Origin of the sequence: Paraburkholderia haematera (assembly GCF_905220975.1) — a bacterium.
GTDB classification, from domain to species: Bacteria; Pseudomonadota; Gammaproteobacteria; order Burkholderiales; family Burkholderiaceae; genus Paraburkholderia; species Paraburkholderia haematera.
Genome location: NZ_CAJNBK010000007.1, coordinates 1 through 57,671 on the forward strand (window position 1 = coordinate 1; position 57,671 = coordinate 57,671).

A 57,671-nucleotide genomic window follows, 5' to 3' on the forward strand; every position below is an offset into this window, starting at 1 on the left:
GATACGCGTCAAATTCGTCGATATCTTCTCTCATCGCGATCATCCAAAGTCTGTATTATTCAATACTACCAGGTATCGCTTTGATGTGAATATTTTATTGACACAGTAAGATTAGCACGCTGTCGAGAAATACGGCAAGTTCAATGACCGGCATGAGCTCGACGAGCAGCGCTTCAGCTTCGTCCAGCCGGCCCTGTTCATAACGCAATTGGGCAATCATCGGGGCGCACATCGCTGCCGCTATCGAATGCGGGCCCGAATGCTGCACGGCAAGCTCCATGGCTTCGTTGAAACGGCGCTCGGCGAGCGGGAAGTGGAGTTGTTGCATTTCCACATGGCCGAGCAGGCAAAGCCGATAGACCGTGGAGAATATGCTGCGCTGGTCTTCCTCGATCGAGTCGGGAATCCACGGCGTGGCGTGAAGGGCTTCAAGATTGCCCGCTTTCCAGTGAGCGAAGCGGGCCACGTTCGAGACCGCGTTGGTGGTCCAGGAATCGCGCGACGGTCGGCCCAGATATTCTTGCGCGAGCGTGAGCGCTCTTTGCGGGTCATCCTGTAAGGCTGCGAGCGCCGAACGAATGGCGATGCACTCCCAACGGACGTGCTCCGCGTCGATACCCTTGCCGGCGGCATCGCGTTCGATCGAATCCAGCATCGTGACCGCGTCGCCGAAGCGCAGGGCGAGTACCGTGCCCCAGGCGATGGCAAGTGTGACGGTGGTCTGTGCCCGCATCAGGTCGGCCGGGAATTGGCGCTGCCAGCCGACCAGCGTGAGCAGATCGCCTCCCTTCAGAAGGGACATGGCGCAGTGTTCCATGAGGCGAATGGCGTCGCCGGTCGAGCCGGCTGCAATGGCATGTCTGACGGCGTCAGTCCACTGGCGCTCTGCGGCATACCATTGCCACGCGCTGCGATGCAGTTCAGCGATCTCCTCAGGGTGCCGGGCCGCCAGCCGGCGCTTGAGGTACTCGGCCATGAGCGGGTGATAGCGGAACCAATGTCCTTCCAGGTCCAGCGGCTCCAGCAGCAACTGGCGCGCGACAATCGCGTCCAGCATGGTCTGGCTCTGCTTGAGACCGGTGAGCGCCTCACACAGCGGTGCGCTCAGACGATCGAGTATCGCCGTACGCAGCATGAATCCCAGCATCCCGGCCGGTAAAGAGTGAAGGATGTCTTCGAGGTAGTCTGCGAGCGGCCTTGACGCGCCGGTCGGCGCGCTTGTCTTCCAGCCTCGGGGGCGGTCGTCCCGGGCCAGCACCGACGCGGAAATGCGCAGCGCGGCCGCCCAGCCTTCGGTGGACGCGAACAGCGACTTCATGTCCGTGGCGTGGAGCTTGCCGGGGCATTCGCGCTCGACGAAACGGCGCGTCTCGTCGAAGTTGAATCTCAGCGTGGACGCGTCGATTTCCAGGAGCTCGTTTCGGGCTCGCAGTTTGGCCGTAGGAAGAGGGGGATCCGTTCGGGTGCACAGCACCACGTGGACTTGCGAGGGCACATTGGCGATGAAGTGCGACATCGCTTCGTGAATCGGTGCCTCGCTGATCAAGTGGTAGTCGTCGATGAAAAGGTAGACCTCGTCGTCGACGTCGACCAGCTCGTTAATCAGCGTCGAGGCGAGTGAATTCGCCGGCACAAACGACGCTTCGGCGGTCAAGCCGATCACTGAGGCACCAACGTCGCCACAGGCTTGCCGCAATGCCTGCGCGAGATGATTGAAGTATCGCGCGGGTTCGTCATCGTCGGCGTCGAGCGCTAGCCAGGCGACCCGCGCACTGCTCGTGCCAAGCACGTTTAGCCAGGTGAGCGCGAGCGAGGTCTTGCCAAATCCAGCGGGAGCCTTGATCACCGTCAGGCGCTTCATTGCTGTCTGCGCGGCAAGCGAGGCGAGGCGCGGCCGATCGATCAAGCCGGCGGGCAGGCGTGGCGGGAACACCTTCGTTGCGAGGAACAGAGGTGGCCTGTTCGGGGGCGGCGCTGTTGTCGCGTTCGTTGCGTTTGTTGCTTTCGTCGCTTTCGTCGCTTCTGTCACGTGCATCAGTTGCTCCAGGCGTACGGGTTGACCCTGGCTGCCATCCCCCGTCCATGCGATCGTGCTCCCCTTTAACGGGGATTCTGCGCGGTGCTGCGCTCAGACACTATGGATTCCAGCGAGGAGGCACGCAGTTCCACAGATGGATAACGGTGCGGCACGCCGGCCGGTCCGGAATCGCCCTTAGGCGGGCGCCCTGAACCGGTGTCTCGCTCGGGAAATGATACGCCCAACCACCTTGAGGGGAGGCATGTGTGCCGCGGCGAATCATATTGCGGCGCACAAACTTCGCCCCGGCGGCGCGCGTCCTGCACGGACAAAAACGAAACCTCGTGCGGCCGGTTCACATGGACAGCGTCACGCAGTCCTTATCGAAATGGAGTAGGCAATGAAAGTACTGGTTCCTGTCAAACGCGTCGTCGACGCGAATGTGAGAGTCCGCGTGAAGGCCGACGGCAGCGCCGTCGACATCGCGAATGTGAAGCTGTCGATGAACCCCTTCGACGAAATCAGCGTGGAAGAGGCCGTGCGTTTGAAGGAGGCCGGCGCGGCGTCGGAAGTGGTCGTCGTGTCCTGCGGCGTGCAGGCCTGCCAGGAAACGCTGCGCACGGCGCCTTCGGGTTAGCTGGCACGGCCATATTTCCGTTGCCAAGCCGCGACATTTGCGGCAGAATCCCGGATCGCTGTATTTTTCGTTGTATCCGCTGGATCGAATTGCGTGGGCGCCTTATTTCAAAAGGCTTCGCTGGGTGTTTTCGAACTCCACGGTTCGAACTCCACGGCACCACCCGTTTCAGGTTCGGTTAAGCGTTGCAGCGCAGTTGCAGTATAAGGAGTGGTAGTTCAGTCGGTTAGAATACCGGCCTGTCACGCCGGGGGTCGCGGGTTCGAGTCCCGTCCACTCCGCCAGTATCCACGAAAGGCGAACTCCGGTTCGCCTTTTTTATTGCCCGCTGTTGTAAGATCGGGCGTTCTGTTTTTGGCACCCCTCACGCATGCTCGATTTTTTCCGTAATCACAAACGCCTGATGATGTTCATGCTCATCCTCGTCATTGTGCCGGGGTTGGGTTTTGTGGGCATTCAAGGCTTCCGCGGCTTCTTTGACGAAAGTGCAAACGTCGCCAGCGTCAACGGTCACAAGATCACGCGCGCGGAGTATGACGACGCGATGCGTCAGCAGCTCGACCGCGCCCGTCAGATGCTCGGCGCGCAGTTCGACATGAAGTCGTTCGATACGCCCGGGCGCCGTCGCGAAATGCTCGACGGCCTGATCGAGCAGCGTGTGCTGGCCGACGAAACACAGCGCCTGCATCTGACCGCATCGGACGACGCCGTGCGCCGCGTGCTGCTGAACGATCCGGTGATCTCGTCGCTGAAGAATCCTGACGGTTCGATCGACGTCGACCGTTACAAGCAGTTGCTCGCCATGCAGGGCATGACGCCGGATCAGTACGACGAACGGGTGCGCTACGGCCTCGCCACGCAGCAGTTGCCTGGCGGCATTCAAGGCAGCGCCTTCACGTCGAAGACCCTCGCGCAGCACCTGACCGAGCTCGCCGAACAGCAGCGCGAAGTGCAGGGTATCGCCTTCCATCCGCGTGACTACGCCGCGAAGACGCAGCCCACGGACGCGCAACTGCAGGCGTACTACGACGCGCATCGCAACGACTTCGCCACGCCCGCCACGGCAACGATCCAGTATCTGGTGTTGTCGCCGGCAACGCTGTCTGCCGCCGTGCAGCCGAGCGACGCCGACCTGAAAAAGTACTACGACGACAACATCGCGCATTACCGCACGGACGCTCAGGTGCGCGCGAGCCACATCCTGATCGCCGCACCGAAAGATGCGAGCGCGGCTGACAAGGCCAAGGCGAAGCAGAAGGCCGAAGAGTTGCTCGCACAGATCAAGGCGCATCCGGACCAGTTCGCGCAGATCGCGCAGCAGAACTCGCAGGATCCGGGTTCGGCGTCGAAGGGCGGCGATCTGGGTTACTTCGGCCGCGGCATGATCGCCGGCGGCCAGTCGTTCGACGACGCCGTGTTCGGCCTCAAGAAAGACGAAGTCAGCGGCATCGTGCAGACCGACTTCGGTTATCACATCGTCAAGGTCACGGACGTGAAGCCGGCAGTCACAAAGCCGTTCGACGAAGTGAAAGATCAGATCGCAAAGGACCTGAAGACACAGCTGGCGGGCAAGGCATTCAGCGACGACTCGGAAGGCTTTACGTCGATCGTCTACGAGAAGGCGAAGAGCCTGCAGCCTGCCGCAGACAAGTACAAGCTGCAAATGCAAACGGCCACGGTGACGCCGCAGCCGGATCCGAAGCTGCCGCCTGACAGCCCGCTGAACAATGCGAAGTTTCTGGCCGCTGTCTTCGCGAACGACGCAGTCACCGCGCGTAACAACACGCAGGCGACCGACGTCGGTGGCAATACGCTGATCGCAGCGCGCGTGACCGATTACAAGGCCGCAGCCGTGCCGGCGCTCGACGCCGTCAAGGACGCAGTACGTCAGAAAATGATCGCGGTTCAGTCGAACGAGGCCGCTCACAAGGATGGCATTGCGAAGCTGGCTGAGTTCGACAAGTCGAAGGCCACGACCGGCTTTTCGTCGCCGCTGAAGGTTTCGCGCAACGACGCACAAGGCGTGCCGCCGGCTGCATTGAGCGCAATCTACAAGGCGGACGCGCAAAAGTTACCTGCCTACGTGGGTGTTGACCTCGGTGACAACGGCTATGCGATCTATCGCGTGAACGCGGTTGTCGCGGGCGCCCCGATCGATCCGCAGCGTTTGGCCGCCGCGCAGCAGCAGATTGCGCAAGTCGACGCTCAGTCCGAAACTGAGGCGTACGTCGAGGCACTGCGGGCCCGTTCAAAGGTGAAGTTCTATGGCGCGCTCGACAGCAGCAATGCCCAGGCGAGTGGCGAATAAGTCGCAGCTGCACCCCCTGCGCGCAAGCACGTAAAGCGCGCAGGCGCAAAAAAGCCCCGCAATTGCGGGGCTTTTTTATGCGCCGCGTGCAAGCTCGTCAAACGGTTTGCTTGAGAACACGCGGCTTGTCATGCCGTCAGCGGCCTAGAGGCAAGCGCTGATCGCACTGGTGGCTTCGCTGCCCGCGGCGCCATGGGCGCGGAACCCGACCCACGAACCCGGGCCCTTGTAGGAGGGCCGCACCACGGCCGCTGCGCCGTCAGGTGGCTGCTGACCCGGCACATAGACATCCATGGCCTGATCGTTAGCCATGATGTCTTGCGACACGACTTGCTGTTGCGAGCCATTAGCCCACTTTTGCGCGATGCACGCAGCGACGGCCTTCGGCGGCTGCTGGCTTTGGCCAACAGATTGGACCCCGGCAGGCGGTTGAGCGGCGCATGCAGAAAGTGCCACGGTCAAAGCGATTAACGGTAAATATTTCACGTTATCTCCTCAAAAGTCGCTCAGAATCGAGCTGGGTTACGCGGGATTACGAAAGTGTCCGATTGACTTTGCCGATCCGCGTTCCCCAATTACCGGAAACAAGTTGTTAGCGAGCTTTTCAGTGCGGCGAACTTGTGCGAAGGAGTGGCTTGACAGCCGGCCACACATTGTTGAGTAGCACTGGCTGTGCCTGCTGCGTCGGATGGATCTGATCCGCCTGAAACATGTCCGGTTTGTCGGCGATGCCGGCCAGCAGGAAGGGCACCAGCGGCACGCGCAATTGCTTCGAGAGTTCACCGTACAGGCCGTGGAACTTTTGCGTGTAGTCGGGGCCGTAATTGGGTGGCACATACATGCCAACCAGCACGACTTTCGCGTGGCCTTGTTGAGCCTGCTCGATGATCGTACGCAGGTTGTCTTCGGTGGTTGCGAGCGGCACGCCGCGCAATGCATCGTTGGCGCCGAGCTCGACGATCACGATACTCGGCTTGAGCCGCTGGAGGAGCGCCGGCAAGCGAGCCCGGCCACCGCTCGTGGTGTCGCCGCTGATGCTCGCGTTGGCGACGCTATAATCGATTCGCTCATCGGTGAGGCGCTGGCGCATCAAGGCTACCCAGCCGGTGTCGCGAGGCAAGCCGTATTCGGCGGAGATGCTGTCGCCGAGCACGACGATCACCGGCCTCGTCTGGTCCGGCGCGTTGGCCGCGCGGGCTGGGACGGGCAGCGAAAACAGGGTTGCGGCCAGCACGGCCGAACCGAATGCCGTAGTCAGCGTCAGCGCGCGAGGCGCTATGGCGCGCACTTTCAACCTACGCTTCACCATGCTAAACAAAACTGATCCAGTCATTGAAGTGCGGGGTTTGTGCAAGAAGGTTAAGGATGCAACGGGCGAACTGACGATTCTTGAAGACATCGATCTTGCTATCGATGCCGGCAGCAGTGTGGCGATCGTCGGTGCATCCGGGTCGGGCAAGTCTACGCTGCTCGGCTTGCTTGCAGGATTGGACAGCGCGAGTTCGGGCTCGGTTCGGCTGCTCGGCCGCGAACTCACGGAACTGAATGAGGACGAACGCGCCGCGTTGCGCAGCGGTTCAGTCGGTTTCGTGTTCCAGTCATTTCAACTGATGCCGCATCTGACGGCGCTCGAAAACGTCACCTTGCCGCTCGAACTGCAAGGCGGCATCGGCACGCGCGAGGCCGCGGCGCGCGCGCGCGGATTGCTGGAGCAGGTGGGACTCGCGAAGCGTACCGGGCACTATCCGAAGCTGCTGTCGGGCGGGGAGCAGCAGCGGGTTGCGCTTGCGCGTGCGTTTGTTACGCATCCGGCGATCCTGTTTGCCGACGAGCCGACCGGCAGTCTCGATGCAGCCACCGGTCACGCGGTCATCGACTTGATGTTCGAGATGAACCGCGCGAACGGCGCCACGTTGATACTCGTCACGCACGACGTCGAACTGGCGCGTCGTTGCGATACGACGGTGACGATCGAAGCCGGACGTCTGGCCTGATCCAGGTCGAAAGAAATCGATAACCACCGCCACCAATGAAAAGCGGGCCTTGCGGCCCGCGTTTCATTTCGGCTGTTCCAACGCTTCATTGCCTCATCGTTTCAGGGCAGCGCGCGCTCGCGCGATCAGCGCCGACGTCGACGAGTCATGCTTCTTTTCGTCGACGCTTGCTGACGTCAGATCCGCCTCGACCACCTTGCCGAGGATCTTGCCCAGCTCGACGCCCCATTGATCGAACGGATTGATGTCCCATACCGATGCCTGCACCAGCACCTTATGCTCGTACAGCGCGATCAAGGCGCCAAGCGAACGCGCGGTGAGCGCATCGACCAGCAGCGTCGAAGTCGGACGGTTGCCCGGAAACACCAGATGCGGCGCCAGTTCCGGCTTGTCCGCACCGGCAACCTTCTTCGCTTCTTCGAGCGTGCGGCCCAGCATCAGCGCTTCGCTTTGCGCGAAGCAGTTCGCCAGCAGTTTCGGATGATGACTGACGAGCGGATGCTCCGGCGTCAGCACGGCGATGAAGTCGATCGGCACGATGGTCGGACCCTGGTGCAGCATCTGGAAGAATGCATGCTGACCATTCGTGCCCGGTTCGCCCCAGGTCACGGCGGCGGTCGGATAGTCGACCATCGCGCCATCCAGACGCGCCGATTTGCCGTTGCTCTCCATCTCGAGTTGTTGCAGGTAGGACGGCAGGAAATGCAGCGCTTCCGAATACGGCGCGACCAGATAGCTTTGCGAGCCGAAGAAGTTGCGATACCAGATGCCGATCATGCCGAGCAGCACCGGCAGATTCTTCTCGAGCGGTGCGTCGCGGAAATGCTGGTCCATCTCGTTGGCGCCGGCCAGCAGTTCGCCGAACTGCTCAGGGCCGATCGCGATCATGATCGACAGACCCACCGCCGACCACAGCGAATAACGGCCGCCGACCCAGTCCCACATCTCGAACACGTTCTCTTTCGCGATGCCGAACTTGACCACCTCGGCCGGGTTCGCCGACACGCCGACGAAGTGTTTCGCCAGTGCGCTTTCCGGGCAGCCTTTCTCGATGAACCAGTCGCGCAGCGAACGCGCGTTGGTCATTGTTTCGAGCGTGGTGAAAGTCTTGGAGACGATGATCGCGAGTGTCTCTTCGGGATCGATCATCTGCATCACGTTGTACAGATCCGCGCCGTCCACATTCGACACGAAGTGCGTGGTGATCTCCGGCGTAGCCAGATGATGCAGGGCGTGCACGACCATCTTCGGCCCGAGATCCGAGCCGCCGATGCCGATGTTCACGACATAGCGGATCCGCTTGCCCGTATAGCCGGTCCACTCGCCGCTGCGGACCTTGTCGGCGAACGCGGCCATCTTCGCGCGCTCGGCCAGGATCTGCGCATGGAACGGTGCTTTCGGATCGGTGGCGCGCAGGGCCGTGTGCAAGGCGGCGCGGCCTTCGGTCGGGTTGACGACTTCGCCCGCGAACATCGCGTCGCGGCGTTTCTCGAGCCCGGCTTCGCGCGCGAGTTGCACCAGCAGTTTCAGGGTTTCGTCGGTGATGCGGTTCTTCGAGAAATCGGCCGCGAGACCGCCGCCCGCGAACGCAAAGCGCTCAGCACGGGTAGGGGCGGGATCGTTCTCGGGGGCGAACCAGTCGCGCATGTGCGCATCGCGAATCTTCTCGCAATGCGTTTGCAGCGAGGACCAGGAGGGGAGCGAGTTCTGCGTCATAGCGTCCGTCTAACGAAGGGGCACGAAGAATGGCACGCGCGTGAAGCGCTGCCGAGGATGAAGCAACGATGCTGTTAGAGCGATGCCGCGCGGCCGGGTTCGCGATGGGTTGCCGTGAAGCTTCGCGAGCCTGCCTTGCGATCAAACCGGCTTGCTGAAGTTCGCTGCAACCCGGGACGACCTGACGCGCGGCGCGGTCAATCAGTATAACGGCGTTGCGTGACAGGTAACAGGTGACAGGTGACAGCGGGGTGACAGCGGTTTGGGCGTCCCAGGCACACGGTGGGATGGGTGGGTTCATTGAGCCACAGCCGGATAGAACATGCGGTTTAGCAAGGTCCGCACCATCGGGGCGAGTTCGCCCGCCGTCAACCCTGCCGGGCCGTGGCCCTGGGCGCTCAGCGTGTCGGCGGCGAGGCCGTGCAGGTAGACGCCTGCCAGCGCGGCTTCGTAGCGCGGCAGATGCTGGGCAAGAAACGCGCCGATGATGCCGCCGAGCACGTCGCCCGTGCCGCCCGTCGCGAGTGCGGCATTGCCGGTCGGATTGATCGCGACGCGGCCGTCCGGCGCGGCGATCACCGTGCCGGTGCCTTTCAGCACGACCACGGCGGCAAAGCGCGCAGCCAGCGCGCGCGCTGCGGCGAGGCGGTCGCGTTGCACCCCAGGCGCGTCGGTGCCGAGCAGGCGGGCGGCTTCAAGCGGGTGCGGCGTTAGCACGCACGGGTCGCCTTGCACGCCGCGCGCGGTGACCTCGGCCGCGAGCGACGGGTCTGTCGACATCAGATTGAGCGCGTCGGCGTCGAACAGTTTGGGCACGTCGAGCCGCAGTACGTCGTGCATGGCACGCGTGGCGCCATCGCGCAGACCCATGCCGCAGCCGATGGCGAGCGCGTCCATCTTGTCCAGCGGCAGATCGTCGATGGCATGCAGCATCAGTTCGGGGTGCGGCGGATCGTAGGGCGGGGCGCCGTCGCCGAGGAAGGCGACGTGCACTTTACCCGCCCCGGTGTAGAGCGCCGCGCGCGCGGCGAGGATCGGCGCGCCGCACATGCCCGTGTCGCCGCCGACCACGGCGAGGCTGCCGAATGTGCCCTTGTTGGTGGCGAAGTCGCGCGGCGGCAGGAAGCCGGCGAACAGCTCGGGCGCGCTGAGTTGCACGGCCGTGCGGGTGGTGCTGTCGATGCCGATCGGCGCCACGATCACCGTGCCGGCGAGATCGCGACCCTGTCCGGTGAAGAGACCCGGTTTCGCGCCGATGAAAGTGATCGTGTGGGTGGCGTGGACCGCGAGGCCATCGCGCTGATTTTCGCTTCCGCCCAGGACCCGGTTCCGTTCCCGTTCTTCGCCGACTACCGTGCCGGTGTCGCCGTCGAGACCACTGGGCGTGTCGAGCGCCAGAACGCCGCCTCTTGCGGGCCTGGCTTTCGTGCGTTGCGAGAGTTGCCGGGCGATGATGGCAAAACTGCCTTCCAGCGGGCGGGTCAGGCCGATGCCGAACATGCCGTCCACCAACCATGTGTAGCTTTCCAGCGAGTCCGGCGCTGCCGTGGTGATGGCCACGCCCGCCGCGCGGGCTGTGTCGAGCGCCCAGCGGGCGTCGTCCGGTTTGACTTCAAGCGGCATGCACAACGTTACGGCAATGCCTGCCTGGTGCAGCTCCGCGGCCATGATCAATGCGTCGCCGCCATTGTTGCCGGGGCCTGCTGCGACCCATACCTTGTGCTTCGATTTTTCGGTCGATGTGTCGCGGGTGATCAGTTCCTGCAGATAGCTCGCGGCGGCCTTGCCTGCGCGGGACATCAGCGCGTGCTGAGGCAGGGTCGCCGCGGCCTGGGTTTCAAGGATCCGAAGGTCGGTTAGCGTGAGCAGCGGCAACGCCCGGTTGCGGGGGCTGATTAACGTCGGGAGCGTGGATTCGGGCACGGTCATGGCGAGGCTTGGCGTTCACCTTTTGCGAGGTGAGAAAGCTTTGGGAGCCACTATGGTAGTGCCGATAGGCTTCGGGCGCGCGTCGTGCCGGCCCGAGTCTGCTTTGTTTTTGCTGATTTGGTTTGATTGAGCAAGATCGGCGTGGCCCGGCGCGAAGCGGCACCTGCTTATTCCGCTTGCGTCTCGTGCGGCCCGCACCGGAGCGGGCCCGCCATTTACTGGAACCGGTCCGCGCGCAGCGCGGCCAGGGTGTCCGCGGGGACGTCGGGGGTCTTGCCCGAAATCAGGTCGGCGACCAGTTTGCCCGCACCGCATGCCAGACCCCATCCGGCAGGGCCGTGGCCGGCGTTGACGAACAGACGCGGATGAAGCGCGTTGCCGATCACGGGCATTCCGTCCGGCGACAGCAGCTTGACCCCTTCCCATGGCAATGCCGCGGAGATCCGGGCAGCGCCCGGAATCCAGTCGTGAGTTGCTTGACCCAGCAGCGCCAGCGCTTCCTTCGTCAACACCTCGCCGAGCGGTTTGTCGATCTGGCCCGCGCTCTGCAAGACCGCACCGCCCGCAACCCGCAGCCGATGATTCATGCGGCTGACCGTGATGCGCTTGACCGCATCCACAATCGCGACATGCGGTGCGCATTCCTCATGCGCGATCGGCGCTACCAGGTTATGCAGGCGCAACGGGTGCAGCGGCAGCCGCAACCCCAGGCGTTCGAGCAGCGGCAGGCTCCCGTAACCCGCGGCGACGACAATCGCGTCGGCGTTGATCACGTCGACTTCGCGTGAGCGCGATGCCGTGCCCGGCCGTGGCGCCAGCTCCACCGCGGCGCGCTCGCCTTCGAGGCGGATCGCCGAGACTTCGCTGCCCAGCATGAATTGCACGCCGCCCTCCGTATCGAGGGTCTGCTTGACCAGTTTGGCGAAAAGCGGGCAATTGGCCGTGCGCTCATGGTCGAACAGCACGCCGCCGGCGAATTCCGGCTCGGTCCGCACGGAATGCTCGTGCGCGGCGCATTCGGCCGGCGTCAACACGTGGTGCGGTACTTCATAGTGCCGCAGCAGATCGAGCGCGGTCTGTGTCTGCTGCCATTCCTGCTCGGAGCGCACCAGATAGAGCAGGCCGCTTGCCTGTTCGAATTCCAGTCCGAAACGCGCTTCGATATCGGCCATCGCCTCGCGCGATGCTTCGATCAGCGGACGCAGCCGCGCGTATTGGCGGCTGAATGCCTCAGGCTCCTGCAAAGCGGCCAGTTGCTTGACGAACTGGCGTGCCGCCCCGTTAAAGCCGGTCTTGCTGATCACGCCGTTTTTGGCGCCCTGACGGCTCGCCATGAAAGTCGGCCCGAACCAGACGTCGAGGGGCGTCGGCAGCACGGTGCCGCCGTGCCCATAAGTCGCGCCTTGCGCGACCGTTGCGTGGCGCTCGACGACGCATACCCGGTGGCCGGCCGCGCGCAGTTGATAAGCGGTGGCGACGCCCACAATCCCGCCGCCAATGACGATGACATCCATGATCTGATTCGATTTGCCGGCGGGACGCCAAAACGCCGCGTTCCCGTTAAGCGTGGCATGCGGCGCGTTGCCTGGGCATTGCTCAGGCCGCTCGCGCCGATCTGGTGAAAGGCCGAATGATAGCAGCCAAACGGACGGCTCCGCCACGCGAGCGCGACGCCGAAGCGCCGCAACGGCGCGCCCGAGCCACCATGCAGGCCTCGCCAAAACCCTGGTGCAAGGCCCGTTGGAAGCCCGTTCCCGAGGTATAATCCCGGACTTCCTTTCCGCCTCACGTCGCCTTTACGCGCGACTCATCGGCATCATTGAGCGACGCAACGTCAACCCATGGCCCACTTCTCGTGTTTCCCCGGTGCTTCGGCCCTCTCCGATTTCCGTCAAACCCGCCTGCTTGAAACGCTTACGCGCATCGACGCCAATATCACCGGCGTGCGCGGGCAATATCTGCATTTCGTCAACGCGCAGACCCCGCTGTCAGCGGAAGACAACGCGAAGATCGAAGCGCTGATGCACTACGGTGATCCGCTCGAAGAAACCAAAGAGCGCGGCACGGCCGAAACGTTCCTCGTGGTGCCGCGCTTCGGCACGGTGTCGCCGTGGGCCAGCAAGGCAACCGATATTGCTCACCTGTGCGGTTTGACACAGGTGCGCCGCATCGAGCGCGGTGTCGAATACACGGTCACGCTGAAAAGCGGCCTGCTGGGCGGCAAGAAGGCACTCTCGGACGAAGCCCGCGCGGCCGTCGCCGCAGCGCTGCACGACCGCATGACCGAGAGCGTGTCGCCCTCGCGTGACCACGCCATGCATCTGTTCGACGAACTGCCGGCCAAGCCGCTGCAAACCGTCGACGTGTTGAGCCATGGCCGCGGCGCGCTGGAAGCGGCGAACACGGAGCTGGGCCTCGCGCTCGCCGACGACGAAATCGACTACCTCGTCGACGCCTTCACAAAGCTCGGCCGCAACCCGACCGACGTCGAACTGATGATGTTCGCGCAGGCCAACAGCGAACATTGCCGTCACAAGATCTTCAACGCGGACTGGACAATCGACGGCGAAAAGCAGGACATCTCGCTGTTCAACATGATCCGCAATACGGAGAAGCTGAATCCGCAGGGCACGATCGTCGCGTATTCGGACAACTCGGCGATCATGGCCGGTGGCGTGGCTGAGCGCTGGTTCCCGCGCACGCCGGCTGAGCTTGGCGCGAACGAATTGCCCGAGCACTATCGCCGCAATGTCGAACTGACGCACACCTTGATGAAGGTGGAAACGCACAACCACCCAACGGCGATCTCGCCGTTCCCGGGCGCCTCGACGGGCGCGGGCGGCGAAATCCGCGACGAAGGCGCGACCGGCCGCGGCGCGCGCCCGAAGGCGGGTCTGGCGGGTTTCACGGTATCGAATCTGGAATTGCCGGATGGCGTCGAAGCCTGGGAAAACGCGCGCGACGCCGCGCAGCCTCTGGCGCACCGCAACCCGGACGACAAGTACGAAGCGTACGGCCGCCCCGACCGCATCGCGTCGCCGCTGCAAATCATGATTGACGGCCCGCTCGGCGGCGCCGCGTTCAACAACGAATTCGGCCGTCCGAATCTGGGCGGCTATTTCCGCGCGTACGAGCAGAACGTCGCGGGTCTGGTGCGCGGCTATCACAAGCCGATCATGATCGCCGGCGGCATCGGCAATATCTCCGATCAGCACACGCACAAGCATGATCTGCCGGAAGGCTCGTTGCTGATCCAGATCGGTGGCCCGGGTATGCGCATCGGCATGGGCGGCGGCGCCGCCAGCTCGATGGCGACCGGTACCAACACCGCCGAACTCGACTTCGACTCGGTTCAGCGCGGCAATCCGGAAATCGAGCGCCGTGCGCAGGAAGTGATCAACGCGTGCTGGCAACTCGGCGAAAAGAACCCGATTCTGAGCATTCACGACGTGGGCGCGGGCGGTCTGTCGAACGCGTTCCCAGAAGTGGTGGACGGCGCGAGCAAGGGCGCGATTTTCAATCTGCGCAATATCCAGCTGGAAGAGAGCGGTTTGTCGCCGCGCGAAATCTGGTCGAACGAAGCGCAGGAGCGTTACGTGCTGGCGATTGCGCCGGCCGATCTGCCGGCCTTCGAAGCCATGTGCGAGCGCGAGCGTTGCCCGTTCGCGGTGGTCGGCACGGCCACGGTCGAGCGTCAGCTGAAGGTGATCGATTCCGAATCGAACAATGACGCCGCGCATGAGCCGGTCGACATGCCGATGGAAGTGCTGCTCGGCAAGGCGCCGCGCATGCATCGCGACGTCAGGCGCGTCGAAGCGAAACTCGAACCGGTGGATGTCACCGGCATCGCGTTGTCGGAAGTCGCGGTCAGCGTGCTGCGTCACCCTACCGTTGCCAGCAAGTCGTTCCTGATCACGATCGGCGACCGCTCGGTCGGCGGCACGACCGCGCGCGACCAGATGGTCGGCCCGTGGCAAGTGCCGGTGGCCGACGTCGCCATCACGACAATGGATTACGCGGGCTTCCGCGGCGAGGCAATGACCATGGCCGAGCGTACGCCGCTCGCCGTGATCGACGCGCCGGCGTCGGGCCGTATGGCGGTCGGCGAGGCCATCACCAACATCGCAGCGGCGCCGATCGCGTCGCTCGATAAGCTCAAGCTGTCGGCAAACTGGATGGCCGCATGCGGTGCGGCAGGCGAAGACGCCGCGCTGTACGACACGGTCAAGGCCATCGGTATGGAGTTGTGCCCGGCGCTTGGCATCAGCATTCCGGTCGGCAAGGATTCGCTGTCCATGCGCACCAAGTGGGAAGACCGTGGCGTGGCGAAGGAAGTGGTCGCACCGGTCTCGCTGATCATCTCGGCATTCGCGCCGGTTGAAGACGTGCGCCGGCACCTCACGCCGCAACTGCGCCGCGCCAGCGGAACGGGTGGCGAGGGCGATTCCGTGCTGATCGCGATCGACCTTGGCCGCGCCAAGCATCGTCTGGGCGGCAGTATTCTCGCGCAAGTCACGCAGCAGGTCGGCGATACAGTGCCGGACGTCGACGATCCGGAAGATCTGAAGCGTTTCTTCAACGCGATCCAGTCGCTCAATAGCGACGGCAAGCTGCTCGCGTACCACGACCGCTCGGACGGCGGCCTGTGGGCGACGGTGTGCGAAATGGCGTTTGCGGGTCACGTTGGCGTGTCGCTGAATGTCGACATGCTGGTGCTCGATCCGAACCATGAATCCGATTTCGGCGACGCGAAAGACTGGGCGAAGCAAACCAGCGGCCGCCGTGAAGACCGTACGATCCGCGCGCTCTTCAACGAAGAACTGGGTGCGGTGATCCAGGTGCGTGCCACGGACCGCGACGCGGTGCTGGGCGCGTTGCGCGAACACGGCCTGTCGGCCTGCTCGCATGTGATCGGCAAAACCAACGAGCGCGACACGATCGAAATCTACCGCGACGCGAAGAAGATTTACGAGGCACCGCGTACCGAATTGCATCGCGCGTGGAGCGAAGTGAGCTGGCGTATTTCGCGTCTGCGCGACAACCCGGCTTGTGCCGATGCCGAATACGAGGCGCTCTCCGACGCCGCCGATCCGGGCATCTCGCCGATCCTCACGTTCGACCCTTCTGAAGACGTCGCCGCGCCATATGTTGGCAAGGCCGCCCGTCCGCGTGTCGCGATTCTGCGTGAACAGGGCGTGAACTCGCACCTCGAAACGGCCTATGCATTCGACCGCGCCGGTTTCGACGCGCACGACGTGCACATGAGCGACCTGCTGGCCGGCCGCGCCGACCTGGCGGATTTCGCCGGTGCGGTGGCGTGCGGCGGCTTCTCATACGGCGATACGCTGGGCGCCGGTGAAGGCTGGGCGAAGGCGATCCGCTTCAACGCGCAACTGGCCGATATGTTCGCCGCGTTCTTCGGCCGCGAAGATACGTTTGCGTTGGGCATCTGCAATGGCTGCCAGATGATGAGCAGCCTCGCGTCGATGATCCCGGGCGCTGAAGCCTGGCCGAAGTTCACGCGCAACAAATCGGAGAAATTCGAAGCGCGCTTTTCGCTGGTTGAAGTGCAGGCTTCGCCGTCAATGTTCTTTGCCGGCATGGAAGGCTCGCGCATTCCTGTGGCGATCGCGCACGGCGAGGGCTACGCGGACTTCTCGCAGCAAGGCGATGCGTCGAAGGTGGCCGTGGCGATGCGGTATGTCGATCACCGTGGTCAGGCAACGGAGCAGTATCCGTTCAACCCGAACGGTTCGCCGAGCGGCATCACGTCGGTGACGACGCCCGATGGCCGCTTCACCGTGCTGATGCCGCACACCGAGCGCGTGCATCGCGCGGTGCAGATGAGCTGGCATCCGGAAGGATGGGGCGAGGGCAGTACGGACGCGAGCCCCTGGCTGCGGGTGTTCCAGAACGCACGCCGCTGGCTGGGTTGATGGTGTAAGGCAAGCCGCCGCGCTATCCTTGCGCGGCGGCTTGCCGGCGCCACGGCCGCAATGTCTCGTGCGGCCGTGTACGCCGGCAATACAGGCGAGCATGCACCGGCGTGCCTCGCACAGGTAGTTAGACAGAGGGCATCCCGATCCGTATCCGTTCGGGTACGAAAAAGCGCGCGATTCCTCGCTTTAAGGCCCCCCGTATCCTCTCGGGTACGAAATAGGGCTGACGGACCTTCAAATTGCTGTTTGGTACCCGCTCGGGTACGAAGTCGAACCTCTAGCTTTGTCCCGTGGCATAATGTTCCCGAGCGGGTACGAACGGGCAGGAGGGGGAATGCAGCGATCAGATGTTCTCGTCAGTAACATGACGGCGTTGGGCGATCTCGTGCGGGCATCAAGGCTCGCACAAGGGCTGACGCGCGACGACGTGGCCATCGCCACTGGACTGTCCCCCAAGTTCATCACGCATATCGAAGCGGGTAAGCCGACCGCCCAGATCGGCAAGGTGCTCCACCTCCTCGCTGAATTGGGCATCACGCTCTGCGCGCAGGTTTCGGTCGACATTCCCCCGGCCTTAACCACCAAAGTGCTCCATCGCCGACGGGCCGCTCATGGCAGCTAGAACGCTCGCCGCCTACGCGAATGGCCGGCGCGTTGGCGTCGTGAGTGATGAAAGCGGCATCTGGTCATTTACCTACGATAAAGACTGGTTGGGCCGCGAAGACGCATTCGCGCTTTCACCCGCTTTCCCTCTGCATGCCGGGCCTTTCGTCGACGGGTCGAGCCAGCGGCCGGTGCAATGGTTCTTCGATAATCTTTTGCCTGAAGAGGAAATGCGCACGGCACTCGCTCGTGAAGCCAAAGTCAATGCAAGCGATGCGTGGGGTCTGCTTGCGTACTATGGCCGCGAGTCGGCTGGAGCCTTGACGCTCCTCGCCGAGGGTGAGGATGAGGCGTCCGGCGGTCTGCAATCTTTGTCGTACGCGGACCTGGAGGCTCGCATTCAGGCCATGCCACAGCGCGCGCTCACCGCCACTGCGCCCAAACGCATGTCCGCGGCGGGTGCCCAACAAAAGCTGTTGCTGACCTTGCGAGGCGAGGCGCCGAATTATGAGCTCTTCGAGCCCGTGGGTAATGAGCCGTCGATGCATCTGCTCAAGCCTGACATGCGAAGCACAGGCTATCCCCATTCAGCGATAAACGAATTTTTCTGCATGCAGCTGGCGCGAGCGATGGGCCTGCGCGTGCCACCTACGCATTTCATGCGAGTGCCCTCGGCCTGCTATGTCATTGACCGCTTCGACCGCGATATGGAAGCTGAGCCCGTTCGGCGTCTGCATACGGTCGACGCGATGCAACTGCTGAACTACGACCGTCACTTCAAATATCAGAATGCGACGGCGGAGGTACTCAGGGATGCTATCGAAAAAACGGGCACGCGGGCAATGGCACGTCTCGATGTGTTCCGATGGGCGGTCTTCAACGTGCTCATCGGCAACGCGGACTCCCACCTGAAAAACCTCTCTTTCTTCGTCAGTTCTCGAGGCTACATGCTGGCGCCGTTTTACGATCTGGTCAGCACAGTCGTCTACCATACGCCGACCTACCAGCCGCTTCAGCAGGACCGTTGGCCGCATTGCGATCTGACAATGCCTGTTGGAGAGGCAACCCAGTTCGCGGATATTTCCAGAAAGAACATGCTGGCATTCGGCGAGGCGCTTCGCCTCTCGCCGAAAGGGTTGGAAAAGTTGCTGGATGAGATGCTGGCCGTTCTGGATGCCAAGGTGGCGGACACCCGGCGCGCCGTCGACGAGATCGCGCAGCCGAATGCCGGCGAAGTCAGACTGCTCGACTCGATCGTCGCGATGCCGCTCGCGGAGATGAGCAGGGCGCTGCGCTCGTGATACTGGCGCCATGGCGGGGGCGGCCAAACTCACATGACCACATGATCACATAAGAAAAGGCCCTGTTCAGTCATTGACTGAACAGGGCCTTGAGCAGATTCGAAGACCGCTGACCGGGACGCGAAGCGGGCGCTCGATCCTCGGCGGCAGCAGGCCAAAAACGCTTACTGGATCTTCGCGTTCTTACGCAGACCTTCTTCGAATGCCTGCAGCTTTTCCTGCTGGATCTGCTGCACGATCTGCGGACGCACTTGCTCGAGCGGCGGCGGTGTGATGTTGCGCACATCGTCGACACGGATGATGTGCCAGCCGAATTGCGTATGCACCGGCGTGTCGGTCATCTGGCCTTTTTGCAGATGCGTGGCCGCGTCCGCGAATTCCGGCACGTAGGCCTTCGGGTCCGACCAGTCCAGGTCGCCGCCGTTCTTGCCCGATCCCGGGTCCTTCGAGTATTGCTTGGCGAGGTCTTCAAAGCTTGCGCCGGCCTTGATCTTGGCGATCAGATCCTTCGCTTGCTGTTCGTTGTCCACCAGGATGTGGTGCAGGTGATATTCCTTGCCGCCCGCATCTTTGATCAGCGCGTTGTAGCGCGCGGTGACTTCGGCGTCGGTCGGCGCGTTGTTTTTCACGAAGTCTTCGATCAGCGCGCGCAGCACGACGGTTTGCTGTGCAACGGCGATTTGCGCCTTGACGTCCGGACGATTCGGCAGGCCGCGGCGCAGCGCTTCCTGCATCAGGATTTCGCGGTTCACCAGCTCTTCGCGCACGGCCATTTGCAGTTGCGGCGTGTTTTGCTGGCCTTGATGAACCAGTTGATCGATCAGCGCGTCGGCGCGTGCTTTCGGAATCGGCGTACCGTTCACGACAGCGATGTTCTGTGCAAATGCAGGTGCGGCCGCAAAGGCAGCCAGCAATACCCAAAGGTGGGTTTTCTTCAAGGTCATCAGAAATTTTCCTAGCGGGGCAACAAAGCGAATTCTTCGGGCGTATACGCCGTGATTGCAAGGGCGTGAATGCCGCGCTGCATGGCATCGGCCAGCGCATCATACACCATGCGATGCCGCGCCACGCGGGCTTTCCCGGCGAATGCGGCCGCCACAATCGTGACAGAGAAATGACCGCCGGCGGAGGCGCCGGCATGGCCTGCATGCTGCGCGCTGTCATCCGTGATCCGGATCGAGGCGACCGGCGCGAGCGCGGCGCTCAGACGCGCCTCGATCAAGGCGGCGCGCTCGGCGGTGGTAGCGTGCATGAACACTTCGCTCGTCATGTCATTCTTCCTTCATGTACTTCGACAGCCACAAACTCTGTCCGACGATGAACACCACAAGGCACCCAGTCGCGCCGAACAGCTTGAAATTGACCCACTGGTCGGTCGTGTAGTGATACGCGACGAACAGGTTGACCAGTCCCAGCAGCACGAAGAAAATCGCCCAGACGATATTCAGCTTGCCCCAGATCACGTGCGGCAGCGTGATCTGCTTGCCCATCATCGCTTCGATCAGGTTCTTGTTGAAGGCCACTTGCGAGACGATCAGCGCGACCGAAAACGCCCAGTACAGCACGGTCGGCTTCCATTTGATAAAGGTGTCGTTGTGCAGGACGAGCGTCGCGCCGCCGAACACGGTGACAACGCCGAGGCTCACCCACAGCATCGGATCGACCTTGCGGTGGCGGAATGCCACCCACGCGATCTGCACCAGCGTGGCTACGATCGCCACTGCCGTCGCCGTGAAAATGCCCCACAACTTGAAGGCGACGAAAAACAGGATGATCGGGAACAGATCGAACAGGAATTTCATTATCTGGTCGGGAATTCGGAGAGTGGGTCAGGGAAACAGGGACACGGCGCCGGGCGCCCGGTGGCAGGGATGCTGCAGTAACCCGCCGCGGCTGCCGGGAGCGGCGCGGCGCGCCGTTCGTAGCATGATTGCCGCGCCGGGGTGACCGCCGCATTGACCGGTTCGCAAGCCGGATGAAGCGTGTCGCGGCCGGCGGGCGCCTGAAGACAGATGCCTGCCGGCAACGCGTCGAACTCCGCGCTGCGTTACTTGGGCTCGAATTGTAACGCAGCCGAATTGATGCAGTAACGCAGACCGGTCGGCACCGGTCCGTCTTCGAACACGTGGCCAAGATGTGCGCCGCAGTTCTTGCACTGCACCTCGATGCGCAGCATGCCGTGCGTGCGGTCGGTTTTCTCGGCGATCACCTCGCCGTTGATCGGCTTGAAGTAGCTCGGCCAGCCGCAACCGGCATCGAACTTGGTGTCCGATTCGAACAGCGGCGTGCCGCAGCAGACGCAGTCATAGACGCCGCGGTCCCAGTGATCGTGGTAGCGGCCGGTGAAGGGGCGCTCGGTGGCCGCGTGGCGGGTGACCTGATATTCGATCTCGGAGAGCTGTTTGCGCCACTCGGCGTCGTCTTTCTGCACGGCGGGGGCGCCGGTGTTGGAGTCGTCGGGTTTGTTCATGGTCGGGGTTCCTGTCTCGGGGTTATTGTGTGGGGCTCGTCACTTCAAATCACGTGACGTCACATCAGGAAGAGCAACTCACTTCCAGCGAGCTGGCCCAATCCGGCGGCAGCCCCGCATACGCGTCGTTTTCCGGCTGCTCGTCGAACGGACGGCGCAGCACGGCGGCCAGGCGTTCCACTTCGGAGAAATCCTTCTCTTTCGCGCGGCGGATCGCCGTTTCCGCCAGATGATTGCGAAGTACGAATTTGGGGTTCACCTGGTTCATTGCAATGGCGCGCGCGGCGTCGTCGCGCGATTCTTCGGACAGGCGCACGCGATAGTCGTTCACCCACGTATCGAAGGCGGCGCGGTCGAGGAACAGGTCGCGCACCGGCGCATCGCCGCTCGCATCGTGTTTGGAAATGCGCGCCAGATTGCGGAACGTCAGCGTGAAATCCGCACGGTTGGCATGCATCACTTCGAACAGACGGTTGACTAGTGTGTCATCGCCTTCGCGCCCGGTTTCGAGGCCGAGCTTCGCGCGCATGCGCTTTTCCAACGCCGGCGCGAAACGCTCCTTGAAACCGCCGAGCACGCGCTGCGCGTCTTCGATCGCCTTATCGCCGCGCACGCTTTCCTCATGCTGTTCGCCCAGCAGCGGCAGCAGGCCTTGCGCCAGGCAAAAGAGATTCCAGTACGCGATCTGCGGCTGCATCTTGTACGCGTAACGGCCTTGCGAGTCCGAGTGATTGCAGATGTAGCCGGCGTCGAAGCCGTCCATGAAACCGAACGGGCCGTAGTCGATCGTGAGGCCGAGGATCGACATGTTGTCGGTATTCATCACGCCGTGGCAGAAGCCGACGGCCTGCCATTCGACCATGAGATCGGCCGTCGACATCACCGCTTCATTCAGCAGCGCGAGATAGGGATCGTCGGCTTCGCGGCAATGCGGATAGAAGCGTTCGATCACGTGATCGGCGAGCGCGCGCAGCGCATCGACGCGATCGTTCGAATAGAAATGCTCGAAGTGCCCGAAGCGCACGAAACTCGGCGCCACGCGCGTGACAACCGCAGCGGTTTCGACTTCCTCGCGGCGCACCGGCTGGTCGGAGCCGATCACGCAGAGTGCCCGCGTGGTCGGAATGCCGAGGTGATGCATCGCTTCCGAACACAGATATTCGCGGATCGACGAACGCAGCACCGCGCGGCCGTCGCCCATGCGCGAATAGGGCGTGCGGCCCGCGCCTTTCAACTGCAACTCGAAGCGTTGGCCGTTATGTTCGACTTCGCCGAGACCGAGCGCGCGGCCGTCGCCGAGCTGGCCGGCCCACACGCCGAACTGATGCCCTGAATATACCGACGCATACGGCAGCACGTCGGCGTGCCATTCACGCGTGGCGTTGCCGGAGAACAGTTCGGCGAAGCCTGGATCATTCTGGAGCCCGGGCTCTAAACCGAGCAGCGCGGCGGTTTCTTCGGAGAACCCGACCACGTACGGCGCACTCAACGGCGCCGCGGGCAGGCGCGTCAGAAACGTGCTGCCAAGGCGCGCAAATGCGCTTTCGGGCGAGGTGGTAAGTGCGTCGGAAAGAGCCGACAAAGGCCCGGATAACCCTGCAATGCTTGGGGAAAACGACATATTGAGCGCCTCTGGATTAACCGATATTGTAAGTCCGCGCCCGCGGAACTGCTGGCTGGCCGTCAGCCCGGCGCCACCTGCGTGCCGGGCGTCTCCTGCCGAAGCGCGCCTGCGCCGTTCCAGTGCACGCCGCGAGAAACCCACCGGCGCATGTCGCGCGACTCGAACGGAGCGCGCCGAGCGGTCCCGAATTGCAACCCCAATGAAGCAAACAAGGCGAGGAGACCTCTCTTTATGACGACGCCGCTGCTAGGCCAGATGATGGACGTGCCGCTCACCGTGTCCTCGTTGCTCGCGCATGCCGCGCGGCATTTCGGCGACACCGAGATCGTGTCGCGACGCATCGAAGGCGACGTGCATCGCTACACCTACCGCGACTGCGAAAAGCGCGCGAAGCAGTTGGCGCAGGCGCTGATCGCGCTCGGCGTCGAACCGGGCGAGCGGGTGGCCACGCTGGCCTGGAACGGCTACCGGCATCTGGAAGCGTATTACGGCACGGTGGGCTTCGGCGCCGTGTGCCACACCATCAATCCGCGCCTCTTTCCCGACCAGATCGCCTACATCGTCAATCACGCCGACGACGCCTACGTGCTGTTCGACACCACGTTCGCGCCGCTCGTCGATGTGCTTGCGCCACAGTGCCCCAAAGTCCGCGGCTGGGTCGCACTGGCCGACGAAGCCCATCTGCCGGCAATGCAAACGCCGGTGCAGAGCTACGAAACATTGGTCGACGCGCAGGATGGCCATTACGAATGGCCGGCCATCGACGAGCGTCAGGCGTCGTACCTCTGCTATACGTCGGGCACCACCGGCAACCCGAAAGGTGCACTGTATTCGCACCGCTCCACCGTGCTGCACGCGTTCGGCGCGTCACTGCCCGATGCGATGAGCCTGTCCGCGCGCGACTCCGTGCTGCCGGTCGTGCCGATGTTCCATGTGAACGCCTGGGGCATTCCGCATGCCGCGCCGCTGACCGGCGCGAAGCTGGTCTTTCCCGGCAAGGATCTCGACGGCAAATCGCTCTATGAATTGATGGAAAGCGAGCGCGTCACGTATTCGGCGGGTGTGCCGACCGTGTGGCTCGGCTTGCTCAACTATCTGCGCGAGGCCAAGGTGCGCTTTTCTTCGCTTAATCGCACGGTGATCGGTGGCTCGGCCTGTCCGCCGGCCATGCTGCGAGCCTTCGAGGACGAGTACGGCGTGCAGGTGATCCATGCATGGGGCATGACGGAAATGTCGCCGCTCGGTACCTTGTCGAAACTGACGTGGGAGCAGAGTCAGCGTCCGCTGGCAGAGCAGCGCAAATTGCTCGAAAAGCAGGGCCATGTGCTGTACGGCGTCGATATGAAAATCGTCGGCGAAGACGGACGCGATCTGCCTTGGGACGGCGTGGCGTTCGGCGATCTGCACGTGCGCGGCCCCTGGGTGATCGACCGCTATTTCCGCAAGGACGATTCGCCGCTGGTGGACGGCTGGTTCCCGACCGGCGACGTCGCCACCATCGACCGCGATAGCTTCCTGCATATCACGGATCGCTCGAAAGACGTGATCAAGTCGGGTGGCGAGTGGATCAGTTCGATCGACATCGAGAACGTTGCGATTGCGCATCCGGCGGTGGCCGAGGCGGCGTGCATCGCCTGCGCGCATCCGAAATGGACCGAGCGGCCGCTGCTGGTGGTCGTCAAGCGGGCGGGTTTCGACGTGACGCGCGAAGAACTGCTCGCGTTTTACGACGGCAAGGTCGCCAAATGGTGGATTCCCGACGACGTCGTCTTCGTCGACGAACTCCCGCACACGGCCACCGGCAAGTTGCAAAAACTCAAGCTGCGCGACATTTTCCGCGACCACGTCCTGCCGTCCGCGCTCGAAGACGAGAAGGATTGCCCCCTTACGCCGCTTGCCAGGGGAAACCCCGCCCAACGATAAATTGAACGAGCGTGCTTTTTTGTGTATTCTGCCTGCTGACCCCGGGAAATCGGCGCTAAAGTCGGACAATGAACCGACTCGATCAACCGGACGGGCGGCGCGTCATGCGCCGCCTCATCGCACGGAGGCAGGCAGATGGCAGTGGACTACACAACTCATGACGGCGTGGCCGTCATCACGCTGAACAATCCCCCGGTAAACGGTCTCGGCCTCTCGACTCGAGCCGGTATCGTTGAAGGAATCGAGCGCGCGCAGAACGATCCGGCTATCAAGGCGATCGTGCTGACAGGCGCCGGCAAAGCCTTCTCGGGCGGCGCCGATATCACCGAATTCAACACGCCGAAGGCAACCCAGGAGCCGACGCTCGCCACGGTCATCAAGGCCGTCGAGGGCAGCGCCAAGCCGGTTATCGCCGCGATTCATAGCGTTGCCATGGGCGGCGGTCTCGAACTGGCGCTCGGCGCGCATTACCGCATCGCCGCACCCGGCGCGCAGATCGCGCTGCCGGAAGTGAAGCTCGGCATCCTGCCGGGGGCAGGCGGCACCCAGCGTCTGCCGCGTGCAATCGGCCTTGAAGCCGCGCTCAACATGATTGTTTCCGGTGCGCCGGTGATGTCGGAGAAGCTGGCCGATTCGGGCCTGTTCGACGAAGTCGTGGAAGGCGATCTCGCCGAAGCGGCGCTCACGTTCGCCCGCAAGGTCGGCGCCAAAACCGACCCGCATCCGAAGGTGCGCGACCGCAAGATCGAGCATCCGAATGCCGCCGGTTTCATCCAGTTCGCACGCAATAGCGTCGCGGCTGTCGCTAAAAACTTCCCGGCGCCGCTGAAGTGCATCGACGCGGTGGAAGCGGGCGTACAGAACGGTTTCGACAAGGGCCTCGCGTTCGAACGCGAATGCTTCATCGCGCTCGTGCAGACGCCGGAAAGCCATGCGTTGCGTCATGCGTTCTTCGGTGAACGCGCCGCGAGCAAGATTCCTGACGTGCCTTCCGATACGCCGGTGCGCGACATCAAGCAGGTGGCCGTGATCGGTGCCGGCACGATGGGCGGCGGCATCGCGATGAACTTCATCAACGCGGGCATTCCGGTCACGCTGTTGGAAACGAAGCAGGAAGCGCTCGATCGCGGTGTCGCCACGATCCGCAAGAACTACGAAGCGACCGTCAAGAAAGGCAAGCTCAAGCCTGAAGCGCTGGAACAGCGCATGGCTTTGATCACGCCGACGCTCTCCTACGATGACCTGAAAAACGCCGACATGATCGTCGAAGCCGTGTTCGAAGAACTCGGCGTCAAGGAGCAGGTGTTCAAGCGCCTCGACGAAGTGGCGAAGCCGGGCGCGATCCTGGCCTCGAACACGTCGACGCTGGATGTGGACAAGATCGCTGCTTTCACTAAGCGTCCGCAAGACGTGGTCGGCATGCACTTCTTCAGCCCGGCCAACGTGATGAAGCTGCTCGAAGTGGTGCGCGGCAAGGACACGGCGAAAGACGTGCTCGCCACCGTCATGAAGCTCGCGAAGAAGATCAAAAAGACCGCCGTGGTCTCGGGCGTGTGCGACGGCTTCATCGGCAACCGGATGATCGAGCAGTACATCCGCCAGGCGCTGTTCATGCTCGAAGAAGGCGCATTGCCCGCTCAAGTGGACAAGGCCATCGAGAAGTTCGGTTTCGCGATGGGCCCGTTCCGCATGAGCGATCTGGCCGGTAACGACATCGGCTGGGCGATCCGCAAGCGCCGCTATCAGGAACAACCTGACATGCACTACTCGAAGATCGCCGACCGTCTGTGCGAGACGGGGCGCTTTGGCCAGAAGACCGGTGGCGGCTGGTACGACTACAAGGCGGGCGACCGCACCGCGTATCCGTCGAACGTGGTCGACGAGATGATTGCGGCGTTCTCGAAGGAAACCAACGCCGAGCGCCGCAAGATCAGCGACGAGGAAATCGTCGAGCGCCTCGTGTTCGCGCTCGTCAACGAAGGCGCGAAGATTCTCGAGGAAGGCATTGCGTCGAAGGCGTCGGACATCGACATGGTCTATCTGACCGGCTACGGCTTCCCGCTCTATCGCGGCGGTCCGATGCTGTACGCGGATACGGTCGGCCTTTACAACGTTGAGCGCGCGATTCGCCGCTATGCGTCGCGGCCGAATGGCGACGCGTGGCAATTGGCACCGAGCATCGCGGAGCTTGCGGCGAAGGGCCGTGGGTTCAACGGTTGAATCGCCGCTGCCTGGGTGAAATAAGCGAAATGAATGAAGTGGGGCGCTTGAGCGATTCGCCGGCGTGCCCACCATCAACATCTGGATTGACCAGCCAACTGGCTTGGGACCCGAGTAAGCGCTAATGCGCCAACTCGGGTCGACCGCTTTGCATAGGACCCGAGTAAGCGCTAAAGCGCCAACTCGGGTCGACCGCTTTGCATAGGACCCGAGTAAGCGCTAAAGCGCCAACTCGGGTCGACATAGGAGACTTGCATGACTGACGCCGTAATCGTATCGACCGCCCGTACGGCCCTCGCCAAATCATGGCGCGGCGGTTTCAACATGACGCACGGCGCCACGCTCGGCGGCCATGCGACGCAGGCCGCTGTCGAGCGCGCGAAGCTGGACCCGGCGCGCATTGAAGATGTGATCATGGGCTGCGCGAATCCGGAAGGCGCGACGGGCGCCAACATCGCGCGGCAGATCGCACTGCGCGCGGGTTTGCCGGTCAGCGTGCCGGGCATGACGGTGAACCGTTTCTGCTCGTCGGGTTTGCAAACGATCGCACTGGCCGCGCAACGCGTGATCGCCGGTGAGGGCGATGTGTTTGTCGCGGGTGGCGTGGAATCGATCTCGTGTGTGCAGAACGAGATGAACCGCCACATGGTGGCCGAAGGCTGGCTCAGCAAGAACAAGCCGGAAATCTACTGGTCGATGCTGCAGACCGCCGAGAACGTCGCGAAGCGCTATTCGATCTCGAAGGAACGTCAGGACGAATACGGCGTGCGCTCGCAACAACGTGCCGCGGCCGCGCTCGAAGCCGGCAAGTTCAAGGACGAGATCGTGCCGCTGACGGTGCTGGCCGGCGTCGCCGACAAAGCGACCGGCCGTCTCTTCACGAAAGAAGTGACTGTCAGCGCCGACGAAGGCATTCGTGCCGATACGACGCTCGAAGGCGTGTCGAAGATCCGTACAGCGATGCCGGGCGGCGTGATCACCGCGGGCAACGCGAGCCAGTTCTCGGACGGCGCGTCGGCTTGCGTCGTGATGAACGCGAAAGTCGCGGAGCGCGAAGGTCTGCAACCGCTGGGCATTTTCCGCGGCTTTGCGGTGGCCGGTTGCGAGCCGGATGAAATGGGCATCGGCCCGGTCTTCGCTGTGCCGAAGCTGCTCAAGCAGGCAGGCCTGAAGGTCGAGGATATCGACCTGTGGGAGCTGAACGAAGCGTTCGCGGTGCAGGTGCTGTATTGCGCCGACAAGCTCGGCATTCCGCACGACCGCCTGAACGTGAACGGCGGCGCGATCGCGGTGGGTCATCCGTATGGCGTGTCGGGCGCGCGTTTGACCGGTCATGCGCTGATCGAAGGCAAGCGGCGCGGTGCGAAGCTGGTTGTCGTGACGATGTGTATCGGCGGCGGCCAGGGCGCGGCGGGTCTGTTCGAAGTAGTGTGATCAGGCGCGGGCGCTGGCCTGATTAAAAGCGGGTGTCGTGTGGTTCGGTGCGATGAGACGTGCAGGCATTGAATCCATGGCACCCGTTTTTTGTTCGCGTGGGTCGGGCTGGCCCGGGTGGCCGGCATGAATCACCGGCATCTGCCGGCTGCACGGACCCGCCGCATCAGGGCGAAGCCATGCCGAGCGCCGGCAGGCTTAGCGTACCTTGATTGACGAAGCGTGTCGTGCCTGTCAGGCCGCCGGCGAGCTTGCCGCGCAGGATGTACGGAATCTGTCCCGACTGCACGGCGCCCGCTTGCACGGCGCCCGCTTGCACGGCGCCCGCTTGCACGGCGCCAGCAAACGCGAATGCCTGGCGAACCGCGGCGAAGGCGGGCACCGTCAGCGGGACATTGACGACTGTCTCGCCAAAACGCGGCACGGTGCCGCTCTGATCGCTGACACCGCTGGCGAACGGTTTGCCGTTCAGTTCGAGATCGAGCGACACGCCGTCGAAGTTGACCGCTGATTCATTGGGATTCTGTACGCGCAGTTTGACGTTGAAGCGCATCTCCAGGCCCTGGCCGTCGACCGGCTCGATGCCGGCCACGTTGACGCGCAAAGGGTCGCCGCCGAACAGTCCGGCGCAGCCGTTGAGCGTTAGCGTGACGACCGCGAGGATTGCGGCTAAACGGGCAGGACGGCGGGACAGCAACGCGCGAAGGAAGGACATGACCGGCACCTCGAAGGAAGCGGCTTGGGTCATGCATTGTAGCGGGCCGTTCCGCGCCGGTAGGGACGTTTTAAGTGGCGCGCCGCATCCGCGTCTTGACGAGGCCGGTCAGGCTACGCACGGCCTGGCTGACGAAACCGTGCCGCTCGTTTTCGACCCGGCTTGGCTGGACAGCGAACACGGCGGATTGCGCATGCGCTGCGCTGATCGATACAACGCCGCGCTGTGGCATGACATAGCAATCGCCTTCGGGCAGCGTGACTGACGTGACCGGGACGCTGTCGCCGAGCCACGCCAGAGAATGATCGCGGAAGTCGAGTTGGAGATTGCCTTCCACAGCCACGATCGAAGTTCGTGCGCGCAGATCGTGCACGGCCATCTGGCCGGCCGCAACGCGCGAGGTAGCGGTGTCGCGAGGCAAACCGGCGCGAGGTTGAGTGATGGGCATGACCGATTCCTTTAAACCGTTTCCATGCTGCACAGCTTATTGAGTTCGTCCACATGAAAACAGGCGCAGCCATGGGCAATGTGAACCGGTACAACATGGCGTTTGCGCATGCTGTATCGGTTGGAATCGAGCCGATGTGTATCTGTCGCCACGCACGAACTATCCGCACCATCGGATCATGAACGCTTCGATCCTTATGCCAGATGAACCGCTTGTGGACCGCGCGGAAGTGCCGCCGGTGGACGGGACCCCGGTCAGCCTGTCGGCGCAAGCGCCGGCCGTGGACCTGCGCGCGGACCGTCTATCGCCGGATGGCCATCCCTCTGACGGTCGCCCAACGGACGGCCGCCCCCTTTACCGCCAACTAGCCGAGCAATACCGTCGTGCAATCGATAACGGCGTGCTGCGCCCCGGCGATCGCATGCCGTCGATGCGCGCGTTCATGCAGCGGCACGGCGTAAGCCTCGCGACGGCTACCGAGAGTTATCGCACCCTGGAGCGCGATGCGCTGATCGACGCCCGGCCGCGCGCGGGTTACTTCGTGCGCGCCCGCCAGACGGCTACGTTGCCGGCCGCAACCGAACCCGACCTCGCGGCCGCGCCCGGTGCCGCGCAGTTCGTTGGCATCCATTCCGCGATTTCGGCAATCGTGTCGAAATTTCAGCGCTATCCCGACGCGCTGAATCTCGGCGGCGCGACCGCGTCGCCCGATCTTTACCCCACTGACGCTTTGCAGAAAGCCGCGCTGCGCGCGTTGCGCCGACGGCCGACCTTGCTGACCGCGGCCGGACCCGATCAGGGCGATCCTGAACTGCGCGCGATCATTGCGCGCCGCGCGCTCGACGTCGGCATCCAGATCGGTGCGGACGACGTGATCATGACCCACGGCGGCATCGAGGCCGTGAACCTGGCCTTGCGCGCCGTCACGCAGCCGGGCGACACGGTCGCGGTGGAATCGCCGTGCTTCTTCGGCTTGCTGCAGGCGCTCGAAAGCCTCGGCCTGCGGGCGCTCGAAATCCCGGCCAGTCCGACCACCGGCCTCGCCATCGAAGCGCTGGCATTCGCGCTGCAAACGCATCCCGACATCAAGGCCGTGGTGGTGGTGCCGAATCTGCAGAACCCGCTCGGCAGTGTCATGCCGGACGCACACAAGGCGCGGCTTGTCGAACTGTGCGCGCGAGCCGGCATTCCGTTGATCGAAGACGATCCCTACCGCGAACTCGCCGACACCGCTCAGCCGCCCAGATCGCTGAAGGCCTGGGACGCAGACGGCACGGTGATCCATTGCACGTCGTTCAACAAGACGCTCGCACCCGGCATGCGGGTCGGCTGGATCAACGGCGGGCGGTGGCATCCGCGTATCGGCATGCTGAAGTTCGCACAGTCGCGCCATAACGAGCAGTTGTCGCAAGTCGTGCTCGCCGAATTTCTGGAAACGAATGCGTATGAACGGCATCTGCGGCGTTTGCGCGACCGTCTGCGGATTCAGCGCGAACGAATGGCTGCGGCAATTGCCGCATCCTTTCCCGACGGGACGCGTTTCACGCCACCGGGCGGCGGCATGTTCTTCTGGATCGAGCTGCCGCGCGACGTGTCGTCGTCTCGTTTTTTCGATGCAGCTCTGGATGAAGGCATCCGCGTGATGCCGGGAACGGTGTTCTCGAACGCTGGGCGCTTCGATCACTTTATTCGCCTGAGTTGTCCGAGCACGGATCTCGATCAGGCCGATGAGGCGGTGCGCAGGTTAGGGCGCCTCGCGGCACGGATGGTGGCGCATGCGTGAACGCCATAGCGGTTATCATTTCCCGTTGCGTGCGTGCGCCGTTGAGCGTACCAACGAATCGAACCGAACAAGGTGATCCCGTGATCCGTCATATTGTGATGTGGAAGCTCAAAGAACACGCAGAAGGTGCCTCGTGTGCTGAAAACGCCCTGAAACTGAAGGAAAAGCTCGAAGGCTGCCGCGACATCGTTCCCGGCATGCTCAAGTTCGAAGTCGGCATCGCGGCATCGGGCCTCGAATCGACCTGCCACGTCGTGCTGGTGTCGGACTTCGCCGACAAGACCGCTCTCGACGCCTACCAGGTCCATCCGGCGCACACGGCGCTGAAGGGCTTCGTCGGCGCGGTGCGCGAATCGCGTGAATGTGTCGACTACGAAATCTGAAATCAGCCATGACCGATTCCCCCTCATCCAGATCATCTAAAACGGGCGGCGCTTCATTGCCCGAAAGTCCCTTCGTCGACCGGCTCGGCGTGCAACTCGTGTCGGTTGGCGACGGCGTCAGCGAAATCGTGCTGCCGCTGCAGCCCGATCACATGAACACGTGGGATGTCGCGCATGGCGGCGTAACCATGACGCTCGCCGACGTCGCGCTCGCGATGGCCGCGCGCAGCCTCGCCGGCGACGGCGTCGGCGTGGTCACCGTCGAGATGAAGGTCAACTTCATGCAGCCCGGCCGCGGCGAATTGCGCGCCACCGGCCGCGTGCTGCACCGTTCGACCACCATGGCCTATTGCGAAGGCGAGATCCGCGATAGCGAAGGGCACTTCGTCGCCAAGGCGCTCGGCACCTTCAAATACATGCGGCGCCTCGCCGTGGGCCGCGACGTGACGCGACAGCGTCTGCGCAGCGATCCTTCGGCAAAACCCGGTCCAAGCGACAGCTAATCGCAAGATGGCCAGCGCGCGTGCTGAGCGCCGCGCGTGCCGGATCTCGTTGTTGCAGACAGCGTTACCGTTCATTCGAATTATTCGCCGATTACATCGGTAACCCATGGAGACGATCGTCATGCCCCAGATCAACCGTCAACTCGTGCTGGCTTCGCGTCCGCAAGGCGCTGTTACGCCGGACAACTTCAAGCTCGTCGAAACGCCGCTTGCACCGCTTGCCGATGGCGAATTCCGCGTGCGCAATCACTTTCTGTCGCTCGATCCGTACATGCGCGGCCGCATGAACGACAGCAAGTCGTATGCAGCGCCGCAGCCGCTGAATGAAGTGATGATCGGCGGCACGGTGGGCGAAGTGGTGGAGTCGAAGAATCCGAAATTCGCGGTGGGCGACAAGGTCGTCGCGATGTTCGGCTGGCAGGAGTACGGCGTCTCGAACGGTGCGGGCGTGCAGAAAGTCGACGATACGCACGTGCCGCTGTCAGCCTGGCTTGGGCCGGTCGGCATGCCCGGCGTGACGGCTTGGTACGGCCTGAACCGGATCATCGCGCCGAAAGCGGGCGAGACGGTGGTGGTCAGCGCGGCGAGTGGAGCCGTGGGCGGTGTGGTCGGGCAACTGGCGAAGCTGGCCGGCGCGCGTGCGGTCGGCATTGCGGGCGGCGCGGAAAAGTGCCGCTACGTGGTCGAAACGCTCGGCTTCGATGCTTGCGTCGACTACAAGGCCGGCAATCTGTATCAGGCGCTCAAAGCTGTCACGCCGGACGGTGTCGACGGCTACTTTGAGAATGTCGGCGGCGAAGTGCTTGACGTGACGCTCGCGCGCATGAACGCGTTCGGCCGCATCGCGTTGTGCGGATTTATCGCGGGCTACGATGGCCAGCCGCTGCCGCTCAAGCAGCCGTCGCTGATGCTCACGCAGCGGCTGCTGGTGCAAGGCTTTATCGTCAGCGAACACATGGACGTGTGGCCGGAAGCGCTCAAACAACTCGGCACGCTGGTCGCGCAGAAGAAGCTGCAGTATCGCGAGACCATCGCAGAAGGGCTCGATGCCGCGCCCGAGGCGTTTATGGGTCTCCTGAAGGGCAAGAACTTCGGCAAGCAGCTCGTCAAGCTGATCTGAGCGCGGCGGCTGTCGAACGGGCCCGCTTGACCCGTGCCGACGGCCGCCTGCCGATAGATCCGAGTGGATAGACCTGAGCCGATAAAACCAGGCCGGCAAACCCAGGAGAGAAACGATGTTTGAATTTGCAGGCAAGGTGGCGGTGATCACCGGGGCGGCGAGCGGTTTCGGCCGGGCGTTCGCGGAGAAGGGCGCGTCGCTGGGCATGAAGCTTGTGCTTGCCGACGTGAATCCTGAGGCGCTTTCTCAAGCCGTCGACGCATTGCGCGCCGGCGGCGCCGAGGCAATCGGCGTGCCGACGGACGTGTCCGATGCCGCGCAGGTCGAAGCGCTTGCGCAAGCGGCGCTCGACGCCTTCGGCAAAGTGCATCTCCTGTTCAACAACGCGGGCGTGGGCTCGGGCGGCTTCCTCTGGGAGAGCTCGGCGAACGACTGGGCGTGGGTGTTCAACGTCAACGTGATGGGCGTCGCGCACGGCGTGCGCGCCTTCACGCCAATCATGCTGCGGCAGAACGAACCCGCGCACATCGTCAACACGGCGTCGGTGGCGGGCTTGCTGTCGCCGCCCGCGATGGGCATCTACAACGCCTCGAAGCACGCCGTCGTGTCGCTCACGGAGACGCTCTATCACGACCTGCAACTCGCGCAGGCGGCGGGGGGCGGCGAGGTCGGCTGTTCGCTGTTGTGCCCGGCCTTCGTGCCGACCGGCATCGCCGACGCCGAACGCGCGCGGCCCGCGGAGCTGCGCAACGATAGCGGACCGACCCGCTCGCAGATCGCCGCCGGCAAGCAACTGCAACGCGCGGTGCAATCGGGCAAGCTGACGGCGGCCGACGTCGCCGATATCACATTCGAAGCGATCGCCGCGCGGCGGTTTTACATCATCACGCATCCGGGCATCATGGCGACGGTGAAGCTGCGCCACGAGGATATCGAGCATTTGCGCAATCCGACCGATCCGATGTCGCTGAAGCCCGAAGTGAAGAACGCGAGCTAGGGGCGCCCGGTATCCATCTTTTGACCGATTTTTGACCGATTTTTGACCTACTGACCTTCGGCGCCCACTCGCCATCCAAAGCCCAATGCCGTTGAATCCGAAGATCGAGCAGATACTCGACATGATCGCGCGCGCGAAGCGCCCGCAACTTCATGAGTTGACCCCGCAGCAGGCGCGCGCGTCCTACGAAAAAAGCGCGCCGATTCTGGAGATCGCGAGCGCGCAAATGTTCGCGGTCGAGGACCTGCATGTGCCGATGCGCGACGGCGCGACGATTCGCGCGCGTCTTTATCAGCCTGTCGAGCCGAGTTGGGCCGAGCCTGCGCCGGTGCTGGTGTACTACCACGGCGGCGGTTTCACGGTCGGCAGTGTCGATACGCACGATGCGTTGTGCCGGATGTTCGCGCGCGACGGCCAGTGCACGGTGTTGTCGGTCGATTACCGGCTCGCGCCTGAGCACCCATTCCCCACCGCCGTTGAAGACGCGTTCGATGCGTTGACCTGGCTGCACGCGCACGCCGCTGAATACGGCGTCGATCCCGAGCGGCTGGCCGTCGGCGGCGATAGCGCGGGCGGTACGCTGGCAACGGTGTGCGCGGTTCAGGCACGCGAGGCGGGCATCAAACTCGTGCTGCAATTGTTGATCTATCCGGGTGCCACGGCCTATCAGCAAACCGACTCGCACTCGCGCCTTGCCGACGGCTTCCTGCTGTCCGGCGACACGATCCAATGGTTCTTCGAGCAGTACGTGCGCGATAAGCGCGACCGCGACGACTGGCGTTTCGCGCCGCTCGACGGTACGCGTGGCGCGCCCAATTTCAGCGGACTCGCGCCGGCCTGGATCGCGACCGCCGAATACGATCCCTTAAGCGACGAGGGCGATGCGTATGCGGAAAAACTGCGTGCAGCGGGCAATCAGGTCACCCTGAATCGCTACGCAGGCATGATTCACGAGTTCTTCAAGATGGGTGGCTTCGTGCCCGACGTGGCGAAGGCACATGCGGATGCCGCCGCGGCATTGCGGGCGGCTTTCGGCGTCGACTAATCGCCGCTGTCCGCAGCGCGTCAGGCAATCTCGCGCTCAATGTTGAATGCAAAGCTTCGCTCGAAGTCGCCGGGCCGCACGATCCGGTGCGAGCCGTTATCGTCGCTGCGCTCGGCGGCCGCCACGCTGATGACCTCGCCATGCGCGATCACGCGCACCGCGGTCGTGCCGCGCGTGCCGTACTCCGGCGTTTCAATAAATGCCGCCGATAACGCCCGCTCACGTTCGAGTGGAATGCCGGTGGACGGCAATTCATCGTCGCGCGCGAGGCGCGGATCGCGCATCAGATCGATCAGGCGTTCGAGCGGCGGCATTGCGTCGCGCGCGAGCAGGGCGGCCAGTTCCGTGCGCTTCTTAAGCAGCTTCGGCCAGGCGGTATCGAGTACCGCGTTCGAGATTCCGTGCGTGCCGGGTTCAAGCAGCGTGGGCGCGACGTTCGACCGGTTGCAGTACCAGCCGAGTTCGCGGCGCGTCCAGTCACCGACGAGCAGATTGAAGCCGTTGTAGATGTCGCCGGTTCGCGCGACGTGTTGCAGATAGTCGAGCGGCGTTTCGTGCCGGTCGTGGTCCGGGCCGCTTGCGGCGCCACTGAGCCAGTCGCTGACAAGCGTGCCGCGGGTCGGCGCATCGGCGCGCATTTCATGCGGCGCACGATAATTGGTCAGCGCGGCGAAGCGGCCGTCGCGCGACATGCCGAGCCACGTGCCGCCGCCCAGCAGATCGCGGCCGGCCAGCACGGTCGGCGCGTCATGCCACCAACTGATCGGCTCGGCGGTGCGGCGGAAAAATTCGTCGCGATTCGCGGCGAGCGTGAAGAGCGGTCCGTCGACCGCATCGGGTCGCCAGTCAAAGACGATCAGGCACATCGGGTACGGTCTCCCCGTAGAGCGATAGAGGAACAGATGCCGGAAAAAAAGCGGCGCTTGATCGCGCCGCTCGGCTTCGGGCGCTTAAACCTCAGTCGGCAACCCATACGGCAACGCCAGGAACGTCAGCGCCGGACCGTCGGCCGCGCCCAGATGGACGGTGCCGCCTTCGAGCGCCGCCAGCTTGATCTCGACCAGCACATCGACGCCACCCGCCGGCGCCGACGCCGCATTCACCACCATGCCGCACGGCTGGCCCGGATCGTCCGAGTGGAACAGTTCCGCACCGGCCTTGACCGTTTCCAGTTCGTCCGCCACGTTCGCAAGCGAGGTGCGCCGTTTGATCGTGCCGCGATACTGGCTGCGCGCCACCACTTCCTGGCCCGGATAGCAGCCCTTGCGGAAATTGACTGCGCCGAGCACGTCGAAATTGACCATTTGCGGCACGAATTGCTCGACTACCGGTTGCGTGATGCGCGGTTCGCCCGCACGAATGTCGAGCCAGTCCCATACCGCCGGCGACACGCGCTTGAGCTTCTCGTCGAGCAAGGGCAGGCGCGCTTCGATCGCGGCCTTCGGGCCGATCCACAGATAGCGCAGCCGCTCGAGCGCGTCCGGAACACGAATCAGCGAACCCGCCGTGCCGTCCACCTGCACATGCACGCCATCGGGCAGCGCATCGAACACACCGGAAAGCGCCTTGCGCACGTCGCCCGCGAGGCCCACCACCGCCAGTTCGCCACTCGCATCCACGAGCTTGGCCTTGGCGCGCAGGACGAACATGGACAGCCGCTTCTGCACGGCGGCCTGCAGGTCTTTCGACACCAGCAGGCGGATCGTCTCGCCCGTGCGCCACGTCAGCATCGACGCCAGCAACCGGCCCTTGGCCGAGCAGTAGCCCGCGAGGCGCGCATTGGCGGCGTCGAGATGCTGCGTGTCGTTGGTCAACTGGCCGTGCAGGAAGCTCGCCGCGTCGTCGCCGGTCGCGTCGATCACGCCGAACTGCGTGAGCGGCATGTAGGCGCCGTGCCGGATCACGGCGTCGAATTCGTCAGCGGCAGGACGCGGCAGCGTAGGAAGTCCGACGGGCGCGGAGGCCTGCGCTGTGGCAGGGGCGCCGACGGGTGCGATTGCGGGAGTCACTGAAGGCGTGCCTGAAGCGGTAGCGAGCGGTGTGTTCATGGATTCCGAGAACAGTCAATTCTGACTTTAGCTAAGGCAAACAAGTATTATATGAGGTCCAACCCAGCCACGTTTTACATGTCCCTTCTGAAGAAATGTTTCGTCGCCGGCTCAATCGTCGTTGTGCTGGCCGCAGCCGCCATCGCAGGCGGATACCATTGGGCCACCAGCCCACTCGATTTGACCCCCGCGCAACTCGATGTCACCGTCAAACCGCACAGCAGCCTGCGCAGTGTCACGCAGCAGCTCAATCGCGGTGGCGTGCCGGTCGAGCCTGAACTGTTCGTTATCATGGCGCGGCTGCTCGGGCTGCAAAGCGATCTGAAATCCGGCAACTACGAGTTCAAGACGGGCATCACGCCGTACGAGGTGCTGCAGAAAATCGCGCGTGGCGACGTCAACGAATACGTGGCGACCATCATCGAAGGGTGGACCTTCAAGCGTATGCGTGCCGAGCTGGACGCCAATCCGGCGCTCAAGCACGACACGGTCACCATGAGCGACACCGATCTGATGAACGCGATCGGCGCGCCGGAAGCGTCGATCGGCAACGGTGAGGGCCTGTTTTTCCCGGACACCTATCTGTTCGACAAGAACACCAGCGATCTGGACGTCTACCGCCGCGCGTACCGGCTGATGCGCGTGCGCCTCGACGAAGCATGGACCGCCCGAGCGCCGAACCTGCCGTACAAGACCCCGTACGACGCGCTCACGATGGCGTCGATCATCGAGAAGGAAACCGGCAAGCCATCCGACCGGCCGATGGTGGCGGCCGTGTTCGCGAACCGTCTGCGTGTCGGCATGCCGCTGCAAACCGACCCGACCGTGATCTACGGCATGGGCGACAGTTACACCGGCCACATCAGGAAGAAAGACCTGCAGACCGACACTCCCTACAATACCTACACCCGGATGGGCCTTCCGCCAACCCCCATCTCACTGCCCGGAGTCGCATCGCTGCAGGCGGCGATGAACCCGGCGCAATCCACCGCGCTTTACTTCGTATCGCGCGGCGACGGCAGCAGTATCTTTTCTGACACCCTCGGCGATCACAACAAGGCCGTGGACAAATACATTCGAGGGCAATGATGGCGAGGGGCAAATTCATCACGTTTGAAGGCATCGACGGTGCCGGCAAGACCACCCATCTGGGCTGGTTTCGCGAACGCCTCGAAGAGAAAGTCGCGAGCACCGGCCGCTCGGTCGTGATGACGCGTGAGCCGGGCGGCACGCCGCTTGGCGAACAGATTCGCGAGATCGTGCTGCATCAGAAAATGGACCTCGAAACCGAGGCGTTGCTGATGTTCGCGCTACGCCGCCAGCATCTGGCCGAAGTGATCGAGCCGGCGCTGGCGCGCGGCGACTGGGTGCTGTCCGACCGTTTCACCGACGCGACCTTCGCGTATCAGGGCGGCGGCCGCGGTCTGCCGCGCGACAAGCTGGAAACGCTCGAACGATGGGTGCAGGGCGGTTTTCAGCCGGACCTGACCGTGCTGTTCGACCTGGCCCCGGAAATCGCCAACGAACGGCGCAGCGCCGCGCGCAATCCGGATCGGTTCGAAAGCGAGTCGGAGGCATTTTTCAACCGCACCCGTGCCGAATATCTGCGCCGCGCGGAAGAAGCGCCGTACCGGTTCGCTATCATTGACTCTTCGCAGAGCATTGCACGTATTCAGAAGCAACTTGAAGAATTGATTGCAGTTCTTTGATTTCAAAGCAATATAATCCTGAATTATAACAGCGACGAAGTTCGCTTGATGCCTCATCAAATATCGTCAACTGATTGATTTAAAAGAGAAACGATGATTTATCCGTGGCAAGCCGATGACTGGAATCGCCTGCAGCAGTTGCGTGGGCACTGGCCGCACGCCTTGCTGCTCCATGGCCAGGCGGGGATCGGCAAGCTGCGCTTCGCGCAGCACCTGGCGCAAGGGCTTCTGTGCGAGGCCCAGCAGGCCAACGGCGAGCCTTGCGGCACGTGCGTGGCGTGCAACTGGTTCACGCAGGGCAATCACCCGGACTATCGGATCGTCGTGCCTGAAGCGCTGGCCGCCGAAGCCGGTCTCGGTAACGCCGCAGAGGAAAAAGCCGAGAAGGCCGACGGCGACGAAGGCAAGAAAACGCGCGCGCCCAGCAAGGAAATCAAGATTGAGCAGATTCGTGGCTTGCTCGATTTCGTCGGCGTCGGTTCGCACCGTGGCGGTGCGCGCGTGGTCGTCCTGTATCCCGCCGAGGGGCTGAACATTGCCGCGGCCAACGCGCTCCTGAAAACGCTCGAAGAGCCGCCCGCGGGCGTGGTGTTTTTGATGGTGTCGGCGCGCGTCGATCGCCTGCTGCCCACCATTATCAGCCGTTGCCGCCAGTGGCCGATGACGGTCCCCGCGCCAGATGTGGCGACGAAGTGGCTCGCCGCGCAAGGCGTCGCTGAAGCGCCAGCGCTGCTCGCCGAAGCCGGCGGTGCGCCGCTCACGGCCCTCGCACTGGCGAGCGACGAGAACCGCACGCTGCGTGACTGGACTCTCAAGCAACTGGCCGCCGGCGCCGACTGCGACGCTTTTGCCTGCGGCGAGGCATTGCAGAAGCTGCCGGTGCCGCTCGTGCTCGGCTGGCTGCAGCGCTGGATGTACGATTTGCTGGCGCAGCGCGCAGCCGGCACGCCACGCTATTTTCCGCAGGCATCGGCGGCATTGACGCGCTGTGCAGCGCAAGCCGACGCCAGCGCGTTCGCACGCTTCATGCGCACCGTGACGCGCCAGCGCGCCGTAGAGAACCATCCGCTGAACGCGCGGTTGGTGTTCGAAGAACTGTTTATCGGCTACCGCGAGCTGTTCGCGTAAGTCTGTTGCTGCCGGACGGTCTGCCCGAGGCAGGTGCGCGTTACCGTGCCGCGCCCACCCGTGTGTCCGTCCGCCGATTCGTCCTCCATTTCACGTTCAAATCGCCATGAGCCTTTCTTACCGCGATGCCACGCTCGACGATCTGCCCGCGATCGTCGCCATTTACAACTCGACCGTGCCGTCGCGGCAAGTCACCGCCGATCTCGAGCCAGTGAGCGTCGAAAGCCGTCTGGCGTGGTTTCACGCGCACGGCCCGCACAAGCGCCCGCTGTGGGTGGTGGAAGATCCGCAGCAGTCCGGGCGGGTGATTGCGTGGTTGAGCTTCTCTGATTTCTACGGCCGTCCGGCCTATTTGCGCACTGCCGAAGTCAGCATCTATCTGGACGAAAGCGCGCGCGGCAAGGGGCTCGGCAAGCGACTGCTTGCAGCCTCGCTCGCGACGGCGCCGGCGCTCGGCATCGACACGGTGCTGGGATTTATCTTTGGCCACAATGACGCGAGCCTGCGCCTGTTCCGGGGGTTCGGTTTCGACACGTGGGGGTCGCTCCCGCGCGTCGCGGTACTGGATGGCGTGGAGCGCGATCTGGTGATTCTCGGCAAGCGGCTCGACGTGGCTTCCGCTTGATTGACGGGCTGAGTACGGCCAGATTCTCACCAAGCTATTTATCAGCAGGACATCATCATGTTTGTCGATTCGCACTGCCATATCAACTTCGAGGGACTCGCCGACCGCCTGCCACAGGTGCTCGAAAACATGCGCAGCCATTCGGTCACGCATGCGCTGTGCGTATCGGTCGACCTGGAGACGCTGCCCTCTGTACTGGAGATCGCCAGCCGGCACGAGAACGTGTTCGCGTCGGTCGGGGTGCATCCGGATCATGAGGATATGCGCGAGCCGAGTCTCGCCGAACTCGTCGAGCTGGCCGGGCATCCGAAGGTGGTCGCGATCGGCGAGACAGGCCTCGACTACTACCGCCTTGAAGGCCGCACGATCGCGGATATGGAATGGCAGCGCGAGCGCTTCCGCACCCATATCCGCGCCGCGCACGCCACCATGAAACCACTGATCATTCACACGCGTTCGTCGGCGGAAGACACGCTGCGCATTATGGCCGAGGAGCGCGCGAGCGAGCCGGGCGGCGTGATGCATTGCTTTACCGAACCGTGGGCGGTGGCCGAGCAGGCGCTGGCGCAGAACTTTTACATTTCGTTGTCAGGCATCGTCACGTTCAAGAGCGCGACCGACGTGCAGGATGTCGCGCGCCGCGTGCCGCTCGAGCGTTTGCTGATCGAAACGGACTCGCCGTACCTTGCGCCCGTGCCATATCGCGGCAAGCCTAATGAACCTGCGTACGTAAGTTATGTCGGACGCTTCATCGCGCAACAGCGCGACATGCCGGATACGGCGCTGGCCGCCGCGACGACACAAAACTTCTTCCGGCTTTTCAAGATTCCCGCGCCCGCTGGCGCGTGATTGATAAAGTTGATAAATATCAAAAGGATAGGAACGTCTCCTAAAGTAAAACATGAAAAAATATTCGGCTTTGACCGCAGCGTTTCAAGAAGCTTCCGTGGTGCAGACTGCTCTCGGTTCGGTACGCCGCAGCGCGTCGCACCTCGCGTTGGCCGCTACGCTCGCCTGCGCCGCGCTGACCTCGCTGGTCGCTTCGCCGGTTCAGGCTGCGCCGATCGACTCGCTCATCAAATCGGTTAAATTCGACGACGTCGACGGTGTCAACAAGCTGCTCGCCAAGGGCATGGACCCGAACAGCGTCGACAATCAGGGCTTCCCGCTGCTGGTGATTGCCGCGCGCGAAAAGTCGGACAAGGTGGGCGCCGCGCTGCTCGCCAATCCGAAGACCGACATCGAGATCCAGGACAAGGCCGGCGAGAACGCAATGATGATGGCTGCGTTGAACGGCGACCTCGATTTCGTGAAGCAGCTGATCGCGAAGGACGCCGAAGTCAACAAGAAGGGCTGGGCGCCGCTGCACTACGCCGCCGCGAACGGCCATGACGACATCGTCAAAGTCCTGCTCGACCATTCGGCCTACGTCGACGCGGGCTCGCCGAACGGCACCACGCCGCTGATGATGGCCGCGCGCGGCGGTCATGTGTCGACGGTGAAGCTTCTGCTCGACAATGGCGCAGACCTCACGGTGAAGAACCAGATCGGCCTGACCGCCCTCGATTTCGCGAAGACCTACAAGGAGCCGGACGTAGTCGAAGGACTCACCGCGCGCCTGCAGCAGATGCAACAGAAGTGAACTGCACGGAAAACCGGTGCGCCGGAGTACTGGCGCTCCGGGCCACGCAAATTTGCCTGAAGATAGCGGCCATTGGCATGCCTGCCGCTTTGCAAAACAGTGCAGAATGACGGCTTGGCGCACGACGAGGCGCGCCGGTTCGATGCGGCGCAAGACCGCCTGATAAACGACCCTGGAAAGGAACACCATGCTGCGGGCTTTGATTTTCGCCAGCGCGCTTGCCGTACCGCTATCGGCAGCCGCGTTTACGGGGGGCGACCTCAACAAGCTGTGCACGAAGACCGATGTGGCATCGCGTAGTGCGTGCGCCGCGTATATCGAAGGCGCCGCCGACGGCATCTTCAACACGATCGACGCGATCGGCGGCACCACGGGGCCGCGCGTCGGCCAGTACTACTGCCTGCCGGCAGACGCGCGCTCGGCGCAACTCACCGACGCAGTACGCAAGTACATCGCCGAGAATCCGATCGTCGCGGGCTATAACGCCAGCACGGCGATCTCGCTGGGGCTCGGCAAGGCATTTCCTTGCAAGAGCGGCAACTGATCGCGTAGTTGAATTGAATGTGTTGTGAATCGCGGCTGACGTCTGCGCCGCGAGCCTGTTTTTATTCCGGCTCACGGTCGGCCGTCCGCACCTCGAAGCTGTCGGCACGCATGCCTTTCTCCAGTCCGAACGGACGAACGCCTAAGATGTCTACAGGGGTGCCGCGCCGGAATCACGCGATGTGTTCCACCGCACATCGGCCGCGCCGCGCGAACCAGGGAGGACAACTCACATGGGCCGACTGATCGTCGTGTCGAATCGCGTTGCAACGCCAACGGAAACCAAAGGATCGGCGGGCGGCCTCGCGGTCGGCGTGTTCGGCGCGCTGAAGGATGCGGGGGGCGTGTGGTTCGGCTGGAGCGGCGACGTGGTGAGCGAGACCGTCGCCAACGCCGGTCCGACGCTGGAGCAGGACGGCGCAGTGACCTTCGCGACCGTTGGCCTCACGCGCAAGGATTACGACCAGTACTACCGCGGCTTTTCGAACGCGACGCTGTGGCCGGTGTTCCACTACCGCAACGACCTCGCGCGTTACGAGCGCGACGAGTACGCGGGCTACCGGCGCGTCAATGCATGGCTCGCGCATAAGCTGATCAAGCTGCTCGAACCCGACGACGTGATCTGGATCCACGACTACCACCTGATCCCGTTCGCCGAGGCGCTGCGTTCCGAGGGCGTCACCAACCGCATCGGTTTTTTCCTGCATATTCCGTTTCCCGCGCCGCAGATTCTGCTCAACATTCCACCGCACGAAGAGCTGGTGAAGTCGCTGTCGTGCTACGACCTGCTGGGCTTCCAGACCGCCACCGACGAACTCGCTTTCCACGACTACGTGACGCGCCACGCACGCGGCACCGTGAGCGAGGGCAATCAGGTCGAAGCCTTCGGCCGCAAGCTGCGTACGGGCGTCTATCGTATCGGCGTATTCCCCGACGAAATCGCGGAACAGGCCAAGCGCTACGAAAGCCGCCAGCACGTGCTCGATCTGAAGCAAAGTCTGGAGGGCCGCAAGCTGATCATGAGCGTCGACCGGCTCGACTATTCGAAGGGGCTCGTCGAACGGTTTCGCGCCTTCGAGCAGTTGCTGGAACGCTCGCCCGAATGGCGCGGCAACGTCACGCTGGTGCAGATCGCGCCGCCGACCCGCTCGGACGTCGCCACCTATCAGAAGATCCGCCAGGATCTCGAATACGAAGCGGGACGCATCAACGGCCGTTATTCGAGCCTCGATTACACGCCGATCCGCTATCTGAATCAGCAATACGACCGCTGGAAGCTGATGTCGCTGTTTCGCGAATCACAGATCGGCTTTGTCACGCCGTTGCATGACGGTATGAACCTGGTCGCGAAGGAGTATGTCGCCGCGCAAAATCCCGACGACCCAGGCGTGCTAGTGTTGTCGATTTTCGCCGGTGCGGCGGCGGAGTTGACCGGCGCGCTGCTGGTCAATCCACACGATGCGATTGGCATGTGCGAAGCCTTGCAACGCGCGCTGCAAATGCCGCTCGACGCGCGCCAGCGGCGTCACGAGATCAATATGGCGGCGCTGCGCAAGAACGATCTTGGCGTGTGGCGCGATACCTTTCTCAACGATTTGCGCAATGTGCCCGTGCAGAAGCCGGGCAAGGGTGGCGGGCATAAGTAATGATGTGTTTGGATGAAGGTGTTTTACTACCAGGAAGCGCCCGGAAGCGCGCGCTGAGTCGAAAGGTGGCCGCATGCTGAGGACTTTGGCCATCGCCGGGTATCGGTCGCTACGCGAGTTGATCGTCCCGCTCGGGCATTTGAATGTCGTCACGGGCGCGAATGGCAGCGGGAAATCGAGCGTCTATCGCTCGCTGCGTCTGCTGGCTGAAACCGCGCGCGGCGGCGTGATTACGTCGCTCGCGCGTGAGGGCGGTTTGCAATCCACGTTGTGGGCCGGACCCGAACGTTTCTCGCGCGCGGTGCTGGCCGGCGAGATGCCCGTTGAGGGCACGCGCCGCAAAGAACCGGTGAGCCTGCGGCTTGGATTTTCCGGCGATCAATTCGGTTATGCGATTGATCTCGGGTTGCCGCCGCTCGATCGGGCCACCCGGTTTCCCCTCGATCCCACGATCAAACGCGAGTGCATCTGGAGCGGCCCGGTGCTGCGTCCGTCGGCCTTGCTGGTCGACCGGCACGGCGCCGCGCTGCGCACGCGTGACGAACAGGGTGATTGGCAAACCATCCCGCAACCCGTCGCCAGTTTCGACAGCATGATGACGGAGTTCTCCGACCCGCGGACCGCTCCCGAGATGATCACAGTGCGTGAGCAGATTCGCTCGTGGCGCTTTTACGACCACTTCCGCACGGATGCCGAAGCGCCCGCGCGTCAGTCGCAGATCGGCACGCACACGCCGGTGCTCTCGAACGACGGCGCCGATCTTGCCGCGGCCTTGCAAACCATCCGCGAAATTGGCGATCCGGTTGCGCTTGACGCCGCCATCGACGACGCCTTTCCCGGCTCGCGCCTCGATATCGCCACGCAGGACGGCCGTTTCGACGTGTCGATGCAGCAACACGGCTTGCTGCGGCCGTTGAAGGGCGCGGAACTGTCGGACGGTACCTTGCGCTACCTGTTGCTGGTGGCTGCACTGCTGACGCCGCGTCCGCCCGCGCTGCTCGTGCTGAACGAACCCGAGACGAGCTTGCATCCCGATTTGCTGCCGGCTCTGGCGCGCCTGATCGCGCGGGCTTCAGCGCATTCCCAGGTGCTGGTGGTGTCGCACGCGGCGCGGCTGATCGCGGCGCTCGAGCGGGAGGACGGCAGCCAGTCGATCGTGCTCGAGAAGCACTTCGGCGCGACGCGCATCGCCGACGCGGACGATCGCGACCTGCCGGGCTGGAAATGGCCGGCGCGATAACAGCCGCGATAACAGCCGTGACAACAGCTGCGATAACGGCGGTGAGGCGGATAATGGACGTGCCACTGTATGTAAGCTGGATGTAACAGCACGCAGGAATTGCAAGGCCAAGGGCATTTTGTTGCGCCCTGATGAATAATGCTTTGATGTGGATGGTGCAGGCGGACGCCCGGCGTTTGCCGCTTTGATGGAGAAGGACCGGCGCTACCATTCCCAGCGCCGCTGACGTGCACCGCCATTGGCGCAAGCCGTCAGTTCACGGAGACAAAAAATGAAGATTGCGCAGATCGCCCCCTTGACCGAATCCGTGCCGCCGAAGCTATACGGCGGCACGGAGCGCGTCGTGTCCTATATCACCGAGGCGCTCGTCGACCTCGGCCATGACGTGACGCTGTTCGCGAGCGGCGATTCCGTCACGAGCGCCAAGCTCGAAGCGGTCTGGCCAAGCGCACTGCGTCTGGACCCGGGGATCCGCGATCGCATCGCACCCCATATGCTGTTGATGGAACTGGTGCGCCGCCAGGCCGAAAACTTCGACGTGCTGCATTTTCACCTCGACTACTACTCGTTTTCGGTCTTCAAGCGTCAGGAGACACCCTTCGTCACCACGATGCACGGCCGCCTCGATTTGCCCGAGCAGCAACCGGTATTCGACACCTTCAATACCGCGCCGGTGATCTCGATTTCGAATTCGCAGCGCCATCCGTTGCCGCAGGCCAAATGGCTCACCACCGTCTATCACGGCCTGCCGGAGCAGCTCTACACGCCGCAGCCGGTCGAGCAGAGGTACCTCGCGTTTCTCGGCCGTATCTCGCCGGAAAAGCGGGTCGATACCGCGATCCGGATTGCCGGGCGCTGCGGATTGCCGATTCGCATTGCCGCGAAAGTGGACTCGGCCGACCGCGAATACTTCGAGCGCGAAATCCGGCCCTTGCTGGACTTGCCGCATGTCGAGTTCATCGGCGAGATCGCGGATCATCAGAAAGCCGAGTTTCTATCCGGCGCGCATGCGCTGCTGTTCCCGATCGACTGGCCGGAGCCGTTCGGCCTCGTGATGATCGAAGCGATGGCGTGCGGTACGCCGGTGATCGCATTTAACCGCGGCTCGGTGCCGGAAGTGCTGGATGACGGTGTGACAGGCTTTATCGTCGAAGACGAGATCGGCGCGGTGGCGGCGGTCAATCGCCTGCATAAGGTGCCGCGCTCGGGTGTGCGGCAACGCTTCGAAGATCGCTTCACGTCGCACCGGATGGCGCGGCAGTATGTGGAGGCGTATCAGTCGGTGATTCGCGCGCAGAAGCGTTCGCGCTTCAAAGTGATCGATACGTCGGGGAGTTGAGCGCCGTAGCGTGGCCTGACGCGGCAGAATGAAGAACGGCGACGCGCAATGTGCGTCGCCGTTTCTTATTGCCGCTGCTGCCGGGTAAGCGGGTAGAGGCCTAGATCTTCAGGCGCGATACCTTGGTGCCCTGCAGCGCGATATCGGCCATCAGGCCGGTGTTGGTCAGCACGAATACTTCGACAGGGGCGGTCGCGGTGGTTGTGTCGATTGCGCCGTTGGCGCCCATCTTCACCAGCGCGACGGAGGCGTCGCCGCCCGCCGACCAGCCATCGGCATTGCGGAAGGAGTCGAGCGAGTCCTGCGTCATGAACAGGAAGATGATGGCCTTCGATTGCGCGCCTGCCTGCAGACCGAACGAACCGGAAATCGTGCTGTAGTAACCCACCGAGCTGCCGCCTACGCGCAGCGCACCTTCGCCATACTGGCCGCCAACGATAAAGCCCGCTTGCAGGACCGACGGGAACACCAGTACGCCGCGCGCCTTGGAGACGAGTTCGCGCGAACCCTTCACGGTTGTGAACAGGCGCGACATGGTGCCGTCGACGCTGGCGTCGATCGACTGGCGTTTGGATGCATCGGTGGAGGGCGTGTTCGGGCTGCTGCCGTTGGTGGTACAACCAGCGAGTGCAAGGCCTCCGAAAGCGAGCGCAGCGGTAGTCTTCAGCATGAAGTTTCGTCTATGCATCGTTTTTCTCCATCATGGTTCCTGGGCACAACCTCATATGGTGCTGCCGGGTTGCATTTGCGTTATATCACACGCAAGCGCGGAAGGCGTACTTCGTTGGTCGGTGAAAAGCCTTGTGTGGCGGGGGTTTGCGAGCTATTGGCGGATGCGTTGAAGTAATTTTGACCGGCCGCGGAACCGCGTTGAAGGACACTCTGACAAGGCATTCGAAAGGGCCCCGGCGAACCATGCCGGGCCGGGAACGGCTTGCCGGCGGCTGCGCCGGGACCGCATCAGGCACCTATTTTTACCGACTTTTTCGATTCCATCATTGGTGATGAAACCCAACTGAAAGTGTTGCTGCGACGCTGCACCTGCGTTCTCACCCGTGGTTCGCCGGACTTTTGACAGGCGGGCGCCGCAGGGCGCGGCGAATCATTCCGATCAACACGCCGATCAGGAACAGCGTGACAGCCGGCACGACCCAGTAGCCGACGAACGCATGCCAGAGGTAGGCCATGAGCGTAGAGCGACGCACGCCATATTCGTTGCGGGCGTCCTGCTGGCGCGGCGCATTGGCTGCCAGTACATCGGCTGGGCAGCCGGCGGCTTGCGCCTCGTCAGGCTTGCCGTGGCAGCGCGCGGGGGCGCCGGCGGCACGTTGTGCGACGGTGAAATTCCAGGTGGTCAGCGCGCGGTCGAGGTCGACGGCGTTGTACGCCATTTCCTCCCGGATCTCGCTAACCGCAACGATCGCCACGGGCACGGCCCAGAATACGATGACGACCAACCACCGCCTCAACCAGCGGTTTTTATGCTTCGATACCATCCTTGCCTCCGATCGGTGCTCTGCAGCACCAACGACAAGATGGCGGCCCGTCTAATGTTGTGTATGGGGGTGGGCCGTCTCCGCAGCCATCATAGAAGAAAAACGGCGCGTTCGCGCGGGTGGACCGCGAAGGAATCGCTAGCGGGAGGATGGTTGCCGGGGAGATGAACTGCGAAGGCGAGCAGGAGGAAGAACGGAAGCGCGGGCTGGAGCGAGGACAGGAGAAAGACGGCAGCCGCGCCGGAAAACGGCGCGGCCATGTTCGAGCAATACGCGGCTAAACGCGCGGCGAGTGGCCCGCGCCGATTGCCTTGCGTTGATTTAGTTAGCCGGCGCGGACGACGACAGACAGGTCTTCATGAAAGCCTTGCGATCGTCGCCTTTCTTGTCAGCGGCTTGGGTGTTGCACGCCTTCATCTTGTCCTGCTGGCTCATCGGCGCTGCGGCGGCCGGCTTGGCGGACAGGCAGGTCTTCATGAAGGCCTTGCGGTCGTCGCCTTTCTTGTCGCCGGCCTGCTTGTTACAGTCGGCCATTTTCGTTTGCTGGCTGTTCTGCGCGAACACCGGCGAAACGAGGACAGCACCCAGCACCAGCGTAGCGATAGCGGATTGGATCTTCATGTGACACTCCATCGGTGGTGAAAACGTTTTTGGTCGTTCATGCGCGTGGGTGTCAACAGCGTCGAGAACCCCTCGGCATGTGCATTATGGCAAATGCTGTCTGCCAGAACGGACAAAGGGGCACTCCGGTTGACACGCGCTCACGGTGGTTTTCCCTTACGCGACGGGGGATCGCGGTGTGCCGGCGTGTGAACTGGCGTGTGTGCCGACGTGTGACCCGGCGTGTGAACCGGCGTGTGAACCGGCTCAATCGCAGCCGTGCCAGAATATGTTATGCAATCCAGATTAATTGGCAAGGCGCATGCAAATGAATTATCCCGCTGTCATTCGAGAGGGGGCGATCAAAGACTAAACATCCGATCCGCATTGCTGCAGGTGCAAATGAATAGGAAATCGGCCGAAAATCCCATTTAGGATCTTAGGCGTATTCATGACTCGAATTCCCGCGCCGAGGCGCTGCCCGGCGTCTGCGTCACGCAAGCCAAAGGAGGCTCGCCATGCACTACCTCTTGATGTATGACCTCGTACCGGACTACCTCGAACGGCGTGGCGCCTATCGCGACGACCATCTGAAGCTCGCCTGGGCGGCAACGCAGCGCGGTGAATTGCAACTGGCCGGCGCATTGACCGAACCTGTGGATACTGCCGTGCTGCTTTTCGAAAGCGACTCTCCCGCAGCCGCCGAAGCCTTTGCCAGAGCCGATCCATACGTGATCGCGGGGCTTGTGGAGCGCTGGCGTGTACGCCCATGGATGACCGTGGTGGGTGAGGGCGCGGCGAATCCTGTGCGCTAGTGGCAAGTCGATCAACCGGGCTCGCGCGGCGTCGAGAGGAATGCAAACAGCATGCGCGGGCGTTGTGTTCGCTGGTAGGGAAACTGCACCTCGATGTCAGCCAGGTGCTGTCCACGCCGCTGCATCCAGCCACCTCCCAGCTCGGCAAAAATTACGTCAAAAACGTATGGAAATGCATTGCGGATCAAACGTCGATTTCGTAAAGGCAATTGGTCAATCTTGATCTACTATTGTGCTGTGCAATAGCGGCTCCCGAGGCCGGAACCGACAGCCGTTCTGTTACAGCAATAAGTGATACGACGCAGCAAAAAGGACAAGATTGTTTCCATCCGTAACACTTGTCTCAACGATATTCACGCAAACCCTGGTGGTGGTATGCTTCGTGCACAAATTCTCCCATGCACGAGTGAGACCACGTTTTGTGCTTCGCAATAGGGACAAACCGCACTAACCCAGTGCGATATTGACCAGCAGACAGAACGTACAAAACATATTTGTGCAACCGAGGGCTGTACACGGATCGTGAAAATTGAATCCGTGGCTGCCCAAAGCCGCGGCCGGGCCAGGCTGCGTGGAGAAAACCCAATGTTTTTCGATGAGCTAAGCAATGACGAATGGGCGCTGCTAGCAGAGCTTGTCTCTGATGAGCCAGCCGTCCGTCTGAACCGGCGCGGCCGCCCCCGCGCCGAACCGCGCATCGTGGCGAATGCCGTCCTGTGGATTCTGACAACGGGCGAACCCTGGTCGAAGTTGCCGGGGCGCTATCCGTCGGGTCCGACTTGCCGGCGTCGTTTCGAGGAATGGCAGTTGAACGGCACCCTCCTCGAGATGGTTCGGCTGTTGTCGCAAACCGGGCGTACCTTCGCGTACGTCCCGCAGCCGGCGGCGCCCGTCGCGGCCAAGCCGGCAGCACCGGTCGCACCAACCCCCAACGCACGCGACGAAAGTCTGCGTGGCGTGTCGTGGAAGAGCCCCGAATCGTGGCAGACACCTGGCGCCTCGAGCAGCCTGAGCAACTGGCGTTCGGCCGATCCGATTGCCGATATCACACGCCAGTTGTCCGGATTGACGAACGTGCCGCCGGTATCCCGTGCGCCTTCGGCACCTGTGTCGCACGTGGCACGGCCCGCCATGCGTGCCGATTGGCAAGGCACGGACGAAGCGCGGGCGGTGGACGCGGCCATGCACAGTCTGGACTCGGCCATCGCGTCGGCACGCCGCACGCAACAGCTTGAAGATCAACGCGGCTCGCTGTCGATGAGCCTCGCGCCGCGCGGCACGCAGGTCGCCGACCGGCGCGGCTATGTGATCTACGTTGCGGCGGAGCAGGTGCCCAATGCCATGTATCGCGCGTGGGCGGAGATCATGAAGGACGGCAAACGCGTCGAGCGTTCCGGCCTCGTCGGCCCGCGTTTTACAGAGGCAGACGCGGCGGAGCATTACGCGCTCGAATGGGCGCGGCAGTGGATCGACCGCGAATGGCGCACGCAGTCCGCAGCAGAGGCGGCACCTGCAGTCAACGCGGCTGCGGCAGTGGCGCGTCCGTTGCCGGCCATGCGTCATGTGCCGGAACCGGTCATGGTGAATCACGGCGGTCCGTTGCACGGTCCGCTCAATGCGTTCCGCGGACCGCTGCGCCGCTATCCTGGCGAACCGGCCGCACCCGCGACCGAAAACAATAGTGCATCAGATCGTTTTCCGTCGTACCCGGAACTCATCTCCCACGTGGGATGAGTGCGGCTGCAAGTGCGGCTGCAAGTACGAATGTAAACGCGTCGGATAACACAGCAGCAGTACCCCGCGGCCGGTAGGAGCAACCGCCGCAGGTTCCCGCTTCATCCGTTGTGAATCATCATTGGCGTCCGTACGTGTCGTCGAAGCGCACGATATCGTCTTCACCGAGATACGAACCCGACTGCACCTCGATCATTTCGAGCGGCATCTTGCCCGGATTCTCGAGACGGTGGGTGACGCCCAGCGGAATATAAGCCGATTCGTTTTCGGAGACGATGAAGCGCTCTTCACCTCGCGTGACGAGCGCGGTGCCGCGCACGACGATCCAATGTTCCGCGCGGTGATGATGCATTTGCAGCGAGAGCCGCGCGCCCGGCTTCACGACAATACGTTTCACCTGGAAGCGCTCGCCGGTGTCGACGGAATCGTAATTGCCCCATGGGCGATGCACCTTGCGATGGTTGGCCGCTTCCAGGCCGCCATCGTTGCGAATCCGTCCGACAATCTTCTTGACGTCCTGCACGCGCGATTTGTCCGCGACCAGAATCGCATCGGCCGTTTCGACCACCACGAGATCCTGCGTGCCGACGCAGGCAATCAGGCGTCCTTCCGAATGCGCGAAGGTCGATGCCGCGCCTTCGAACATCACGCGACCGCGGCCCACGTTCTGATCGGCGTCTTTCTCCGAGATATCCCAGATCGCGTCCCACGAGCCCACGTCCGACCAGCCCGCTTGCAGCGGCACGACCACGCCGGACGCGGCGCTCTGATCGTTGCCCAGTTTCTCCATCACCGCGTAGTCGATCGAATTCGACGGCGAGGCGCTGAACGCGTCGCGTTGCAGACGGAAGAAATCGCCGTCCGCTTTGCCGCCTGCGAACGCTGCTTCGCAGGCTTCGTAAATCGCCGGCTGGAAGTGGCGGATCGCCTTCAGCCAGGTCGATGCGCGCATGATGAAAATGCCGCTATTCCACCAGTATTCCTTTGATGCGATATAGCGCTGCGCCAGCTCCAGATGCGGCTTTTCGACGAAGCGATCGAGCTTGTGCGCACCGATCGTATCGGCTGCGTCGGCGTCGGCGTCGGTCGCGCGAGCGTCGTTAGGCGTGCCAAGCGCCGCGCCAATGCGAATGTAGCCATAGCCCGTTTCGGCGCGCGTCGGCACGATGCCCATCGTCACGATATGGCCCGCGGCCGCATGTTGCACGCCGGCGGCCACCGCTGCATGAAAACCGTCGATGTCGGTTACCGCGTGATCGGCGGGCATCACGACCATGATGCCGTCCTCGTCCTGCGCGGCAATCGAAAGGGCGGCCACCGTCAGTGCCGGCGCGGTGTCGCGCCCGGCGGGTTCGAGAATCAGCCGGGTCGGTTTGCCGCTCGTGCGTAATTGCTCGGCAGTCGTGAAGCGCTGTTCTTCATTGGCCACGACGACGAGTTGCCCGGCGAGCGGATGACCGGCCTCGAGTCCGTCGAGACGGCGGGTGGTCGATTGCAACAGCGAGTCGTCGCCGAGCAGGCCAATCAGTTGTTTCGGATGCTGTTCGCGCGACATCGGCCACAACCGTGTGCCGGAGCCGCCCGCCAGAATCACGGGATGAACCTTGAGCTTGACGTTAGGGGACATAGCTTGCATGGACCGGGTGTCGGCGGGCGTGGCCGTAACCGGAGCTGTCATGATGAACTCCTCGAGGCTGGGTGAATGCGTCGAGTTTTATCACGAAGTCAGGAATCAATAAAAGCACGTTAAATAGAAACTATATAAATCGGATAATAAAATCAGCTACTTCGTGAAGGAAAAATGTCCGAACAATTTTTTAAAAAGAAAAATTACCTGAAAAAAATCGAGGGTAATTTTTTTGCCCGAGGAAACAAAGGAAAATGAAGGCGAAAAGCAAGGCGTAAGCCTCGTAAGAAAACAGACAGTTTGGATCGCTTCGGCCTCAGAAAAGGCGAAAGCAGGGCAACTCAAACGAAAATTCGGTAACAATTGCCGCGCAAAATTCAGAAAAAATACCGAAAAAATGACCGATACAATTTGAGATATTTTGCTGTCTTGCAGTCCGAATTTTAATACCGCCTTATCTATACCTGTACAAGGGTATTCACTCATTCCGACACCTGCTTTCCGAATCGTCCCGAATCGTTCATTCAGGATTTTTTTATTCCGGGAAGCGGCAGGGCAATTAGCACGGGTTCAATCGGTTCGCGTCGCGCATGTATCCGGCAGGCGCGAATACCGGCGTTGTTTCCGGGCGGCCGGACTCGATGAGTGTGACGGAAATTCAACCAACCAACGGATGGCACTTGACTGACGAACTGAGGGGCAGCGCATGCTGAGCGTTCTATCGAGAATCATCGACATCGCCATGGTCGCGCTCGGCGCCGCCATTGCGACGGCCGTGCACAGCGGGAAATTGGTCTGGCTGGACGACGTCCAAAGCGTATCGCTCGCGTTCGACTGCCTGCTCGTGGTGGTGTTCTTCCCTGCGTTGGGGATCTATCAGTCGTGGCGCGGCAAGCCGCTCTATGACCTGCTGTGCCGCGTCGCGGGCGGCTGGCTGATCGTTGAAGTCACCGGCGTGCTGATCAGCTTCAGCCTGCACCGCTCCGACAGCCTGTCGCGTTTGTGGCTCGTGTACTGGGCAGTTGCCACGATCGCGCTGCTGATCGTCACCAAGGTGATCGTCTATTCGATCCTGCGCGGACTGCGCCGCGAAGGTTTCAATCAGCGCGCGGTGGCCATCGTCGGCGGCGCGCCGTATGGGCGCTTCCTGATCGAGCAGATGCGCAGCCGCCCGGAAGCGGGCTTTAGCCCCGTTGTGCTGTTCGACGAGGAGGGTACGATCAATCCTTATGAGGACCCCGATACGAGCGATTCGATCGAAGGCGTGCCAGTCGAGCGCGATTACGCGCGGATGCTTCAACTGGTGCGTCAGCGCGCGATTCGTGAACTTTGGCTCGCGCTGCCGATCTCGAAGGAGAAGGCGATCCATCGCTTCGTGATGGACCTGAAGCACGACTTCGTAAACATCCGCTTCATTCCGGACGTGCGCAGCCTGACGCTCTTTAATCAGCCGATGGTCGATCTGCTCGGCGTGCCGGCGATCAACCTGGCCGCTTCGCCGATCACCGATCTGCGCGTGCTGCCCAAACGCATTTTTGACCGCCTGTTCGCGCTGGCGGCATTGACCGCGCTGGCGCCGGTGATGCTGGTGATCGCCGCGATGGTGAAGCTGAGCTCGCCAGGTCCGGTGTTTTTCCGCCAGAAGAGGAAGGGCATCGACGGCAACCAGTTCGAGATCTACAAGTTTCGCTCGATGAAGATGCACAAGGAAGAGGTCGGCAAGATCACTCAGGCCACGCGGCGCGATCCGCGCATCACCGCGGTCGGCGCGTTCCTGCGGCGCACCAGCCTCGACGAATTGCCGCAATTCATCAACGTGTTGCGCGGCGAGATGTCCGTGGTGGGTCCGCGCCCGCATGCGCTCGAACACGACGACATCTACAAGGATCTGGTGAAGGGCTACATGCACCGTTACCGGATCAAGCCGGGCATCACCGGGTGGGCGCAGATCAACGGCTATCGCGGCGAAACCGATCGCATCGAAAAGATGATGGGCCGCGTCAAGCTCGATCTGTACTACATGCAGCACTGGACCTTCTGGCTCGACATCAAGATCGTCGTGCTGACGCTGTGGAAGGGCTTCGTGGGCAGCAACGCATATTAAGCGGCTGATTGACCGTTTATCGAGCCGCGGTCATGCAAGGCATCGCGTGACCGCTCTCCTGAATCAACTCCATTTTCCGAGGTGTAACACATGAACCTGACGATCATCGGTAGTGGCTACGTAGGCCTCGTGACGGGCGCTTGTCTGGCCGACATCGGCCACGACGTGTTCTGTCTCGACGTCGATCAGCGCAAGATCGACGTGCTCAACAACGGCGGCGTGCCGATCCATGAACCGGGTCTGCAGGAGATCATTGCGCGCAATCGCAAGGCCGGCCGCCTGAAGTTCTCGACCGACATCGAAGCCGCGGTCGCGCATGGCGACATCCAGTTCATCGCGGTGGGCACGCCGTCCGACGAAGACGGTTCCGCCGACCTGCAATACGTGCTCGCTGCCGCGCGCAACATCGGCCGCCATATGACGGGCTTCAAGGTGATCGTCGACAAATCGACGGTGCCGGTCGGCACGGCTTCGCGCGTGCGCGAGGTGATTGCCGGGGAACTGGCCGCGCGCAGCGCCAGCCACATGTTCTCCGTGGTGTCGAATCCGGAGTTCCTGAAAGAAGGCGCCGCGGTGGAAGACTTCACGCGGCCCGACCGCATCGTGCTCGGCTGCGATGAAGACGTGCCCGGCGAAAAGGCGCGCGAACTGATGAAGCGCCTCTATGCGCCGTTCAACCGCAATCGCGAACGCACGCTGTACATGGACGTGCGCTCGGCCGAGTTCACCAAGTACGCGGCCAACGCAATGCTCGCCACGCGCATCTCGTACATGAACGAGCTCGCGAATCTGGCTGACCGCGTCGGCGCGGATATCGAGGCGGTGCGCCGCGGCATCGGTTCCGACCCGCGCATCGGCTACGACTTCCTGTATGCCGGTTGCGGCTACGGCGGTTCGTGCTTCCCGAAAGACGTGCAGGCGCTGATTCGCACGGCAGCCGACCACAAGGCCAACCTGCGCATTCTGGAAGCGGTGGAAGCCGTCAACGACACGCAGAAAAAGATCCTCGCGCACAAGATCGTCGATCGTCTGGGCGAAGACCTGTCGGATCGCACCTTCGCCGTGTGGGGCCTCGCGTTCAAGCCGAACACGGACGACATGCGCGAAGCGCCGAGCCGTCCGCTGATCGCCGAGCTGCTACGCCGCGGCGCGCGCGTGAAGGCCTACGACCCGGTGGCGATCGACGAATCGAAGCGCGTCTTCGCACGCGATCTGAAGGATGTGCCGCAACAGCATGCGCGGCTCTCGTTCGTGAGCGAGGAAATGGAAGCGGCCGAGGGCGCCGATGCACTCGTGATCCTCACCGAATGGAAGGTCTTCAAGAGCCCGGATTTCGCTTCGCTCAAGGAGAGCCTCAAGACGCCGCTGATTTTCGACGGCCGCAACCTGTACGAACCGGACGTGCTGCTCGAACTCGGTATCGAGTATCACGCGATCGGCCGTCAGCATGCGCTGCGCAATGCGCCGGCGAAAGTCGGCGCGAGCGGCTTGACGACAACGGCCCGTTCGGCCGACGCGGTCGAAGCCGGTCAATAAGCTGGCCACCAAGTTGACCAACAAGCCGCCGTGCCGCTACGCCTCGTTAAGGAGCCTGCCATGTTCGCCAATGTTCTGATCGTCTGCCACGCCAACGTGTGCCGTTCGCCTGCTGCCGAAATGCTGTTCAAGACCCGGCAGCCGGCGGCGTCGCGCCCGTCGTCGGCGCCGATCGCGTTTCATTCGGCGGGCCTGCGCGCCGCTAACGGTCACGGCATGGACCCGGTGATGCGGCGCCTGCTCGACGAGCAGGGCGTCGCCTCCGGTATCCACTATTCGCGGCGCCTCGACCGCCAGCTTGTGCGCGCGGCCGACCTCGTGCTCGTCAGCGAGCGTGCGCAAGTGAGCGCCGTCGAAGCGCTCGATCCGGCCTCGCGCGGCAAGGTTTATCCGCTCGGCAAGTGGGAACACGACTCCGACGTCGCCGACCCGCACGGCGGCAAGGAAGCCGACTATAGAGAGAGTCTCGTGCTCATCGAACATCTGGTCATGGGATGGCTGAAGAAAATATGCTGATGAAAAAACTCACTGCACACACCTACGCGAATCTCAACTCGAAGTTCGCCACTACGCTTTTGCTGACGTCCTTTCTGTCGGCCTGCGCTACCGCACCTGGCAATTACCTCGACACGTCCCGTCTGAAAGACGACGGCCAGCACCAGAGTCAGCAAGCTAACGAAACCTATCCGGTCCATCTGATCGACGGCCCGCTGGTGGCGGCGCAAGCGCA

Annotated in this window: 49 protein-coding genes, 1 tRNA gene and 1 pseudogene (1 of these 51 running past the window's edge); 32 read left to right on the plus strand and 19 right to left on the minus strand. The window is 62.9% G+C overall.

Annotated features, from left to right (window positions below; genetic code table 11):
- Positions 1-94: 94 nt before the first annotated feature.
- Positions 95-1,663, minus strand: coding sequence for a MalT transcriptional regulator family protein (locus KHO23_RS14795; RefSeq protein WP_236066855.1), 1,569 nt, complete (start codon positions 1,661-1,663; stop codon positions 95-97).
- A 754-nt stretch (positions 1,664-2,417) separates the two neighbouring features.
- Between KHO23_RS14795 and KHO23_RS14800 the strand changes: the two are divergent.
- The 3 genes and pseudogenes from KHO23_RS14800 to KHO23_RS14810 all read left to right on the plus strand — a co-directional run.
- A pseudogene (locus KHO23_RS14800) lies at positions 2,418-2,642 on the plus strand (electron transfer flavoprotein subunit beta/FixA family protein); the annotation flags it as partial.
- A 219-nt stretch (positions 2,643-2,861) separates the two neighbouring features.
- A tRNA-Asp gene (locus KHO23_RS14805) sits at positions 2,862-2,938 on the plus strand.
- Between the two features lie 86 nt (positions 2,939-3,024).
- The gene (locus KHO23_RS14810; protein WP_211611982.1) at positions 3,025-4,962 is read left to right on the plus strand and encodes a SurA N-terminal domain-containing protein; all 1,938 of its coding nucleotides are present in this window, start codon (positions 3,025-3,027) and stop codon (positions 4,960-4,962) included.
- A gap of 144 nt (positions 4,963-5,106) precedes the next feature.
- Here the strand turns inward: KHO23_RS14810 and KHO23_RS14815 are convergent, their stop codons facing one another.
- Positions 5,107-5,448 (minus strand): hypothetical protein, encoded by a 342-nt coding sequence (locus tag KHO23_RS14815; RefSeq protein WP_211611983.1) that lies wholly within the window; start codon positions 5,446-5,448, stop codon positions 5,107-5,109.
- Positions 5,449-5,566: 118 nt separating this feature from the next.
- Complete coding sequence (locus tag KHO23_RS14820; RefSeq protein ID WP_211611984.1) at positions 5,567-6,271, minus strand: arylesterase; 705 nt, start codon at positions 6,269-6,271, stop codon at positions 5,567-5,569.
- On the opposite strand from KHO23_RS14820, the gene KHO23_RS14825 reads away from it, so the two are divergent.
- Positions 6,270-6,956 (plus strand): ABC transporter ATP-binding protein, encoded by a 687-nt coding sequence (locus KHO23_RS14825; protein WP_120291742.1) that lies wholly within the window; start codon positions 6,270-6,272, stop codon positions 6,954-6,956. The two genes, KHO23_RS14820 and KHO23_RS14825, sit on opposite strands and share 2 nt — an antisense overlap.
- A 93-nt stretch (positions 6,957-7,049) precedes the next feature.
- On the opposite strand, the gene pgi is transcribed toward KHO23_RS14825, so the two are convergent.
- The 3 genes from pgi to KHO23_RS14840 form a co-directional block, all read right to left on the minus strand.
- Positions 7,050-8,672, minus strand: coding sequence for a glucose-6-phosphate isomerase (gene pgi, locus KHO23_RS14830; RefSeq protein WP_211611985.1), 1,623 nt, complete (start codon positions 8,670-8,672; stop codon positions 7,050-7,052).
- Between the two features lie 297 nt (positions 8,673-8,969).
- Positions 8,970-10,601 carry an NAD(P)H-hydrate dehydratase gene (locus tag KHO23_RS14835; RefSeq protein ID WP_211611986.1) on the minus strand — a complete coding sequence of 544 codons (1,632 nt, stop codon included), beginning with the start codon at positions 10,599-10,601 and terminating at the stop codon, positions 8,970-8,972.
- A gap of 215 nt (positions 10,602-10,816) precedes the next feature.
- A complete protein-coding gene (locus tag KHO23_RS14840) occupies positions 10,817-12,115 on the minus strand; it encodes an FAD-dependent oxidoreductase (RefSeq protein WP_211611987.1) in 1,299 nt (432 codons plus the stop codon).
- Positions 12,116-12,442: 327 nt separating this feature from the next.
- Between KHO23_RS14840 and purL the strand changes: the two genes are divergently transcribed.
- The 3 genes from purL (at position 12,443) to KHO23_RS14855 (ending at position 18,444) form a co-directional block, all read left to right on the plus strand.
- Complete coding sequence (gene purL / locus KHO23_RS14845; RefSeq protein WP_211611988.1) at positions 12,443-16,537, plus strand: phosphoribosylformylglycinamidine synthase; 4,095 nt, start codon at positions 12,443-12,445, stop codon at positions 16,535-16,537.
- 337 nt (positions 16,538-16,874) lie between these two features.
- Positions 16,875-17,162: a helix-turn-helix domain-containing protein gene (locus KHO23_RS14850; RefSeq protein ID WP_211611989.1), complete on the plus strand. Its 288-nt coding sequence runs from the start codon at positions 16,875-16,877 to the stop codon at positions 17,160-17,162.
- Positions 17,152-18,444 carry a HipA domain-containing protein gene (locus tag KHO23_RS14855; RefSeq protein ID WP_211611990.1) on the plus strand — a complete coding sequence of 431 codons (1,293 nt, stop codon included), beginning with the start codon at positions 17,152-17,154 and terminating at the stop codon, positions 18,442-18,444. The genes KHO23_RS14850 and KHO23_RS14855 overlap by 11 nt, the downstream gene beginning before the upstream one ends.
- A gap of 164 nt (positions 18,445-18,608) precedes the next feature.
- On the opposite strand, the gene KHO23_RS14860 is transcribed toward KHO23_RS14855, so the two are convergent.
- The 5 genes from KHO23_RS14860 to KHO23_RS14880 form a co-directional block, all read right to left on the minus strand.
- Positions 18,609-19,388 carry a peptidylprolyl isomerase gene (locus KHO23_RS14860; protein WP_211611991.1) on the minus strand — a complete coding sequence of 260 codons (780 nt, stop codon included), beginning with the start codon at positions 19,386-19,388 and terminating at the stop codon, positions 18,609-18,611.
- 11 nt (positions 19,389-19,399) lie between these two features.
- Entirely contained in the window at positions 19,400-19,714 is a 315-nt protein-coding gene (locus KHO23_RS14865; RefSeq protein ID WP_211611992.1) for a BolA family protein, read from the minus strand.
- A gap of 1 nt (position 19,715) precedes the next feature.
- Positions 19,716-20,246: a septation protein A gene (locus KHO23_RS14870; RefSeq protein WP_211611993.1), complete on the minus strand. Its 531-nt coding sequence runs from the start codon at positions 20,244-20,246 to the stop codon at positions 19,716-19,718.
- 245 nt (positions 20,247-20,491) lie between these two features.
- Complete coding sequence (gene msrB, locus KHO23_RS14875; protein ID WP_211611994.1) at positions 20,492-20,914, minus strand: peptide-methionine (R)-S-oxide reductase MsrB; 423 nt, start codon at positions 20,912-20,914, stop codon at positions 20,492-20,494.
- A gap of 64 nt (positions 20,915-20,978) precedes the next feature.
- Positions 20,979-22,535, minus strand: coding sequence for a protein adenylyltransferase SelO (locus KHO23_RS14880; protein ID WP_211611995.1), 1,557 nt, complete (start codon positions 22,533-22,535; stop codon positions 20,979-20,981).
- A 234-nt stretch (positions 22,536-22,769) separates the two neighbouring features.
- On the opposite strand from KHO23_RS14880, the gene KHO23_RS14885 reads away from it, so the two are divergent.
- From KHO23_RS14885 to KHO23_RS14895, 3 genes are all read left to right on the plus strand, one after another.
- Positions 22,770-24,461: a 3-(methylthio)propionyl-CoA ligase gene (locus tag KHO23_RS14885; protein WP_211611996.1), complete on the plus strand. Its 1,692-nt coding sequence runs from the start codon at positions 22,770-22,772 to the stop codon at positions 24,459-24,461.
- 135 nt (positions 24,462-24,596) lie between these two features.
- Positions 24,597-26,681, plus strand: coding sequence for a 3-hydroxyacyl-CoA dehydrogenase NAD-binding domain-containing protein (locus KHO23_RS14890; protein ID WP_211611997.1), 2,085 nt, complete (start codon positions 24,597-24,599; stop codon positions 26,679-26,681).
- Positions 26,682-26,936: 255 nt separating this feature from the next.
- Entirely contained in the window at positions 26,937-28,115 is a 1,179-nt protein-coding gene (locus KHO23_RS14895) for an acetyl-CoA C-acyltransferase (protein WP_211611998.1), read from the plus strand.
- Positions 28,116-28,281: 166 nt separating this feature from the next.
- Here the strand turns inward: KHO23_RS14895 and KHO23_RS14900 are convergent, their stop codons facing one another.
- Positions 28,282-28,830: an LEA type 2 family protein gene (locus KHO23_RS14900; protein WP_211611999.1), complete on the minus strand. Its 549-nt coding sequence runs from the start codon at positions 28,828-28,830 to the stop codon at positions 28,282-28,284.
- A 70-nt stretch (positions 28,831-28,900) separates the two neighbouring features.
- Positions 28,901-29,278 (minus strand): cupin domain-containing protein, encoded by a 378-nt coding sequence (locus tag KHO23_RS14905; protein ID WP_211612000.1) that lies wholly within the window; start codon positions 29,276-29,278, stop codon positions 28,901-28,903.
- Positions 29,279-29,456: 178 nt separating this feature from the next.
- Between KHO23_RS14905 and KHO23_RS14910 the strand changes: the two genes are divergently transcribed.
- The 6 genes from KHO23_RS14910 to KHO23_RS14935 all read left to right on the plus strand — a co-directional run bounded on the left by KHO23_RS14910 (position 29,457) and on the right by KHO23_RS14935 (position 35,109).
- Entirely contained in the window at positions 29,457-31,061 is a 1,605-nt protein-coding gene (locus KHO23_RS14910; RefSeq protein WP_236066856.1) for an aminotransferase-like domain-containing protein, read from the plus strand.
- A gap of 80 nt (positions 31,062-31,141) precedes the next feature.
- Positions 31,142-31,444, plus strand: coding sequence for a Dabb family protein (locus KHO23_RS14915; protein ID WP_211612001.1), 303 nt, complete (start codon positions 31,142-31,144; stop codon positions 31,442-31,444).
- A gap of 8 nt (positions 31,445-31,452) precedes the next feature.
- Positions 31,453-31,947 carry a PaaI family thioesterase gene (locus tag KHO23_RS14920; RefSeq protein ID WP_211612002.1) on the plus strand — a complete coding sequence of 165 codons (495 nt, stop codon included), beginning with the start codon at positions 31,453-31,455 and terminating at the stop codon, positions 31,945-31,947.
- A 121-nt stretch (positions 31,948-32,068) separates the two neighbouring features.
- Positions 32,069-33,067, plus strand: coding sequence for an NADP-dependent oxidoreductase (locus KHO23_RS14925; protein WP_211612003.1), 999 nt, complete (start codon positions 32,069-32,071; stop codon positions 33,065-33,067).
- 115 nt (positions 33,068-33,182) lie between these two features.
- Positions 33,183-34,064 carry an SDR family oxidoreductase gene (locus KHO23_RS14930; protein ID WP_211612004.1) on the plus strand — a complete coding sequence of 294 codons (882 nt, stop codon included), beginning with the start codon at positions 33,183-33,185 and terminating at the stop codon, positions 34,062-34,064.
- Between the two features lie 85 nt (positions 34,065-34,149).
- The gene (locus KHO23_RS14935) at positions 34,150-35,109 is read left to right on the plus strand and encodes an alpha/beta hydrolase (RefSeq protein WP_211612005.1); all 960 of its coding nucleotides are present in this window, start codon (positions 34,150-34,152) and stop codon (positions 35,107-35,109) included.
- Between the two features lie 20 nt (positions 35,110-35,129).
- Here the strand turns inward: KHO23_RS14935 and KHO23_RS14940 are convergent, their stop codons facing one another.
- Complete coding sequence (locus KHO23_RS14940) at positions 35,130-35,975, minus strand: NRDE family protein (RefSeq protein WP_211612006.1); 846 nt, start codon at positions 35,973-35,975, stop codon at positions 35,130-35,132.
- An 84-nt stretch (positions 35,976-36,059) separates the two neighbouring features.
- Positions 36,060-37,157, minus strand: coding sequence for a CAF17-like 4Fe-4S cluster assembly/insertion protein YgfZ (gene ygfZ, locus KHO23_RS14945; RefSeq protein WP_211612007.1), 1,098 nt, complete (start codon positions 37,155-37,157; stop codon positions 36,060-36,062).
- 78 nt (positions 37,158-37,235) lie between these two features.
- Between ygfZ and mltG the strand changes: the two genes are divergently transcribed.
- The 10 genes from mltG (at position 37,236) to KHO23_RS14995 (ending at position 47,029) form a co-directional block, all read left to right on the plus strand.
- Positions 37,236-38,246 carry an endolytic transglycosylase MltG gene (mltG, locus tag KHO23_RS14950; RefSeq protein WP_211612198.1) on the plus strand — a complete coding sequence of 337 codons (1,011 nt, stop codon included), beginning with the start codon at positions 37,236-37,238 and terminating at the stop codon, positions 38,244-38,246.
- Complete coding sequence (gene tmk, locus KHO23_RS14955; RefSeq protein ID WP_211612199.1) at positions 38,246-38,866, plus strand: dTMP kinase; 621 nt, start codon at positions 38,246-38,248, stop codon at positions 38,864-38,866. The genes mltG and tmk overlap by 1 nt, the downstream gene beginning before the upstream one ends.
- A gap of 93 nt (positions 38,867-38,959) precedes the next feature.
- Positions 38,960-39,994 (plus strand): DNA polymerase III subunit delta', encoded by a 1,035-nt coding sequence (locus tag KHO23_RS14960; RefSeq protein ID WP_211612008.1) that lies wholly within the window; start codon positions 38,960-38,962, stop codon positions 39,992-39,994.
- A gap of 106 nt (positions 39,995-40,100) precedes the next feature.
- Entirely contained in the window at positions 40,101-40,619 is a 519-nt protein-coding gene (locus KHO23_RS14965) for a GNAT family N-acetyltransferase (RefSeq protein ID WP_211612009.1), read from the plus strand.
- 57 nt (positions 40,620-40,676) lie between these two features.
- Entirely contained in the window at positions 40,677-41,468 is a 792-nt protein-coding gene (locus KHO23_RS14970; protein ID WP_211612010.1) for a TatD family hydrolase, read from the plus strand.
- Positions 41,469-41,520: 52 nt separating this feature from the next.
- On the plus strand, positions 41,521-42,261 hold the full coding sequence (locus KHO23_RS14975) for an ankyrin repeat domain-containing protein (protein ID WP_211612011.1): 741 nt from the start codon (positions 41,521-41,523) through the stop codon (positions 42,259-42,261).
- Between the two features lie 187 nt (positions 42,262-42,448).
- Positions 42,449-42,805, plus strand: a complete 357-nt coding sequence (locus tag KHO23_RS14980) for a Rap1a/Tai family immunity protein (protein WP_211612012.1) — start codon at positions 42,449-42,451, stop codon at positions 42,803-42,805.
- A 232-nt stretch (positions 42,806-43,037) separates the two neighbouring features.
- Positions 43,038-44,450 (plus strand): alpha,alpha-trehalose-phosphate synthase (UDP-forming), encoded by a 1,413-nt coding sequence (gene otsA, locus KHO23_RS14985; RefSeq protein WP_211612013.1) that lies wholly within the window; start codon positions 43,038-43,040, stop codon positions 44,448-44,450.
- 73 nt (positions 44,451-44,523) lie between these two features.
- Positions 44,524-45,690 (plus strand): AAA family ATPase, encoded by a 1,167-nt coding sequence (locus tag KHO23_RS14990; protein WP_211612014.1) that lies wholly within the window; start codon positions 44,524-44,526, stop codon positions 45,688-45,690.
- A gap of 271 nt (positions 45,691-45,961) precedes the next feature.
- The gene (locus tag KHO23_RS14995) at positions 45,962-47,029 is read left to right on the plus strand and encodes a glycosyltransferase family 4 protein (protein WP_211612015.1); all 1,068 of its coding nucleotides are present in this window, start codon (positions 45,962-45,964) and stop codon (positions 47,027-47,029) included.
- A gap of 100 nt (positions 47,030-47,129) precedes the next feature.
- On the opposite strand, the gene KHO23_RS15000 is transcribed toward KHO23_RS14995, so the two are convergent.
- The 3 genes from KHO23_RS15000 to KHO23_RS15010 all read right to left on the minus strand — a co-directional run bounded on the left by KHO23_RS15000 (position 47,130) and on the right by KHO23_RS15010 (position 49,146).
- Positions 47,130-47,717, minus strand: a complete 588-nt coding sequence (locus KHO23_RS15000; RefSeq protein ID WP_211612016.1) for a BPSL1445 family SYLF domain-containing lipoprotein — start codon at positions 47,715-47,717, stop codon at positions 47,130-47,132.
- A 361-nt stretch (positions 47,718-48,078) separates the two neighbouring features.
- Positions 48,079-48,525: a hypothetical protein gene (locus tag KHO23_RS15005; RefSeq protein WP_211612017.1), complete on the minus strand. Its 447-nt coding sequence runs from the start codon at positions 48,523-48,525 to the stop codon at positions 48,079-48,081.
- 321 nt (positions 48,526-48,846) lie between these two features.
- Positions 48,847-49,146 carry a PsiF family protein gene (locus KHO23_RS15010; protein ID WP_211612018.1) on the minus strand — a complete coding sequence of 100 codons (300 nt, stop codon included), beginning with the start codon at positions 49,144-49,146 and terminating at the stop codon, positions 48,847-48,849.
- Positions 49,147-49,643: 497 nt separating this feature from the next.
- On the opposite strand from KHO23_RS15010, the gene KHO23_RS15015 reads away from it, so the two are divergent.
- Positions 49,644-49,940 carry a YciI-like protein gene (locus KHO23_RS15015; RefSeq protein ID WP_211612019.1) on the plus strand — a complete coding sequence of 99 codons (297 nt, stop codon included), beginning with the start codon at positions 49,644-49,646 and terminating at the stop codon, positions 49,938-49,940.
- Positions 49,941-50,525: 585 nt separating this feature from the next.
- Positions 50,526-51,674 carry a transposase gene (locus KHO23_RS15020; RefSeq protein ID WP_211612020.1) on the plus strand — a complete coding sequence of 383 codons (1,149 nt, stop codon included), beginning with the start codon at positions 50,526-50,528 and terminating at the stop codon, positions 51,672-51,674.
- Positions 51,675-51,792: 118 nt separating this feature from the next.
- Here the strand turns inward: KHO23_RS15020 and KHO23_RS15025 are convergent, their stop codons facing one another.
- The gene (locus tag KHO23_RS15025) at positions 51,793-53,352 is read right to left on the minus strand and encodes a mannose-1-phosphate guanylyltransferase/mannose-6-phosphate isomerase (protein WP_211612021.1); all 1,560 of its coding nucleotides are present in this window, start codon (positions 53,350-53,352) and stop codon (positions 51,793-51,795) included.
- A 655-nt stretch (positions 53,353-54,007) separates the two neighbouring features.
- Between KHO23_RS15025 and KHO23_RS15030 the strand changes: the two genes are divergently transcribed.
- From KHO23_RS15030 to KHO23_RS15045, 4 genes are all read left to right on the plus strand, one after another.
- A complete protein-coding gene (locus tag KHO23_RS15030) occupies positions 54,008-55,405 on the plus strand; it encodes an undecaprenyl-phosphate glucose phosphotransferase (RefSeq protein ID WP_211612022.1) in 1,398 nt (465 codons plus the stop codon).
- Between the two features lie 90 nt (positions 55,406-55,495).
- The gene (locus KHO23_RS15035) at positions 55,496-56,941 is read left to right on the plus strand and encodes a UDP-glucose dehydrogenase family protein (protein WP_211612023.1); all 1,446 of its coding nucleotides are present in this window, start codon (positions 55,496-55,498) and stop codon (positions 56,939-56,941) included.
- Between the two features lie 60 nt (positions 56,942-57,001).
- The gene (locus KHO23_RS15040; protein ID WP_211612024.1) at positions 57,002-57,457 is read left to right on the plus strand and encodes an arsenate reductase/protein-tyrosine-phosphatase family protein; all 456 of its coding nucleotides are present in this window, start codon (positions 57,002-57,004) and stop codon (positions 57,455-57,457) included.
- A protein-coding gene (locus tag KHO23_RS15045) for a polysaccharide biosynthesis/export family protein (RefSeq protein WP_211612200.1) crosses the window boundary here: on the plus strand, positions 57,451-57,671 show its 5' portion. 1,000 nt of this gene lie beyond the right edge of the window; only the first 221 of its 1,221 coding nucleotides appear in the window; its start codon is at positions 57,451-57,453; its stop codon lies off the right edge, out of view. The genes KHO23_RS15040 and KHO23_RS15045 overlap by 7 nt, the downstream gene beginning before the upstream one ends.

Coding starts and splice junctions, on each gene's coding strand:
- KHO23_RS14835 (WP_211611986.1), bottom strand. CDS start 10,601: ATGACCGTGCCCGAATCCACGCTCCCGACGTTAATCAGCCCCCGCAAC.
- KHO23_RS14925 (WP_211612003.1), top strand. CDS start 32,069: ATGCCCCAGATCAACCGTCAACTCGTGCTGGCTTCGCGTCCGCAAGGC.
- mltG (WP_211612198.1), top strand. CDS start 37,236: ATGTCCCTTCTGAAGAAATGTTTCGTCGCCGGCTCAATCGTCGTTGTG.
- KHO23_RS14890 (WP_211611997.1), top strand. CDS start 24,597: ATGGCAGTGGACTACACAACTCATGACGGCGTGGCCGTCATCACGCTG.
- ygfZ (WP_211612007.1), bottom strand. CDS start 37,157: ATGAACACACCGCTCGCTACCGCTTCAGGCACGCCTTCAGTGACTCCC.
- KHO23_RS14825 (WP_120291742.1), top strand. CDS start 6,270: ATGCTAAACAAAACTGATCCAGTCATTGAAGTGCGGGGTTTGTGCAAG.
- KHO23_RS15040 (WP_211612024.1), top strand. CDS start 57,002: ATGTTCGCCAATGTTCTGATCGTCTGCCACGCCAACGTGTGCCGTTCG.
- KHO23_RS15030 (WP_211612022.1), top strand. CDS start 54,008: ATGCTGAGCGTTCTATCGAGAATCATCGACATCGCCATGGTCGCGCTC.
- KHO23_RS15025 (WP_211612021.1), bottom strand. CDS start 53,352: ATGACAGCTCCGGTTACGGCCACGCCCGCCGACACCCGGTCCATGCAA.
- purL (WP_211611988.1), top strand. CDS start 12,443: ATGGCCCACTTCTCGTGTTTCCCCGGTGCTTCGGCCCTCTCCGATTTC.
- KHO23_RS14860 (WP_211611991.1), bottom strand. CDS start 19,388: ATGACCTTGAAGAAAACCCACCTTTGGGTATTGCTGGCTGCCTTTGCG.
- KHO23_RS14850 (WP_211611989.1), top strand. CDS start 16,875: ATGCAGCGATCAGATGTTCTCGTCAGTAACATGACGGCGTTGGGCGAT.
- KHO23_RS14940 (WP_211612006.1), bottom strand. CDS start 35,975: ATGTGCCTGATCGTCTTTGACTGGCGACCCGATGCGGTCGACGGACCG.
- KHO23_RS15020 (WP_211612020.1), top strand. CDS start 50,526: ATGTTTTTCGATGAGCTAAGCAATGACGAATGGGCGCTGCTAGCAGAG.
- KHO23_RS14905 (WP_211612000.1), bottom strand. CDS start 29,278: ATGCCCATCACTCAACCTCGCGCCGGTTTGCCTCGCGACACCGCTACC.
- KHO23_RS14865 (WP_211611992.1), bottom strand. CDS start 19,714: ATGACGAGCGAAGTGTTCATGCACGCTACCACCGCCGAGCGCGCCGCC.
- KHO23_RS14870 (WP_211611993.1), bottom strand. CDS start 20,246: ATGAAATTCCTGTTCGATCTGTTCCCGATCATCCTGTTTTTCGTCGCC.
- KHO23_RS14895 (WP_211611998.1), top strand. CDS start 26,937: ATGACTGACGCCGTAATCGTATCGACCGCCCGTACGGCCCTCGCCAAA.
- KHO23_RS14960 (WP_211612008.1), top strand. CDS start 38,960: ATGATTTATCCGTGGCAAGCCGATGACTGGAATCGCCTGCAGCAGTTG.
- KHO23_RS14995 (WP_211612015.1), top strand. CDS start 45,962: ATGAAGATTGCGCAGATCGCCCCCTTGACCGAATCCGTGCCGCCGAAG.
- KHO23_RS14990 (WP_211612014.1), top strand. CDS start 44,524: ATGCTGAGGACTTTGGCCATCGCCGGGTATCGGTCGCTACGCGAGTTG.
- KHO23_RS14930 (WP_211612004.1), top strand. CDS start 33,183: ATGTTTGAATTTGCAGGCAAGGTGGCGGTGATCACCGGGGCGGCGAGC.
- KHO23_RS15035 (WP_211612023.1), top strand. CDS start 55,496: ATGAACCTGACGATCATCGGTAGTGGCTACGTAGGCCTCGTGACGGGC.
- pgi (WP_211611985.1), bottom strand. CDS start 8,672: ATGACGCAGAACTCGCTCCCCTCCTGGTCCTCGCTGCAAACGCATTGC.
- KHO23_RS15005 (WP_211612017.1), bottom strand. CDS start 48,525: ATGGTATCGAAGCATAAAAACCGCTGGTTGAGGCGGTGGTTGGTCGTC.
- KHO23_RS14855 (WP_211611990.1), top strand. CDS start 17,152: ATGGCAGCTAGAACGCTCGCCGCCTACGCGAATGGCCGGCGCGTTGGC.
- KHO23_RS14820 (WP_211611984.1), bottom strand. CDS start 6,271: ATGGTGAAGCGTAGGTTGAAAGTGCGCGCCATAGCGCCTCGCGCGCTG.
- tmk (WP_211612199.1), top strand. CDS start 38,246: ATGGCGAGGGGCAAATTCATCACGTTTGAAGGCATCGACGGTGCCGGC.
- KHO23_RS14920 (WP_211612002.1), top strand. CDS start 31,453: ATGACCGATTCCCCCTCATCCAGATCATCTAAAACGGGCGGCGCTTCA.
- KHO23_RS14840 (WP_211611987.1), bottom strand. CDS start 12,115: ATGGATGTCATCGTCATTGGCGGCGGGATTGTGGGCGTCGCCACCGCT.
- otsA (WP_211612013.1), top strand. CDS start 43,038: ATGGGCCGACTGATCGTCGTGTCGAATCGCGTTGCAACGCCAACGGAA.
- KHO23_RS14810 (WP_211611982.1), top strand. CDS start 3,025: ATGCTCGATTTTTTCCGTAATCACAAACGCCTGATGATGTTCATGCTC.
- KHO23_RS14975 (WP_211612011.1), top strand. CDS start 41,521: ATGAAAAAATATTCGGCTTTGACCGCAGCGTTTCAAGAAGCTTCCGTG.
- msrB (WP_211611994.1), bottom strand. CDS start 20,914: ATGAACAAACCCGACGACTCCAACACCGGCGCCCCCGCCGTGCAGAAA.
- KHO23_RS14970 (WP_211612010.1), top strand. CDS start 40,677: ATGTTTGTCGATTCGCACTGCCATATCAACTTCGAGGGACTCGCCGAC.
- KHO23_RS14910 (WP_236066856.1), top strand. CDS start 29,457: ATGAACGCTTCGATCCTTATGCCAGATGAACCGCTTGTGGACCGCGCG.
- KHO23_RS15010 (WP_211612018.1), bottom strand. CDS start 49,146: ATGAAGATCCAATCCGCTATCGCTACGCTGGTGCTGGGTGCTGTCCTC.
- KHO23_RS14935 (WP_211612005.1), top strand. CDS start 34,150: ATGCCGTTGAATCCGAAGATCGAGCAGATACTCGACATGATCGCGCGC.
- KHO23_RS14900 (WP_211611999.1), bottom strand. CDS start 28,830: ATGTCCTTCCTTCGCGCGTTGCTGTCCCGCCGTCCTGCCCGTTTAGCC.
- KHO23_RS14880 (WP_211611995.1), bottom strand. CDS start 22,535: ATGTCGTTTTCCCCAAGCATTGCAGGGTTATCCGGGCCTTTGTCGGCT.
- KHO23_RS14965 (WP_211612009.1), top strand. CDS start 40,101: ATGAGCCTTTCTTACCGCGATGCCACGCTCGACGATCTGCCCGCGATC.
- KHO23_RS15000 (WP_211612016.1), bottom strand. CDS start 47,717: ATGCATAGACGAAACTTCATGCTGAAGACTACCGCTGCGCTCGCTTTC.
- KHO23_RS14885 (WP_211611996.1), top strand. CDS start 22,770: ATGACGACGCCGCTGCTAGGCCAGATGATGGACGTGCCGCTCACCGTG.
- KHO23_RS14980 (WP_211612012.1), top strand. CDS start 42,449: ATGCTGCGGGCTTTGATTTTCGCCAGCGCGCTTGCCGTACCGCTATCG.
- KHO23_RS15015 (WP_211612019.1), top strand. CDS start 49,644: ATGCACTACCTCTTGATGTATGACCTCGTACCGGACTACCTCGAACGG.